Source organism: Novosphingobium soli (genome assembly GCF_042432915.1).
Taxonomy (GTDB): domain Bacteria; phylum Pseudomonadota; class Alphaproteobacteria; order Sphingomonadales; family Sphingomonadaceae; genus Novosphingobium; species Novosphingobium soli.
Genome location: NZ_JBHLWK010000027.1, coordinates 1 through 54573 on the forward strand (window position 1 = coordinate 1; position 54573 = coordinate 54573).

Genomic DNA, 54573 nt, shown 5'->3' on the forward strand with positions numbered 1-54573 from the left:
GGGTTCGCCACCCTTCGACAGGCTCAGGATGAGCGGGCGCGTCTCAGCGCCGGGCCACGCTCACCCCGCCGAACATCATCCCCTCGGCCGGCCCGGTGAGCACGTCCATCGGGAAGACCTTGGGCACCGCGCTGACCGCGTCGAGGCGCGCGAGCTGGTCGGGGTCGAGCGTCAGGTCCAGCGCGCCGAGGTTGTCGTCGAGCTGCGCCGGGGTGCGTACGCCGACCACGGGGGAGCAGGTCGCGGGATTGGCGAGCGTCCAGGCGAGGGCCACTTGCGCGGGAGTGCAGCCGATCTCGCCCGCGACGGCGACCACGACGTCGGCGATGTCGAGGTTGCGCGCGTTGAGCTTGCCGGTCACCGCGTTGATCGCCTTGCGCGAGCCGATGTCGTCCATGCTCCCGCCGTCCTTCGCGGCGTCGAGGTCGGCGCGGGTGTACTTGCCGGTGAGCAGGCCCTGGCCGAGCGGCGCCCAGGGGGACACGCCCATGCCCATCTCCAGCGCCATCGGGATCATCTCGCGCTCGACGGTGCGCTCGACCAGGCTGTACTGGATCTGCAGCGCGCAGAACTGCGTCCATCCGCGCAGCTCGGCGATCGCCTGCATGCGGCTGGCCTGCCACGCGGGCGTGTCGGAAAGGCCGATGTAGAGCACCTTGCCGGCGCGCACGAGGTCGTCGAAGGCGCGCAGGATCTCGTCGACCGGCGTGCGGAAATCCCACATGTGGAGGTAGAGCAGGTCGATGTAGTCGGTCTGCAGCCGCCGCAGCGAATCCTCCACCGAGCGGACCATGTTCTTGCGGTGGTTGCCCGCGGCGTTGGGATTGCCCGGCTCGGTCGTGAGCGAATACTTGGTGGAGATCACCAGCGGGTGGCGGCGCCCTCGGACCAGCCGCCCGAGCCATTCCTCCGACCTGCCCATCTGGCCGTAGAAGTCGGCGGTGTCGATGAAGTTGCCGCCGCGCTCGACGAAGCGGTCGACCATCGCGCGGGCCTCGTCCTCGGTGCTGCCCCAGCTGCCGGCGCCGACGCCGAAGGTCATCGTGCCCAGCGCCAGCGGCGAGACGCGCAGGCCCGAGCGGCCGAGCAGGCGGTAGTGATCGAGTTGCGTTGCCATTCCTTGTCCTCTCCCCGCGCCGTTCAGGCGCCATCCTCTTCCGGCTTGTGCCGCGCGAAGCCGCCGGTGGCCATGCGCGTGAACTGCTCTGCCACCGCGGTCAAATCGCCTGTCCCGCCGGTGAGTTCGCCCGCCCCGAAGTGCCGGTCGAGCGCGACCGCCATCTGCATCCCGAAGATCGCCAGCCCCACGAAGTCGAGCGCCAGCCCCTCGCGCGTCAGCCCCTTCAGGATCGCGCCGCGCGCGCGCAGCAGCGGGGCGATGTGCTCGCGGTAGAGCGCCCGGCCGAGGTCGGGGTCGCTGAACAGTGCGGCGGCGAGAAGCGGGAAGACGCGGTCCATGTCCTCCAGGTGCCGCTCGCTCGAGGCGCGGGCGAGCGCGGCCATCTCCTCGGGCCCGGCGGCGGTCTCGTAGACCTCCTTGCGTCCGTGCATGCCGCGCATCGCCGCGATCAGCGGCTGGATCACGGCTTCCTCGAACAGGGCCTCCTTGCTGGCGAAGTGCTCGAAGATGGTGGCCTGGTTCACCGCGGCCGCGCGGGCGATGTCGCGGGTGCGCGCGCCTTTCAGGTTGGCGTGCGCAAAGACGCCCTGCGCCGCCTCGATGATCTGCGCGCGCCGCTGCGCCGCGGGCATGTAGGTGCGCCGTCGCGCGGGCTTCTCGGCGGCTGACACGGCGATCTCGTCCTTCCCTGCTCTTGCCTGCCGATGGCTAGCAATTGACGCGGCGAGAAACAATCAACCATTTGGTTGCTTCGGCTTGACCCTGCGCGCATCGTCCGACTCGAGCCCCGCCAGAGGGCGCAGACCGGAGACGACGCCATGGCCACCACTGCCCCGCCGCGCGACACCGCCCTCGAACGGGAGGCGCAAGCCTGGATGGACGATCCCTACGGCCACTTCGGCCACCACAACACGCGCATCCATTCGCTGGAGCGCGCGCATGTGGAGGCGGTGCAGCTCGCCGCGATGAACCAGCGGCTGGAGGAGCGGCGGAGCCAGATCCAGGTCCTCGCCAAGCTGGCCGACGCGCAGGGGATCGACCGGCTCGACACTATCGACGCGATGGCGCCGCTGCTGATGCCGCACGACATCTACAAGTCCTATCCGGTCTCGCTGCTCGCCAAGGGGCGGTTCGGCCAGCTCAACACCTGGCTTTCGCGCCTGACGCGGCACGATCCCGGTAGCGTCGACGTGTCGGCCTGCGATTCGATCGATTCCTGGCTGGTCAAGCTGCGCGAGGAGACCCCGCTAGACGTCGCCACGTCCTCGGGCTCCACCGGCACCTGTTCGTTCTTCCCGAAGTCCAAGGCGGACTACGGGGTCTCGGTGATGGGGCTGCGGGTGCAGCTGGCGCAGGCCTTCGGTGCCGACCCGCGGCCGGGCGACATCGACGATGCGATCCATGCGGTGGTCCCACTCTACCGCGACGGGCATGCCTCCACCGGGGCCTTTCCCAAGTACATCCGCGAGGCCTTCTGCAAGGGCGACGACGCGAAGCTGCACACCGCCTTCGACTTCAAGATCAGCTCGGACCTGATGTGGCTCGCCGCCCGCCTGCGCGCCGCCGCCGCGCAGGGCGACGGCAGCCGCGTGGAGGCGCCGCCCGCGCTGCTCGCCCGGCGCGCGGAGTGGGAGACGTCGCAGGCCGAGGCGCCGGCGCGGCAGATGGCGTTCATCCAGCGCATGGTCACCCAGCTTGCCGGCGAGCGGGTCTTCGCGATGGGCACCTCGAACATGTTCTATGCCGTCGCGCAGAAGGGGCTGGAGCAGGGCATCCGCGCCAGCTTCGCGCCCGATTCGGTGTTGATGGGCGGGGGCGGCGCCAAGGGCGTGCCGCTGCCCGAGGACCTGGAAGAGGTCATCTGCGGCTTCTTCGGGTTCGAGCGCATGACCTCCGGCTACGGCATGACCGAGATGAACTCGTTCTCGATCCTGTGCGAGCACGACCGCTACCATGTCCTGCCCTGGGTGACGGTCTACCAGCTCGACCTCGACAGTGGCCGACCGCTCCCGCGGGCGGGCGTGCAGACCGGGCGTGCCGCCTTCTTCGACATGACGCAGGATTCGACCTGGGGCGGGCTCGTCACCGGCGATCTCGTCACGGTGGACTGGGACACGCCGTGCGGTTGCGGCCGCAGCTCGGTGGCGCTCGACAAGAAGATCGCCCGCGTCAGCGAGCTCCAGGGCGGGGACGACAAGATCTCCTGCGCCGCCACCCCGCAGGCCCAGGCCGAGGCCATCGATTTCCTGACTGGGCTGTAAGCCCGCGACGCGAACCGGAGACCCGCGATGACCATCACCAGACCCATCTCCTACGCCGTGCTGCGCGGCCAGGTTATCGAGAACGACCTCGTCGAATTCGGCGGCCGCGGCGGCGACATGGCGTTCCTCGCGCCCGACCCGCACCGGATCGCCGACCGTATCCCGCTGGCCTCGCCGCGGCTGATGGAGGACCTCTATACCCTCAGCTTCGAGGACATCCTCGACTACCTCGCCGAACTGGGCGGGCGGCTGGAGGTGGACCGGAACGACTACCTGCGCGAGGCGCGCGAGTACTCCTACGCCACCGCGCCCACCACGCGGCCGATCATGGACCACTTCTTCCACGACATGCCCTTCATGTTCGACAAGGAGCGCATCCGCGGCATGGTCGATTTCAACATCGGCGTGGACTACCTGGAGCGCTGGGTGGAGCAGGAGATCAACGGCTCGAAGGTGGGCATCCGGGCCTACGGCGCGCGCACCCTGCACATCGTCGCCGGCAACGGGCCGGTGCTGGGCGCGCTGACGGTGCTGCGCGGGGCGGTCACGCGCGGGGACACGATCGTCAAGGTGCCCTCGAACGACCCTTTCACCACCGGCGCCATCGCCCGCACCATGGTCGACATGGCGCCCGACCACCCGATCACCCGCCATCTCGCGGTGGCCTACTGGCGGGGCGGCGATGAGGCGCTGGAAAGCCGGCTCTACCAGCCGCACCACATCGAGAAGATCTGCGCCTGGGGCGGCTTCGCCTCGGTCAAGCACGTGACCAAGTACATCCAGCCGGGGATCGAGCTGATCAGCCTCGACCCGAAGCGCTCCGCCTCGATCATCGGCGCGGAGGCGCTGGAGAGCGAGGCCGCGATCACCGAGACCGCGCGCCGCCTCGCCTGCGACTTCGCGGTGGGCAACCAGACCGCCTGCGCCTCCGCCCGCATCGTCTACGTCATGTGCGGCACCGGGGACGAAGGCGTCGAAAAGCTCAAGGCGCTGGGCCGGGCCGCCTACGCCGCGATGTTCACCCTGCCCGAGGCGCTGACCACCAAGCCCAAGCGCTACGACGCCGACTTGCGCACCAGCGTCGACGCGCTGCGCTTCTCGGAGGACTTCTACACCGTCGTCGGCGGCGAGGAGGGCGAGGGCGCGGTCATCGTCAGCCACACCAGCGACCGCGTGGACTTCTGGGAGTACCTCGCCGACCGCACCGTCAACCTGATCCCGGTCGACACCCTCGACGAAGTGCTCGACGTGATCGACGCCTATACCCAGACGGTCGGGATCTGGCCCGAATCGCTGCGCGCGGTGGTGCGCCACAAGGGCGCGCTCCACGGCGGCCAGCGCTTCGTCCAGCTCGGCTACGTGTTCAACGGGCCAGGGCTGGTCGGCCCGCAGGACGGGATCGAGCCGATGCGCCGCATCGTCAAGTGGATCATCTCGGAAGAGCCAAGCGAAGGCCGGCCCGGCTTCTGGGAGGCCAACGAGGAGGAAATCCGCGTGGTGGCGTGAGGTGCGGTCTGCGATGGGCCCGGTCCCGCGCGGTCCGTCCGCTCGGGCGCCGGGCCTCGCCTCAGCGGAGGGTGCCGGCCGCCGTCTCCAGCCGCGTGGCCAGCGCCGCGTTGCCCTGCCCTTGGGCGACCGAACCCGCGGTGCGGCCCGATGCGTCACGGATCGCCGGGTCGGCACCCTTGTCCAGCAGCATCTCGACCTGGGCGCTGCGCCCGAACAGCGAGGCCATCATCAGCGCCGTCTGCCCCGCCTTGTTGCGGGCATCGACGTCGCACCGCTCCTGGAGCAGGCGCGCCGCGATCCGGTCGTCGCCCTTGAAGGCAACGCCCATCTGCGCCGTGTTGCCTTGCCCGAGGTCGGGCTTGCAGGGATCCGCGCCCGCGCGCAGCAGTGCTTCCACCGTTTCGGCCTGGCCGTTGTAGGCAGCAAGGATCAGCGGCGTGAAGCCCCGGGCCTCGTAGGCATTCACGTCGGCCCCGTTCGCCACCAGCAGCGCGATCAGGTCGGTCCGGCCCAGCTTCGCGGCCTCGAACAGCAGCTCCTGCCGCCGTTCGGGCGGCGGCAGGGTGGCATCTGCGTAGGGCGCTGGTGCCTCGGCGGCAGCCAGCGGCGCCGCCTGGGCGGCGGCCGGTGCCGCCGCTGCCAGAACCGTGCCGAGGAGCAGGGCCAGCATCACTGCCGGCCCGCGTAGCGCGCGTCCACCGCAGCCTGGTATTCGGACACCGCGCGGTTGACCTCGCTCATCGGCACGTCGACTGCCTTGGCGAGGCGGGTGCCGAGATCCTTGTCGGCCTGCGCGAAGTAGCTGACCATGATGACCCGGGTGCGCGCCGAAGTCACCACGCCCAGATCGCCTGCCAGATTGGCGACGAGGTCCGCCTTCTCCGCCGGCTTGAGCGAGCGGTAGAACTGCCCCGCCTGCTCGAACGGCTCGGCCTTCGAGATCGGCGCGGTCGCGACGATCGCGTCGATCTTGTAGGGTGCCGGCGCGAACGAGGGGTCCACCGTCTTGCCCTGCGTCACCGAGGGGAAGTAGTTCACGTCGACCTTGCCCGTCGCCATGTCGAGCTGGCCGTCCTGGTAGTTGTTCACCACCGCCACACGCGGCCGGTTCACCGGCAGGTCCATCACGTTGGCGCCCACCCGGTAGCGCTGCGTGTCCGAATAGGAGAACAGCCGCCCCTGGAGCATGCGGTCGGGCGAGGCCTCGATCCCGGGCACCAGGTTGGCGGGCGCGAAGGCCGACTGCTCGGTCCAGCGGAAGAAGTTCTCGGGCACTTCGTTCAGCGTCATCTCGCCGATCTTGCGGAACGGCGCGTCGAGCCACTCCTTGGTGTCGTCGAAGGGGTTGAAGGGCAGCTTCGCCAGCTCCTCCGCCGTCATCGTCTGCACCATCAGGTCCCATGTCGGGAAATCGCCCGCGGCGATCGCGCCGTAGAGGTCGTCGGTCAGGTAGCTGGCCGGCGCCTTGGCGGCAGCATCCCCCTTGAGGCTCCGGACGCCCTGCCGGCTGATCCAGCGGAACTTGGCGAACGTGACCTTGCCGTCCTTGTCGACCAGCTTGAAGGCATGCACGCCGTTGCCGTCCATCGTGCGGTAAGACGCGGGCGTGCCCAGGTTCGAATAGACGTGAACCAGCATATTGGTCGCCTCGGGGGTGCCCGAGAAGAACTCGAAGAAGCGGTTGGGATCCTGCTTGTTGGTCACCGGCGAGGGCTTGAGCGAGTGGATCATGTCGGGGAACTGGATCGCGTCGCGGATGAAGAAGATGGGCAGGTTGTTGCCCACCAGGTCCCAGTTGCCCTGGTCGGTGTAGAACTTCACCGCGAAGCCCCGCGGGTCGCGCGCGCCTTCGGGCGAGCCGGCCGGGTGGATCACGGTCGAGAAGCGGACGAACACCGGCGTTTCCTTGCCGGGCTGGAACAGCGAGGCGCGGGTGAGGTCGGACAGGTCCGCGGTTGCCCGGAAAATGCCGAGCGCGCCGGTGCCGCGGGCGTGGACCACACGCTCGGGCACGCGCTCGCGGTCGAACCGTGCCAGCTTCTCGATCAGGGTGGTGTCCTCGAGGAGGACGGGGCCGGTGTCTCCGGCCGTGAGCGAATTGCGATTGGATCCGATCGGGGCCCCATTGTCGCGCGTCATCTGCGGGGCGGTCGCGCTTTGCGCTCCGGCCTTGGCGTCGACGGTGCCTGCCACGCCGGCCTGCGCGGCCAGAGGCTTCGTGATCGCGAGGGGCGCGGTCACGGTGGTCATGCGGTCTTCGACCTGCGTCGCGGTCTGGCCGGTGGCGGTGGTCACGGGTACGATGGAAAGGGCGCTGGCAAGCACCACGATGTTGGAACGCTTCATGACGTTTCTCCTTCTGCGGTGTAGCTTGTGCCACCCCCGCCCAACGATCCAACAGCATTCGCCCATCACAGTAATCGCCGGAATCGTTCATCCTGGAGCAAGGTTTGCGACAGCGACGCAGCTCCCTGCCGCGCTCGCGTTGCCGGAGGGCAGCGCCATCTGCGCGCAGGACGGTTGCCAGGCCGGGCGCCTTGCGCGTAGCACCCGCCCATGATCGCCACCGTCGAACCCTTCCACGCCATCTCGATAGGCCGCCTGGCCTATGCGCTCGCCGAGCAGGGGCGCGACGTGATCCACATGGAGTACGGCCAGCCCTCGACCGGGGCGCCTGCAGCCGCGCTGGCCGCGGCGCATGCCGCGCTCGACAGCGATCCGGGCGGCTACTGGGAAAGCACCGGCCTCAAGGCGCGCATCGCCCGCCACTATGCCGAGGCCTACGGCGTGGACGTGGCGGAGGAGCAGGTGATCCTGACCTGCGGCGCCTCGCCGGCGTTCGTGCTGGCGCTGTCCTGCCTGTTCGCGCCGGGCGCGCGGGTCGCAGTGGCGCGGCCGGGCTACGTCGCCTACCGCAACACGCTCAAGGCGCTCTACCTGGAACCGATGGAGATGCCCTGCGGTGCCGCGGAGCGCTACCAGGTCACCGCCGCGGCGCTCGACGCACTCGATCCGCCGCCCCACGGGCTCATCCTCGCCAGTCCCGCCAACCCGACCGGCACCGTGATCGCGCCCGCCGAACTGGCCGCGATCGCCGCGGTCTGCGCGCGCAAGGGGATCGCGGTGATCTCGGACGAGATCTACCATGGCCTCACCTACGGGCCGGCGGCGCAGTCGATGCTGCAGCGCCTGCCCGGGGCGCTGGTGGTCAACAGCTTCTCCAAGTACTTCAGCATGGCGGGCTGGCGGCTCGGCTGGCTGGTGGTGCCGCCGGCGCTGGTCGAAGCGGCGCGGGCGCGGATGGGCAATCTCTTCCTCACCCCGCCGGTGCTGGCCCAGCACGCCGGCCTGGTCGCGTTCGACTGCCGCGACGAGCTGGAGGGCCACCTTGCCCACTACGCGCGCAACCGGGAGCTGCTGCTCGCCGCGCTGCCCCGGCTGGGGCTGCAGCGGATCGCGCCGCCCGACGGGGCCTTCTACATCTGGGCCGACATCGGCCACCTCACCAACGACAGCCTGGGCTTCTGCCGCCGGCTGCTGGAAGACACCGGCGTGGCCACCGCGCCGGGCGTGGATTTCGATCCGGTCGACGGGCATCGCTTCATCCGCCTTAGCTTCGCCGTCTCCACCCCCGAGATCGAGGATGCGATCGAGCGGCTGGTCCCCTGGTTCGCGGCGCGCCGGGAGGCCGTCGGCGCGGCTTGACACCTTTCCTGCAATGCGATCACCTGTGGATCACAACGCGGAAGGGGAGAGAGACATGGCGACATTCGTGCTGGTGCACGGCGGCGGCCACGGAGGCTGGTGCTACAAGCCGGTGGCGCAGCGGCTGCGCGCCATGGGCCACGAGGTGCATGCGCCCTCGCTGACCGGCCTTGCCGATCGCCGCCACCTGATGAGCGATGCGATCGACCTCGAGACGCACATCACCGACATCGCCGAACTGCTCGAGTTCGAGGACCTGACCGCGGTGATCCTGGTCGGCCACAGCTACGGGGGCATGGTCATCACCGGCGCCGCGGACCGCCGCCCCGCGCGCGTGGGGCACCGCGTCTATCTCGACGCCGCCTATCCGCGCGACGGGGAGTCGCTGTACGAGCATGCCTACGAGGCGATCCACGGCGCGCGGCAGGGGCTGCACGAGGCGGACGGGGTCGAGCTGGTGATGGCGCCCATGCCCGGGATGGCTGCGTTCTTCGGCGTGACCGATCCGCAGCTTGGCGCCTGGACCGACGCGCGGCTCACCGCCCAGCCCTGGGCCTGCTTCACCCAGAAGCTGGCCCTGACCAACGAGGCGGCGATGCGCGCCATTCCCGAGAGCCATCTCGTCTGCACCTCGACGCTGGCAGGGCGCGACCTGGCGCTGTTGCAGGCGCGCTCGCAAGGACGGGTGTGGGACGTCGATACCGGGCACGACCTGATGCTGACCGAACCCGACTGGGTGGCCGAACGGCTCGACGCCATCGCGCGGCTCTGACCGGGAGTGTCGGGGTTCCCACGCCGGCTGCAACGGTGCCCACCGTAATGCCGCCTATGGCAACTGGGACGGGGCGCTGTTGCGGTACGGGACCATGCCGCGGCACGGTGGGAACCACGGATTGCGCGTGAGCGTCCCGCGGCGCTGCTCCCGTCCCGCGCACGTCAGGTCACCAGCGCGGCTTCTATGGCAATGCGGATGGCGTCGGAAGTGTGAGTGGCGCCCAGCTTGCTGAGCATGTTGGCGCGGTGGATCTCCACCGTGCGCGGGCTGATCGAGAGCCGTTCGCCGATCAGGCGGTTGGACAGTCCGCTGGCGACCCCGCCGAGCACCTCGCGCTCGCGCCGCGTCAGGCGCTCCACCCGGGCGCGGGCCATCACTTCGCGCAGCTTGGCATTGCCCAGGCTTTCGGCGCGGGCCATCGCCTTGGCGAGGCTATCCGCGATCTCGGCGGGGGCGATCGGCCAGCCGATGTAGTCGATCGCACCGTCGAGGACGGCCTGGACGATGCGCTGCGGGTCCGGCTCCTCGCTGAAGGCGATGATGGGGAACCATTCCCCATGCCGGGCCATGCTTTCCACCAGTTCGGTGATCCGCCCCGCCTCGTCGTGGATGAGGACCACGCCGGAACGCGGCCAGGCGCCGGCCAGCTCGGAGATGGTCTCGAACGGTTCGACGTGGATGCCCCTGCCGGAGAGCGCGTGGCTGATCGCCGCCCGCCGGCGCATGTCGGTGTCGATGAGGATCAGGTTCGAGATGAGATCCACGGCAAGCTCCCACTGGATTTTGCCTAGGGAGATATCGCTTTGGTCCCGCCGCGCGCGGGAGACCTGCTCCGTTTCAGAGGTAATCGAGCGGCCTTGGCTAAAACTCCGGAGTTTCCCTGATCCACGCAATCGCCGAAACGGTTGCTTACGAGTCCGCAGCGCGATCAGGACGAGGCCGCTCTCACTCCGGGAACTCGGGGATGGTCAACGTATAGTCGCGCCGGGCGAACTTCCACGTGCCCTCCACCCGGACCAGGGCATCGTCGTAGCGACCGCACAGCTTGAAGACGGCACCTGCCTTGGTCTGGACCACCTCGCGCGCGAAGCTGCGGACGCGCGCGCTGTCATCCTCGACCTCGATGGAGCCGAGCTCGGACAGGAAGGCGACCGAGGCCCAGTCCTTCCACAATCCGTCCCATGTCGCGCCGAGCGCCTCATGGCCCGCGGCGTCGAACAAGTGGCTGGTCCAGCGGCCATCTTCGGCGAAGGTTGCCAGCCACAGCGCCTTGTCGCCCCGCCAGCTGGCGTCGGCGTAGGTGCCGTAAAGCTCGCGGATGGCAAGGCGATCCTCGACAGGCCCGGTGAATGGCATCTGCGCTCCTCCCGTTCGTGCAGGTGCGAAGGTGCTGCCGACGCCCGAGTGGTGCAAGCGAGAGCGGATCGCGGGAGTGATGGGATCGGCGCCGGATCGCCGCGAATGGCCGACACGGGCTCGACGACTGCCCGGTTGCGTTCCAGGAACGGTGCGATAGTCTGCTCTGGTGTGACGGTGAACGGCCGACGGCGTGATCCGCATGGAACAGGGACAGATCGGGGAGCACCATTCATATGAGACTCGGCCATATGAGATCCGGCACCTTGCGAGGCGCCGCCTTCCTCGCAGCAGCCTCTCTGGCGGGGCTTGCAACGGCCCCCGCTGCTTCGGCCCCCGCTGCTTCTGCCCCCACTGCTTCTGCCAACGCTGCCCCGGCCCGGATTCCCGTGGAGTACCACAGGCTTTCCAACGGGCTGAAGGTGGTGATCTCGCCGGACCACACCGTTCCTACCGCAACGATCGGGGTCTACTACGGCATCGGGTTCCGGATCGAGCCCAAGGACCGCACCGGCTTCGCCCACCTGTTCGAGCACATGATGTTCCAGGGATCGAAGAACCTCGGCAAGGCGGAGTTCATCGGGCTCGTCAATGCCAACGGCGGGCAGCTCAACGGGTCGACGCGGTTCGACTTCACCAACTACTACGAGGCCGTCCCCAGCAGCGCCACCGAGACGTTCCTGTGGGCGGAGGCGGACCGCATGCGCGGGCTGGACATCACGCAGGATAACCTCACCAACCAGCAGGGCGTGGTGAAGAACGAGGTCAAGGTCAACGTCCTCAACCAGCCCTATGGCGGCTTCCCGTGGCTCGACCTGCCCCAGCTCGCCAATACCAACTGGTACAACGCGCACAACTTCTACGGCGACCTCAAGGAGATCGACGCCGCGACGCTCCCGGAGGTGCAGCAGTTCTTCAAGGACTTCTACGCGCCCAACAACGCCGTGCTGGTGGTGGCGGGCGACGTCGAGCCGGCGCAGGTGATGGGCTGGGTGAACAGGTACTTCGGCACGATCCCGGCCTCCCCCGGCCTCAAGTTCCCCGACATCTCCGAGCCGCGCCAGACGCAGGAGAAGCGCTCCGCAAAGACCGACCCGCTCGCGCCGCAGCCCGCGCTCGCCTGGGCCTATCACGTCCCGCCCAAGAACACGCCCGAGTGGACGGCGATGCGGCTGATCGACCTGATGCTGATCCAGGGCGCGGACAGCCGCCTGGCGCGGGTGCTCGTCAACGAGAAGGGCTATACCGGCAACGTCGCGGGCGGCATCAACTGGCCGCTGGGCAGCGCCTACGACTACAATGGCCCGATGCTCTGGTCGGCATTCCTGATCCACGGGTCCGAGGTGACCGACGATGCCATCCTCGCGGACATCGATGGCGTGGTGAAGGACCTCCAGGACAATCTCGTCAGCCCCGACGAACTCGCGCGTGCCAAGATCAAGGCGCGTTCGGAACTCTACGATGCCGTCGGTGACGGGTACCGCTTCGGGCTCGTCAACCTGCTCGCCAGCTTCGCGCTGTTCGAGGACGACCCGGGGCGGATCAACAAGCTCGACGACGAGATCGCCAAGGTCACGCCGGAGCTGATCCGGAAGACCGCGCGCGAGTACCTGCGGCCCACCAACCGCACCGTCATCACTCTGAAGCCCGGCGCTGCCCCCGCAGCGGCCCCGGCGGCTCAGTAAGGGAGTGCTGCGATGACCCCGTTCCGGACCCTGGCCGTCTCCGCCGCTCCCCTCGCGCTCGCGGCCGCTGCCCTTGCCTTCGCCGGTGCCGCGATCCCCGCGCCGCTCCTCGCACGCGAAGCGCCGCCCGCCCCGGGCGCGCCGAAGCCGTTCACGCTGCCGCCGCTGACCGAGTTCACGCTGGCGAACGGCGTCAAGGTGACGATGGCGCAGCACGGCAACGTGCCCAAGGTCACCATCCTGGCGACGGTGCGCACCGGCAATATCGACGATGGCGAGAACGTGTGGCTGGCCGACCTGACCGGCGGCCTCATGCAGAAGGGCGCCGGCGGGCGCAATGCGTCCCAGCTGGCCGAGGCGGCTGCCGGGATGGGCGGCAGCCTCGCCCTTGCCACCGGCGTGGACGCGGTCACCGCGTCGATCGACGTGCTCAGCGAATCCGGGGTCGAGGCGGTGGGCCTCGTCGCCGACGTGCTCCAGCGCCCGGATCTCAAGCCGGAGGAACTGGAGAAGGTGCGCGCCGACATGCTGCGCAACCTGATGGTGGCCAAGTCTACCCCGGGCTCGATCGCCTCCGAGGCGTTCCTCGGGGCGCTTTACCCCGCCCATCCCTACGGGCGCGTTTTCCCCTCCGCCGAGCAGCTGTCCGGATATACGCTGGAGCAGGTGCGCGGCTTCCATAGCGCGAACTTCGGCGCTGCGCGCACCCGCATCTACGTGTTCGGCCGTTTCGAGCCGGTGGCGATGCGCGCGGCGGTGGAGAAGGCGTTCGGTGGCTGGAAGGCGGGTGCGGCACCCACGAGCCTGCCGGTGCCGCGGGACGCCGGGCCGAAAGTCATGCTGATCGATCGCCCGGGCGCGCCCCAGTCCACGGTGTGGATCGGCAAGCGCGTGTCCAAGTCGGGCTACGACCTGACCTTCCCAGCCGCGAGCACGCTGCTGGGCGGTTACTTCTCCTCGCGCATCACCCGCAACATCCGCGAGGACAAGGGCTACACCTACTCTCCCAGTGCGACGATCACGCGGCGGGTGCAGGTATCCGACTGGATCGAGGATGCGGACATCACCTCCGAGGCGACCGGCCCGGCCATTGCCGAGATCTTCAAGGAGATCCGGCGCATGCAGGATACCCTTCCGACCGATGCCGAGGTGAAGGGGATCAGGAACTACCTCAGTGGCACGTTCGCCCTGGGCCTGTCGACGCGCTACAGCCTCGCCGGGGCCCTCTCGAACCTCGACGTGCTCGGCCTGGGGGCCGAGTACCTCACCGGCTACGTCGGTCGGGCCAGCGCGCTCACCGCGACGGACTTCCAGGCCGCGGCGCGGCGCGAGTTGCCGGTCGACGGCATGAGCGTGGTGGTCGTCGGCCCGATGGAGACGGTTCGCCCGCAGCTCGGGGCCGTCCCGGAGATCGCGTCCAGGCTGCCGGCGCAGTAGGTGTCGGCGACCTAGCCGCCGGTGTCGACCTACTGCGCCGCCCGGTCGGCAAGCAGCGCGGGGGTCAGCACTTGCGGCAGTTGCTGCGCGGCGCCCTTGCGGTCGTACCACACGTAGAGCGGCACCCCGGCGGCGCCCTGCGCGGTCAGGTAGCGGGTGATCTCGGGATCGCGACGGGTCCAGTCGCCGCGCAGCACGACGACGCCGGCCTTCTCGAACGCCGCCTGGGTGTCGAGCCGCTCGATGGCGACTTCCTCGTTGACCTTGCAGGTGAGGCACCAGTCGGCGGTCATCCAGACGAAGACCGGCTTGCCGCTGCGCCGTGCGGCGGCGAGCGCCTGGGCCGAGAAGGGCCGCGCGTCGATGTAGGTGGCCTCGAAGCGGCGGGGCTCCTGCGGCTGGGGCATCGTCGCGATGCCCACCCCGAGGACGGCGAGGAGCGCCAAAGCCGGCACTAACGCGCGCTTGCCGCGGCGCTGTTCGCGTCCCAGCAGCGCCAGCAGCGCCAGCACCAGCGCGCCCAGGGCGAGCACGTAGGCGAGCGCGGGATAGCCGCCCAGCCGCCACACGAGCCACGCCAGCGCCGCTGCGGTCAGCGCCATCGGCACGGCCATGATCCGGCGGAACGTCGCCATCCAGCGCCCGGGACGGGGCAGCCTGGCGCGCAGGGCGGGGACGAAGGCGATCGCGAGGAAGGGCAGCGCGATCCCCAGCCCGAGCGCCGCGAACAGGCACAGCGCCGGCGCTACTGGCAGCAGCAGCGCGGCGCCCATCGCGCTCGCCATGAACGGGCCGGTGCAGGGCGTCGCCACGAAGGCGGCGAGGAGGCCGGTGGCGAAGGCGCCTTGCGGAGATCCGGCGGCGGCGAAGCCGGGGAGGGTGAATTCGAACAGGCCGAGGAGATTGGCGGTGATCGCGGCGGACAGCGCGAACAGCGCGACGACCACCGCCGGCTCCTGCAGCTGGAACGCCCAGCCGACCTGCTCCCCACCCGCGCGCAGCGTCAATAGCGCCGCACCAAGGCCCAGACAGCAGGCGATTACGCCCGCCGCATAGGACAGGCCCTCGATCCGGGCATGGGCCTCGCTCTCGCCGGCGCGGGCGAGGCTGAGCGCCTTGAGCGAGAGGATCGGGAACACGCAGGGCATCACGTTGAGCAGCAGACCGCCGGCCAGGGCGGCCAGAAGCAACCAGGGAAGGGGGGGAAGCGGGGGGAGGTCGGGGGGGACCGCCCCATCCATCGCGACCGGGACGCCGCCGCCGGGCACGGCACCGGGCCGGGCGGTCACCGCGATCCCGTCGCCGGCATCGTCGAGCCGCAGGACCGCGTCGATGCGCTCCGCCTCCCGTGTCGCGAAGCGGGCGCGGGGGATGGTGACGAGGAGCAGGTCTCCCTTGCGCGCGAAGCGCTGGGGCGCGGCATAGTCGACGAGCTTGTCCTGCGCGACGAACAGGTGCGGCGCATCCAGTGCCACGGAGGCGGGCAGGGGGATGGCGAGGCGCAGCGCCTTGCCGTCCAGCGCGAAGGCGGCATCGGCGTCGAGCGGGGCGGGCAGCGCCCGGGTCCAGGCGTCGAAGGCGGCGGTGGCCGAGCGATCCTGCGCGCCGCCCGCGACGATCTCGGTCGCCAGCTCGGCGCGCTCGGGCACGCAGATCTGCTCGGTGCAGGCGAGCCACTGCGCCTTGACCCGGACCGGCACGCGCGAGGCGCCGGCGGGCAGCGTGACCGGGACGAGCACCGCATAGGCGTGCTCGTAGACGTGGTTCATCAGCCCTTGCACCAGCAGCGTCGCCGGCACCGGGTAGCGCGGCGCGCCGGCCGCCACCCCGGCCGGAAGGTCCCAGTCGAGCTGCATGCCGAGCCCGGCGTCGCCGGGGTTGAGCCAGTAGCCGTGCCAGCCCGGCTCGGGAGTCATGCGGATGGCAAGCATCGCCTCGCGGCCGGACACGGGGCCGGCGACCAGCTCGGCGGCGATGTGGGGCGCCGCCGCGCGGGCGGGGGCGGCACCCGCAAGGAGCGCCCCCATCAGCACCGCGAGATGACACAGGGCCGTCACAAGGAGGCGATAGCGGCGGGTTTCCATGATGCTCCGTGGCGTTGGGCGGCCCTTGCGCTGGGTCGGCAATCCGGTCATGCGAGCATCTGCCCCCAACGCGCGGACATTTCAAGGAAGCTCCCCCTCGATGCGCCTCAGCCGAACCTGCACTCCGCTTTCCTCCCTCGCCCTCGCCGCCGCCCTCACCGCCGCCCTTTGCGCCGCGACGCCTGCCGTGGCGCAGCAGGCTGCCCCCGCTGCTCCGGCAGCTCCGGCTCCGGCTCCGGCTCCGCAGGCGCCGCCCCGGCTGATCGTGGCGATCTCGGTGGACCAGTTCTCGGCCGACCTGTTCCAGCAGTACCGCGAGCGTTATTCCAAGGGCCTGTCGCGGCTGCTGCAGGGGGCGGTGTTCCCCTCCGGCTTCCAGTCGCACGCGGCGACCGAGACCTGCCCCGGCCACTCCACGCTGCTGACCGGGGTGCATCCCAGCCGCACCGGCATTATCGCCAACAACTGGTTCGTCCCCGGCATCGCCCGCGCCGACAAGCAGGTCTACTGCTCCGAGGACGAGAGCAACCCGAAGAGCAATTCGGAGGACTCGGTCATCAGCCCGGCGCACCTCAAGGCGCCGACGCTGGGGGACCTGCTCAAGAAGAACAACCCGGCCAGCCTCAACGTCGCCGTCTCCGCCAAGGACCGCGCGGTCGTGATGATGAGCGGCCACACCGCCGATGCCGCCTACTGGATCAAGGGCAAGGGCTTCGTGACCTTCGAGGACCGCAAGCTCTCGCCCGCGGCGCTGGCCGAGAACGAGGCGCTGGCGAAGACGGTCGCGGCGGGTGCCGGCGACCTGCCGGTCCCGGGCTGGTGCGGCGCGGTGGACCGCCCGACCGACATGGGCGGCTTCACCATCGGCACCTACCGCTTCCCGCTGAAGGCCGGCGACATGAAGGGCTTTGCCAACAGCCCGCGCCTCGACCAGGCCACCACCGACATGGCGGTGCGCCTGCTGGACGAGATGCCGCTCGGCCAGGACGACGTGCCGGACGTGCTCTCGGTCAGCTACTCGGCGACCGACAAGGTCGGCCACGCCTACGGCACCGAAGGCGTGGAGATGTGCATCCAGATGAACGTGCTGGACCAGACCGTCGGCACCCTGCTCGACGCGCTTGATGCCCGCGGGCTGGACTACGTGGTCGTGCTCAGCGCCGACCACGGCGGCGCCGACGCCCCCGAGCGGATGAAGCTGCAGGGCGTGCCGGAGGCCAGCCGCCTCGATCCTGCGCTGACGGCGGAGGCGCTGTCGGCCTCCGTTGCGCAGGCGACCAGGATCACCGTCAAGGACGGCCCGCTGCTCTACGGCGCCGGCGGATCGGGCGACATCTGGCTCAACGCCGGGCTCACCCCGGCGCAGCGCAAGAAGGTCATCGCCGAACTGGTGGCCGAGCTGAAGGCCAACCCGCAGATCTCCGGCGTCTACACCGCCGACGAGCTGAAGACAGTCAAGGTGCCCAGCGGCCAGCCGCAGGACTGGACGGAGATCGAGCGCGTCGCCGCCTCGTTCGATCCGGAGCGCTCGGGCGAGGTGCTGATGATGACCCGGCGCGCGGTGGTGCCCGGCACCCGGCCGCAGCCCGGCTATACCGCCACGCACGGCAGTCCGTGGGACTACGATCGCCGCGTGCCGATGCTGTTCTGGCGCAAGGGCATGGTCCGCATGGAGCAGGCCCAGCCGGTCGAGACGGTCGACATCGCGCCCACCCTGGCCGGGCTCGTCGGGCTTTCCGAGCCGGCGGGGACCTGGGACGGCAGGTGTCTCGACATCTACGCCGGGGAGTCCGATAGCTGCTCGCGATGAGCGATTCGATCACGACTGCACACGCCGCGGCTGACCGCCGCGACCTGATCATCCTGGGCGGCGGCCTCGTCGGCATGACGCTGGCGCTCGCCGCTGCCCGGGCCGGGATCACCAGCCACGTCATCGACCGCGCCGATCCCGCCGACCTGGTGGCCGAAGGCGCGGACGGGCGGGCGTCTGCGATCTCGACCGCGAGCTGGAACCTGTTCACCAACGTGGGGCTCGCGGACCGACTGGAGGCGCTGGGCTGCCCGATCGATTCGATCGCGGTGACCGACGGCATGAAGCCGGGGCGCATCGACTTCACGCCCAAGCCCGAGGAAGGCTCGCTCGGCCGCATGTTCGCCAACCGCGACTTGCGCCTCGCCCTGTTCGACGCCGCGCGCGAGGAGCCCGCCATCGCCTGGCACGTGCGGACCGAGGCCTTGCGCAAGGACCGCGGCCTCCACGGCGTGGAGGTGGAGCTGTCCGACGGGCGCGTGGTCGCCGGCTCGCTGCTGGTCGCGGCCGAGGGACGCCAGTCGCCCACCCGCGACGAGGCCGGTTTCGCGCTGGCCAAGTGGGAATACCACCATCGCGCCTTCGTCACCGGCCTGTTCCACGAGAAGCCGCACGCCAACACCGCCTGGGAAATCTTCTATCCCGCAGGCCCGTTCGCGCTGCTGCCGCTGCTCGACGATGCGCAGGGGCGCCACCGCAGCGCGCTGGTGTGGACGGTGGCGGAGAAGGACGCCGCCGGCGTGGCGGCGATGCCCGACGCGATGTTCGTCCACGAAGTCGCCGCCCGGATGCACGGCGTGCTCGGTGCGATCTCGCTGGCGGCGCCGCGCATGAGCTATCCCTTGCGCTTCCACCACGCGGGCAAGGTCGTGGACCATCGCCTCGCGGTGATCGGCGATGCCGCCCACGGCATGCACCCGATCGCCGGGCAGGGCCTCAACCTGGGCCTGCGCGACGTCGGCGCCCTCGTGGAAGTGCTGGTCGAAGGCATGCGCCTGGGGCTGGAGCCGGGCGACGCGCAGATGCTCGCCCGCTACGAGAAGTGGCGCGGCCTCGACACCTTCATGGTCATGTCGGTGACCGACGGGCTGACCCGGCTGTTCGGCGTGCCGGGCCGCGCCGCCAGCGCGGCGCGGCGGCTCGGCATGGGGGCGGTGCAGCGCACGCCGATGCTCAAGCGGTTCTTCATGGACGAGGCCCGGGGCGTCTCGGGCAAGCTGCCGGAACTGCTCCAGGCCTGAGCCCCCGGCCGGGCGCGGTCGGCGGCCTGCTCCGCCCCCGCTTTGCTCGGCCCGTCTATTCCGTCACCGCCTCGGTCGGTTCTTCCTGCGGCGCGGTCGGGGCGAGGGGGCTCGCCTGCTCCACCGCCTGGCCGCTGGCGTCCTGCAGCTTGCTGGGTTCCAGCATCGCCGTGGTCTCCAGCAGGTCGAGCGCCTTCTGCGCCGCCTCGAAGCGGCGGGCATCGGCGATCCACACGTCCGCGGCATCGGCCCCGGGGAGGCGTTCGACCTCGCCGATGGCGGCGTCGATCCGCCGCGCGGTGAGCATCACGCGGGCGCGCTCGATGCGCGCGGCCGGGCTCGCCAGCGTGCCGGAATCGCGGCGCACGATGAAGAGCGAGCCGAACTCGTGGCGGACTCGGTCCCACAGGCTCTTGTCGGTGGCCGTGATCGTCAGCTCGGGCGAGAGCGCCTCCAGCCTTGCGCTCAGCCCGTCGATGGTGACCGGGTTGGCGGCGAAGGCGATGATCGTCTCCACCGCGCGCGGCTGGGCGTTCATGAAGCGCAGGCGGAGCTGGTCGGCGACGTAGCCCAGCGGCTCGCCCCGGTCGACCATGCGGCGCGCGGCGAAGGCGATCAGCAGGCCCTCGGCCCGTCCAGCGTTGCCGGCCGCCGCATGGGTCTGGAGATCCACGCGCGAGAGGCGGTCCTCCAGCATCGCCAGGCGGCCCTCCACGGTGGCGACCTGGGCCAGTTGCGCCGGGGCTCCGGCCGGCGCGGGCGGCACAACCGTCTGGACGGTGCGGGCTGCCGGGAGCTCCAGCATCGCGGGAAGGTAGCCGCGCGTCGCCAGCCAGGCGACCAGGCCGGCGCCGAGCACGAAGGCGACCAGCGCCACGAAGAGGGTCAGGCCCGCCGAGCGCCTGCGAGGGGCGACCGTTGTGACCGGCGCGGTGGTATCCTGCATCGGGGCCTTTTTCTGGCAGTTACTGTCCGGGAGCGGCTTCTTGGCACATCTCCACCGCCAAGGCCAGCAATGCGGCGTCGTGGGGAGCGGCGGCGCAGCGCAGGGCGGCCCAGCCGGTACCGGCGCGCGCGGCCACGCGAGGGCCGATCGCGGCGAGGGCAACCTGGCTGCGGTCGATTGCCGCCGCCTCGCAGACTTGCGCGAAGCGGGCCGCGGCCTCTCCCGAGTGGAGCAGCGCCAGCGCCGGGCCGGACAGCGCCGCGAGCAGCCCGGGCGACGGGGCGAGCGGCTCGCTGGCGTAGACCTCGCGCGTGGTGACCGAGACCCCTGGGGGCACGGTGAGGGCGACGCGCTCGCGCCCGGCGAGCCGGAGCAGGCGGCGATGGCGCGGCGCGAGCCCCTCGACCAGGGTCTGGAGCCCGCCCGCGCCGGCGGCCACGACCTCGAGCCCGGCGGCCCGCGCGGCGAGGGCGGTGGTCTCGCCCACGGCATAGGCGGGGAGCCCGCGATAGGCCGCCAGCGCCGCGCCGCCATGGCGCAGCGCGTTGGCGCTGCCCAGCAGCAGCGCATCGACGTCGCCGGGGGGCACCGGCTGCCAGGCAAGCGGGCGGACCGCGAAGAGCGGAAAGGCCTCGGCGCGCAGCCCCCGGGCCCGCGCGGCGGCGTGGGTGGCCGCGGCGCCGGGCTCCGGCCGCAGGACCAGGACCCGCAGCGGCACCCGGGCGGGTGCCTCGCTCACGCCTGCGCGGGACCGGCGAAGTGTACCGCGATGGCGGGCACGGCGCGCTCCAGCAGGTCGGCGGCGAGGCGCGCCGGTCCTTGGGCGTCGTCCGCTGCGAAGCGCGCCTCGCCGGTGACGTGCTCGGCGCCGTCGGGGCTGTAGAGCGCCGCGCGCATGACCAGCGCCGCGCCCTCGCTACGGGTCAGCACCGCTATGGGGCTGTGGCAATTGCCGCCGAGCCCCGCCAGCAGGGCCCGCTCGGCCAGGACCTGCGCGCGGCTCTCGGCGTGGTCGATGGCGGCCAGGAAGGCGCGGGTGCGCGCGTCGTCGGCGCGGCACTCGATCATGATCGCCGCCTGCGCCGGGGCGGGGAGCCAGTCCTCGGCCGCCAGCGGATGGCCGGTGCCGCTCTCGCCCAGGCGCTTGAGCCCGGCCGCGGCCAGGAAGGTCGCGTCCGCCTCGCCCGCCGCCAGCCGCGACAGGCGGGTGGCGACGTTGCCGCGGAAGGTCACCACCGTGCAGTCCGGCCGGGCGTGGAGCAGCTGCGCGGCGCGGCGCGGGGCGCTGGTGCCGACGACCGCGCCGGGGGGCAGCGCGGCGATGCTGGGCGCGCCGACCAGCACGTCGCGCACGTCCTCGCGCGGGAGGATCGCGCCGATAACGAAGGCCTCGGGCCGGATCGTCTCCACGTCCTTGGCGGAGTGGACCGCGAAGTCGATCTCGCCGGCGTCGAGCCAGGCGTCGAGCTCCTTGGTCCAGAGCGCCTTGCCCCCGATCTCGGCGAGAGCGCGGTCCTGGATGCGATCACCGCTGGCAGTGACGGGAACGATCTCTATATGCGCCGGATCAATTGCGTGCGCCGCGGCCAGCCGGTCCCGCGCCTCGTGGGCCTGGGCCATGGCGAGGGGCGACCGGCGGGTGCCGAGGCGGAAGCGCGCGTGTTGTTCATCGTTGGTCATCGGCGGCTTGTGCTACCCGTCAATGTCGTCCAGGGGAAGTGCGGCCAAAGACAATGAAAACCATGAGGACAGTTCTAGGCATCGAATCATCCTGCGACGAGACCGCCGCGGCGCTGGTGACGAGCGACCGGACGATCCTCGCTCAGCGCATCGCCTCGCAGGACGACGCGCACGGCCCCTACGGCGGCGTCGTGCCCGAGATCGCCGCCCGCGCCCATGCCGAGCGGCTCGCCCCGCTGATCGCGGCGACGCTGGCCGACGCCGGCATGACGCTGGACCAGGTCGATGCCATCGCCGCCACCGCCGGGCCGGGGCTGATCGGCGGGGTCATGGTCGGCCTCGTCACCGCCAAGGCGCTGGCCATGGCGAGCGACAAGCCGCTGATCGCGGTCAACCACCTGGAAGGCCACGCGCTCTCGCCCCGGCTGGCCGACGCCTCGCTCCAATACCCCTACCTGCTGCTGCTGGTCTCGGGCGGGCACTGCCAGATCCTGCTGGTGGAAGGCCTGGGCCGCTTCCGCCGGCTCGCCACCACCATCGACGATGCGCTGGGCGAAGCCTTCGACAAGTCTGCCAAGGTGCTCGGCCTGGGCTATCCCGGCGGTCCGGCGCTGGAGCGGCTGGCGCTGGAGGGCGATGCCCGCAAGGTCCCGCTGCCGCGCCCGCTCAAGGGCTCGGACGAGCCGCACTTCTCCTTCGCCGGGCTCAAGAGCGCGGTGCTGCGCGCCAAGCAGTCCGGGGACTACGCCGATGCCGACATCGCCGCCGCGTTCCAGCAGGCGGCGATCGACTGCCTGGTCGACCGCCTGCAGCGGGCGCTGGCGCTCGCCGGGCCGGTCGAGGCGCTGGTGGTCGCAGGCGGGGTCGCCGCCAACACCGCGATCCGCAGCGCGCTCGAAGCCCTGGCCGCGCGGCAGGGCCTGCCCTTCATCGCGCCGCCACTCGGACTGTGTACCGACAACGCGGCGATGATCGCCTGGGCCGGGCTGGAGCGGCTGGAGCGCGGGCAGTCGGATCCGCTCGATGTGGCGGCCCGGCCGCGCTGGCCGCTCGACCCGGCGGCCGAGGCGGTGCGCGGGGCGGGAGTGAAGGCATGAACGCGACGGTGGTGGGCGTGATCGGCGCCGGCGCCTGGGGCACCGCCCTGGCGCAGGCGCTGGCCGGGGACGACGGCGAGGTCCTGCTCTGGGCCCGCGAGCCGGCGCTGGTCGAGGAGATCAACCGCGACCGCCGCAACGGCCTCTACCTGCCCAGCGCCACGCTCGCGCCCGGCATCCGCGCGACCTCCGACCTGTCCGCCCTGGCGGCGCTGCCCGCGCTGCTGATGGTGGTGCCGGCGCAGTTCCTCGCCTCGGTCGTCGCCGCGCTGCCCGAGGGTGAGCGCGACCTGGTGCTGTGCTCCAAGGGCATCGAGGCGGGCACCGGCCGGCTGATGACCGATGTCGTGGCCGAGATCGCCCCCGCCGACCGCATCGCGGTGCTGTCCGGCCCGACCTTCGCGCACGAGGTCGCCGCCGGCCTGCCGACCGCGGTGACGCTGGCCTGCGGCGGCGGCGAAGCGCAGTGGGACCGCCTGGCGCCGGCCATCGCGCGCCCGACGCTGCGGCCCTACTACTCCGACGACCTGACCGGCGCCGAGATCGGCGGTGCGGTCAAGAACGTGCTGGCGATCGCCTGCGGCGTGGTCGAGGGGCTCAACCTCGGCCAGAACGCCCGCGCCGCGCTGATCGCGCGCGGCCATGCCGAGATGCTGCGCTTCGGGCTGGCGCGCGGCGCGCGGGCGGAGACGATCTCGGGCCTGTGCGGGCTGGGGGACCTGGTGCTGACCTGTTCCTCCACCTCCAGCCGCAACTTCTCCCTGGGCCTGGCGCTCGGCAAGGGACTGACCGCGGTGGAGGCGCTCTCGGGCAAGAACAGCGTGGCCGAAGGCGCCGCGACCGCGCCCGTGCTGGCCGAGCTGGCCCGGCGCGAGGGCGTGCAGATGCCGATCGTCGATGCCGTCTGCCGGCTGCTCGCGGGCGAGGCCCCGGCCGGGGTGGTCGTCGCCGACCTTCTGGCGCGGCCGTTGCGCGCCGAACAGGAGCACGCCGGTTGAGCGACGGTTCCGCGACTTCGGGAGCGATGAGCGCGCACGAGCGCGACGACATCGCCGCGCTGGCCAAGGGCGGCCGCACCAATCTCTTCGGGTTCTTCCTGAGGCTGGCGGCGCGCATCCCGTTCCTGTTCATCGCCGGGCGGTCCTCGGTCTACGGACCCGCGGCGCTCGGGCGCTTCGCCTCCGCGCTGGTGCTGATCGAGCTGACCTCGATGCTCTGCACCATGGGCGAGAAGCGCGGCCTGGCGCAGCGCCTGTCGGAGACCGAAGGGCAGGTTCATCCGGCCAACGTCATCGCCGACGGCACCATCCTGGCGGTGATCGCCAGCGTCTCCGCGGCGGTGTTCTTCTGGTTCGTTCCGGGGCTGCTGTTCCCGGGCGGCCACTACACCTGGATCGACCGGCTGATGGTGATCGCGCTGCCGCCGCTCACCATGACCGAGATCTGGCTGGCCGCGCTCGCCTATCGCCTGCGCGTCACCCCCACGGTGTGGTCGCGGGCCATCGTCGAGCCCTGGACGATCTCGATCATGGCCGCGGCGATGATCTGGCTGGCTCCCGAAAGCGGGCTGTCGATCGCCTACATCGCCTCGATCATGGCCGCGGCGCTGACCGCCTTCATCCCGTTCTTCCGCGAATACGGCGTGCCGCGCGGCTGGCGTCCGCGGCCCGGACCGATGCGCCGGCTGGCGCTGCGCTCGCTTCCCATCGCGCTGGCAGACGCGATCGAGTGGGGCACCCGCCGCGTCGACATCTTCCTGCTCGGCTTCCTCGCGCCCGCCTCGGCCGTGGGCGTCTACTACGCCGCGCAGCAGGTCGCCAGCCTGCCGCAGAAGCTCAAGACCAGCTTCGAGCCGGTGCTGGGCCCGGTCATCACCCGCAACCTCAAGGAGCGCGACTACGCCGCCATCGCCCGGCAGGTGTGCCAGGTCGGCTTCTGGATCACCGCGTCGCAGGCGGGCATCGCGCTGGCGCTCGGCATCCCGGGCAACGGGGTGATGGGGTTGGTCGGGCGCGAGTTCGTGGGCGGCACCGGGGCGCTCGCGTTCCTGCTCACGGCGGAGGTCGTGGCGGCCACCGCGGTCGTCAGCGAGGCGGCGCTGATCTACGTCGCGCGCGTGCGCAACCTGTGGGTTTCGCTGGCGACGATCGGCTTGCAGGCGCTGCTGACCCTGGGCGGCATCCTGATGATGCAGCGCCTGGGGTTCAACTCGCTGTTCCAGGCCGCCGCCGCCGCCGCCGCGCTCATGGTGGCGCTGGGGCTCGCCTCGGTCGTCAAGTCGCGCATGCTCTCGCGCATCCTGGGCGAGCCGATCAACAACTGGCGCTGGGCGCTCGTCTGGGCCGCGGCGCCGGCCGTTGCGATCGGCGTCCTGGCGGTGCGCTTCCTCCCTGAATGGGCGGCGCTGGCCTTCGGCATCCCGGCGATCCTGGGCGCCTACTTCCTCGTCATCTGGAAGCGGGCCTTCGGGCCCGAGGACCGGCGCCTGTTCCAGAAGACCAAGGCAGCCTGACGGCGCCGCTCCGAAAGGCAACAGGGCCGATCAAAGGCTTCAATCTCGCGCGTCCACACTCTAGGCTAGGTCCATGAATCCCCGCCGTGCATCGATCATCGCCGCCGGAGCCGCGCTGTGCCTCGTCCTGTCCTTCGCGGTGACGCGGACGCGGGGCGGCGTGTTCGTCGGCGAGCTCGAACGGCAGGCGAGCGCGGCGCGCGATGCCGCCGGCGGCAAGGGGGTGCGGATCACCTTCCACGACCGCTATGGCTGGATGACCCGCCATCCGGTGCTTTCGGGCGGCGCGCAGCTGGACACCGCGACCCGCACCCGGGTGGCCGCCGCCGTGGCCGCCGTGCCCGGCATCGCCGGTGTGAGCTGGGAGCGGGAGGAGGGCGATGGCCGCACGGCGACGATCCACTGCCAGGACGACGTCGAGCGCATCCTGGAGACCCGTACGATCCGCTTCGGAGAGGCCAGCACGCGCCTGGACCCGGCCAGCGAGCGGCTGCTCGACGAAGTGGCGCGGGCGCTTCGGCCCTGCGTCGGCAGTATCATCGCGGTGACCGGGCATACCGACGGCGGCGGCAACCCGCAGGTCAACGTCGCGCTCTCGCTGGCGCGGGCCGAGGCGGTCCGCTCGGCGCTGGTGGCGCGCGGCATCCCTGCGGACGGCTTGCGGGCGGCGGGCGTGGGCGCGCAGAAGCCGGTATCCGGGCTCGATCCGCTCGACCCTGCCAACCGTCGCATCGAATTCTCCGTGATCTCCTCCGCGCCCGTCAAGCCCACCCCCATCGACACGCCCGGGCCGGGGTGACCGCCGGGATGAGGGCCCCGGGCCGAGAGCGGGGGTCAAGACCAAGGAAAGGAAGCCAAGTTGCCGCTATGGCTGGAAATGGCCGTCTCGCTATTGCTGACCTACGGAGTGGGCTTCGCCATCGGCTGGCTGGCTTGGAATCGGAAAGGATGAATTTGCCGTGCTGGAAATGATTCAGGCGAACTGGCTCGTCTTCATCGTCGCGCTGCTCATCGGCATCGCGGTCGCCTACTGGGTCTTCGTGCAGGGCTCGCGCCCGGCGCGGCGCGACCGCCGGCCGGACGTGCTGGACGAGGGCGCCGCGCCCGCCCAGCGCAACCAGGCCCTGATCGACGCTCCGCCCGCGGCGCAGTTCGAGGCGCCGGTGCACATGGACCCGCCGGCGATGGCCGGCACGATGGCGGGCATCGGCGAAGTGATCGCCGTCGCCACCCACGACGACGCGGCGCAGGAGCGGGCCGCGGAGCCGCCGCAGACGATCGCCGCCGAGCCCGATCCGAGCCCCGCCGCACCCGCACCCGCACCCGCGCCCGCACCCGTCCCGGTCGAGGGCGAAGCGGACGACCTGCGCCGGATCAAGGGGCTCGGCCCCAAGATGCTGGCGACGCTCCACGCGCTGGGTGTCACCCGCTATGCGCAGATCGCGGCGTGGACCGACGCCGATCTCGACGTGCTGGACAGCAAGCTCGGCGCCTTCGCCGGCCGCCCGCGGCGGGACAACTGGGTCGAGCAGGCGCGCCTGCTGGAGAGCGGCGACACCGGCGCCTACGAGGCGCGCTTCGGCAAGCTCTAGCGGGAGGCAGGCTCTAGAGGGCGGCAGGCTCTAGAGGGCGGCAGGCTCTAGCGGGCGGCCATCTCGATCACGCCGCGCGCGATCGAGACCAGTTCGGCCTCGCGGTTCACGCCCGCCTTCTGGAACACGGTGCGCAGCTGGCTGGCGACCGTCTGCGCGCTGACGCCCCGCATCCGCGCGATCTCCTGGCGCGAATGCCCCTGGGCGAGCAGCGCCACGATCTCGCCTTCGGCGCGCGTCAGCTCCAGCGCCGCGCTGATCCGCGGTCCCTGGTCCCCGGCCGTGCCGAGCGGCGCCTTCAGCGTGACGATGGCGCTGGGGGCGAAGCCGAAGTTCCATTCATGCCGGGGCAGCGCGCAGATCTCCAGCAGCAAGGGTCCTTGCGGTGATTGCAGCCACAGCTCGGTCGGCATCGCGCGCCGGCTGGCGAGCGCGAGGCCGACCGCCACCTGCAGCCGGCGGTCGAGGTCCGGGCGGGTCGCGTGCAGCATGCCGCGGCGTACCTGCAGCGTCTCCGGCGCCAGCAGGCCTTCCGCGGCCGGGGTGACGGAGCGGACCCGCCCGGTGCCGTCCAGCAGCACCGCCGCGGTGCGCAGCGAATCGAGCGAGCCGAGCAGCAGCTCGGTCCCCTTGTGCTCGATCGCCCTCTGCGTCCGGATCGCCGCCAGGACCTGCGGCGCGACGCGGCCGAAGGTGGCGCGCTGGGCCTCGGTGGTGCGGCCGTCGCTGGCGGAATGGAGGGCGGCGAGCCCGAAGAACGCGCGCGGCTCGTCGGCGAGCGCGGTCTGCACCCCGTGCTGGGCATCCCAGCGGCGCACGTGCTCCATGTAGGCTTCGTTCGGGCCGGCGCTGCAGATGGCGTCGTAGTGCTGCTCCCAGGCGAGCTCGAACGGCCCCCGGGCGGCGGCGACGCGGTAGTTCACGTCGGGGCGGTGGCCGCCGATCTCCAGGAAGTCTTCGACGTACCCTTCATCGACGTCGGTGACCCAGTTGAACAGCGTGTGCCCCTCGCCCAGGGCGATGAGCTGCGCCCTGGACGAGCCCGTGGCGGAGGCGAGCGCCTTCAGCGCCACGTCCCAGCCCCCCTGTTCGAAGGGCGCGCGCGCGAACAGCGCCCCCAGTTCCTCGTCCCGCATGGCCTTGCCCCCCGACTCAGACCGTTCGGGGGCAATGTGAACTGCGCCTCAGCTCTGCGCAAGCCAAGGAAATGAGGCCGCTTTGTGCGGCCGATACCACGATCGGGGTATGCGCCGCGCGCCATCCGGGCGCATGAGCGGGGTGCGACCCGAAGGACGGCTCAGCCGACCTTTCGACCTTGCCCGGGGGCCTTTCGAAGGCACCCGGGCATCTTTCGCCGGCGGACCGGGCGCTACTTGCCGAACTTCCTTTGCGTCTTGCCGTAGCGCATCTTGCGCGTGCCCGGCTTGCCCTCGTTCGAGCGGCCGACGCGGGGCGCCTTGTGCTCGGCTTCGGGGAGGCCCAGCTCGCTCTGCTCCAGCCGCCGGATCTCGTCGCGCAGGCGCCCGGCCTCCTCGAACTCGAGGTCCGCGGCGGCGGCGCGCATGCGCTTCTCGAGATCCTCGATGTAGGCGCGGAGGTTGTGGCCCACGAGGTTGTTGACGCCGTCGTCCTCGAGGTCGATCACCACGCCGTCGCGGCTAGCGGTGTCGGCGACGATGTCGGCGATGCGGCGCTTGATGGTCTGCGGCGTGATCCCGTGCTCGGCGTTGTATTCCTCCTGCTTGGCGCGGCGGCGGTCGGTTTCGGCGATCGCCCGCTCCATCGAGCCGGTCATCCGGTCGGCATAGAGGATCACCCGCCCGTCGACGTTGCGCGCGGCGCGCCCGATGGTCTGGATCAGCGAGGTCTCGCTGCGCAGGAAGCCCTCCTTGTCGGCATCGAGGATGCAGACCAGCCCGCATTCGGGGATGTCGAGGCCCTCGCGCAGCAGGTTGATGCCCACCAGCACGTCGTAGACGCCCAGGCGCAAGTCGCGGATCAGCTCGATGCGCTCCAGTGTCTCGACGTCGGAGTGCATGTAGCGCACGCGCACGCCCGCCTCGTGCATGAACTCGGTCAGGTCCTCGGCCATCCGCTTGGTGAGCGTGGTGACGAGGGTGCGGTAGCCCCTGGCGGCCGTCTCCTTGCACTCGACGATGCAGTCCTGCACCTGGTCCTCGACGGGGCGGATGGTGACCGGCGGGTCGATCAGGCCGGTGGGACGGATGACCTGCTCGGCGAAGACGCCGCCGGTCTGCTCCATCTCCCAGTTGCCGGGCGTCGCCGAGACGGCGAAGGTCTGCGGGCGCATCGCGTCCCACTCGTTGAAGCGCAGCGGGCGGTTGTCGATGCAGCTCGGCAGGCGGAAGCCGTATTCGGCCAGCGTGATCTTGCGGCGGTGGTCTCCGCGCGCCATCGCGCCGATCTGCGGCACGGTCTGGTGGCTTTCGTCGACGAACAGCAGGGCATTGTCCGGCAGGTACTCGAACAAGGTCGGCGGCGGCTCGCCCGGAAGGCGGCCGGTGAGGAAGCGGCTGTAGTTCTCGATGCCGTTGCACGACCCGGTGGCGGCGATCATCTCGAGGTCGAAGTTGGTGCGCTGCTCCAGCCGCTGCGCTTCCAGCAGGCGGCCTTCCGCCTCCAGCTCCTTCAGCCGCTCGGTCAGCTCGAAGCGGATCGCCTCGCTCGCCTGGCGCATGGTCGGGCCCGGCGTGACGTAGTGCGAGTTGGCGTAGACGCGGATCCTCGAGAGGGTGGAGCCCTTCTTGCCGGTCAGCGGATCGAACTCGGAAATCTCCTCGATCTCGTCGCCGAAGAAGCTGATGCGCCAGGCGACGTCTTCGAGGTGGCTGGGGAACAGCTCCAAGCTGTCGCCACGCACGCGAAAGTTGCCGCGCGCGAAGGCGACGTCGTTGCGCTTGTACTGCAGGGCCACCAGCTTGCGGATGATCTCGGTCTGGTCCTGCGCCTTGCCGACTTCGAGGTCGAAGATCATCGCCGAATAGGTCTCGACCGAGCCGATGCCGTAGAGGCACGAGACCGAGGCGACGATGATGACGTCGTCGCGCTCCAGCAGCGCGCGGGTGGCCGAGTGGCGCATCCGGTCGATCGCCTCGTTCACCGAGCTTTCCTTCTCGATGTAGGTGTCCGACCGGGGTACGTAGGCCTCGGGCTGGTAATAGTCGTAGTAGGAGACGAAGTACTCGACCGCGTTGTCCGGGAAGAAGTCCCGGAACTCGGCATAGAGCTGCGCGGCCAGGATCTTGTTGGGCGCCAGGATCAGCGCCGGGCGCTGCAGCTCCTCGATCACCTTGGCCATCGTGAAGGTCTTGCCCGAGCCGGTGACGCCGAGCAGCACCTGCGTCTTCTCCCCGTCCCGCGCCGAGGCGACGAGGTCGGCGATGGCGGTGGGCTGGTCGCCGGCCGGCGCGTAGTCGGACACGATCTTGAAGGGCCGCCCGGGCATCGACTTGTCGGGGCGCTGCGGCTTGTGCGGGACGAAGCTGCCCGAGGTGTCGGGTTCCTCGAGGCCGCGGCGGATGATGAGCTCTGCCATGCGGGAACATATGGGGTATATGCCCCGATCCGGCAACCGCGCGGGAAACGGGGGAGCGCATTGCGCGTTGGCACTCGCGTCGGGCAGTGTTAGCCCGTCCCCAGAGCATGGGCATGATCCAGCAGGAACCGACAGGTCCGGTGAACGAGAGTGAGCAACGCATCGCAGGATCGCTGCGCGAGGCGATCGCCCGCCGCGCGGCCTTCGCGCGCGAGCAGCATCCCGAAGGGGTCCGCAAGCCGCCGCTTGAGCTGATGTGGGCGGAACTGCGCTCGCTCTATCGCGGCGGGCACAAGGGACAGGCGGTGCCCGCGGCGGCGCGGCCGATGCCGGTCATGCTGCTGCCGGGCTTCGGATCGCACCCGCGCCGGATGAAGCCGATGGCCGATGGCCTGGCAGCCGCCGGACACCGCGTTCACGAATGGGGCCTGGGCTTCAACTTCGGGCCCAGCCAGCGCAACTTCTCGTTCCTGATGCGCCGCGTCGCCGTCATCGCGCGGGAGAACTGGGCTCCCGTCGCGCTGGTCGGGTGGAGCCTGGGCGGTCTCTTCGCCCGCGAGATCGCGCGGCGCGAGCCCCACCTGGTGGCGAAGGTCATCACCATGGGCACGCCTTTCTCGGGCGATCCGCGCGCGAACAATGCCTGGAAGGCCTACCAGGTGGTGACCGGCCATTCGGTGGACAGCCCGCCGATCGAATGCGACTTTTCGGTCAAGCCGCCGGTGCCGACCGTCGCCTTGTGGAGCCCGCGCGACGGCATCGTGCAGCCCCGCGCCGCCTGTGGCTGGCCGGAAGAGCGGGACCGCGCGGTGTCGATCCGCTGCAGCCATCTCGACTTCTCGAGCGCGCCGGAGGTCGTCGCCGAAGTGCTGCGCCAGCTCGACATCCGCGAATAGCGCCGGCTTAGCGTCGGGTTAGCGCCCGCTTAGGAGCCGCGTAGCGCCGGACCAGCGGCGTTACCCCTGCGCCGGCAGCGTGGCGAAAGCGGCCTGGAAGCTGTCCGAGGCGCCTGCAGGCTGCTGCGGCGCATCGGTGCCGGGGGCGTAGATGAAGCCGAAGGCAGGGCTGGAGCGCAGGCCCATCGACCGGGTCGGCGCATACCACACGCGCACGCTGCTCCAGTCCCCCTGGGCGGAGACGTCCTCGGCCATGGCCGACGTCTCGATCATGCCGGGGCGCGACCAGTTGGCGTGGTTGAGCACGACGTGGCGCTCGTCGACGATGGACTTCACCACCGCGACGTGGCCGACCGGAATCGCGCCGCTCGCCTTGAACACCAGCACCGACCCTTCGCGCGGAACATTCCCGCGGGCGTAGGCGCCTTCGGCCTGCGACCACCAGGTCGCGGCATTGCCGTGCAGGTTGATGGCCGAATGGTCCCGCGCATAGGGCGCGCACTGGAGCGGCCGAGCCATGGCAGGCGTCGCCACCGAGACTGCAAAGGACATAACCAAGGCTGCGACCGCGGGAACGAATTTCATGGTCAGGAGTTATAACCGCCAATCCTTGCTGCGATAGCGAAGGGACCGGGCGGTCACCGCCCGCGCCGCACGGTTCGTCGCTCCGGCCACCGAACTCCGCCAACCAGCGTGATCGCTCACGGCACGCTGCGACCGGAGGGCACTCGCGATGGCGGTCTCCCGCGGCCTCGTCGATTCGCACCAAATACCAGCAGCTTAGCGCGTGAGCCCCGCAGCGCGCCGCCGGCCGTCCGCCGCATTCGGCCCCGCACCCTTGCGTCGTCGTGACGGACGACGGCGCTCGCGCGCCTTGTGCAACGCAGTGCGAGGGGCGGTCCAGCTGTCCGCCGTCGCGCAGCAGCGAAGCCGCCGCGATGCCGGGATTCGCGTCAGACCGCCAAGGCCGCCCTGGCCGCATCTTCGCGCACGACACGGGGCTGGTCCGGCCAGATCCCGCGCGTGTCGTAGACCAGCTTGTCGGCGCGCTCGGCCAGCGGGACGACGCGGAACACGTCGTGGTCGACCAGCACGACGAGGATGTCGCACTCCTCGAGCGCTTCGTCGATGTCGATCTGGGTCACGCCGGTGTCGGTGAACTCGATCGGCAGCTGCGCGGCGTAAGGCTCAACGATGCGGATGCGCGCGCCGAACTTGCGGGCGAGCCGGCTGGCGACGAAGCGCGCCGGGCTTTCGCGGAAATCGTCGATGTTGGCCTTGAAGGCCAGCCCGAGGCAGGCGACGCGCGCCTCGGGGTGCGCCTCCAGCAAGGCTTCCGCCTTGGCGACGACGTGGTGCATCTTGCGGTCGTTGACACCCCGCGCGGTGCGGATCAGCGGGGTTTCCTCGGGCGCGCCGTGGACGATGAACCAGGGGTCCACCGCGATGCAGTGGCCGCCCACGCCCGGCCCGGGCGAGAGGATGTTGACGCGCGGGTGCCGGTTGGCGAGGCGGATCACCTCCCACACGTCCAGCCCCATGCGGTCGGAGACGATCGACAGCTCGTTGGCGAAGGCGATGTTGACGTCGCGATAGGCGTTCTCGACCAGCTTGGTCATCTCGGCCGAGCGCGCGTCGGTGGTGACGCATTCGCCGCGCACGAAGCGCTTGTAGAAGGCCAGCGCCTTGCGCGCGCAGCGCGGCGTCACGCCGCCGATGGAGCGGTCGTTGTTGGTCAGTTCCTCGAGGATGCGGCCGGGAAGCACGCGCTCAGGGCAGTAGGCGATCGCGATGTCCGGCGTCTCGCGGGCCAGGCCGCCCGGATCCGACTGGGGGATCTTCAGGTCGGGCCGTATAGCGGCGATCAGGTCCCGAAGCTGCTCGGTGGTGCCGACCGGGGAGGTCGATTCGAGGATCACCACGTCGCCCGACTTGAGCACCGGCGCGATGGTGCGCCCGGCCGCGAGGACGTAGGAGATGTCGGGTGCGTGGTCGCCCGATCCGTCCTTCTCGAAAGGCGTGGGCACGGCGATGACGAAGACGTCGGCCGGCGCCACCTCGGTGGAGGCGGAGAGCAGCCCGCGCGCGACGACGCCCTGCACGAGGCCGTCGAGATCGACCTCCTCGATGTGGATCTCGCCCCGGTTGATCGTGTCGACGACCTCCTGCGAGACGTCGAGGCCGAGGACCTTGCAGCCCGAGCGCGCGATCACGGCCGCGGTCGGCAGGCCGATGTAACCGAGGCCGACGACGCAGACGGCGGGCTTAGTGTCCGATTTCATTGGCAAGCAGCTCCACGATACGGCGCGCGCTGTGCCCGTCCCCGAAAGGATTGTGGGCGCGGGCCATGGTCTCGTAGGCGTTTCTATCGTCCAGCAGGGTTGATAATTCGGTAACGATACGCCGAGCGTCGGTGCCGACCAGCCGGGCGGTCCCCGCCTCCACGCCCTCGGGCCGCTCGGTGGTCTCGCGCATCACCAGCACCGGCTTGCCGAGTGCGGGCGCTTCCTCCTGCACGCCGCCGGAATCGGTGAGCATGATGTCCGCGATCGCCAGCAGCCGGGCGAAGTGGGGGTAGTCCAGCGGCTCGACCAGCGCGACGTTGTCGAGGCCGGAGAGCGCGGCGTTCATCACCTTGCGCACGTTGGGGTTGAGGTGGACCGGGAAGATGACCGCCACGTCCGGCCGCGCGGCCACCTCGCGGATGGCACGGGCGATCTGCTCCATTCCCTCGCCGAAGTTCTCCCGCCGGTGGCTGGTGACGCCGATGATCCGCCTGCCGGCGAAGCGCGCTTCCAGGTCGGCCAGCCCGGAGGCGAGCGCGGGCCGGCGCGCGATGGCGGCGGTGACCCAGTGCAGCGCGTCGATGACGGTGTTGCCGGTGACGTGGACGCGGGCGGGGTCCACGTTCTCGCGCAGCAGCGCCGCCTGGCTGGTGGTCGTCGGCGCGAAGTGCAGGCTGGCCATGGCGCCGATGATCTTGCGGTTCACCTCCTCGGGCCAGGGATGGTGGATGTTGCCCGAGCGCAGGCCCGCCTCGACGTGGTCGATCGGGATCTTGCGGTAATAGGCCGCGAGCGCGCCCGCCATGGCGGTGGCGGTGTCGCCCTGCACGATCACCCGGTCGGGCTTCACTTCGTCCATCACCCGGCCCAGCCCGGTCAGCAGGTTCGCCGTCAGCGCGTCCAGCGTCTGGTCGGGTTGCATCACGTCGAGGTCGTGATCGGGCACGATCCCGGCGATCGCCAGCACCTGGTCCAGCATCTGGCGGTGCTGCGCCGAGACGCAGACGACGCATGCGAACCGCGGGTCGGCCTTGAGCGCATGGACCACGGGGAACAGCTTGATCGCCTCGGGCCGGGTGCCGAAGACGAGCAGGACGCGAAGCGGTGCGGGGCTGGTCATGCCGCGGGCCTAGCCGGCAAACATTAAGCGACGAATAAGCCGTCAGTGCTGGCGCTGCTCGGCGATGAACTGGAGCTCGTTCCTGGCGATCTCGCTTTCGGGATCGTCCTTCAGCGACTCCCGATAGGCTTTCTCCGCCCCCTCGAGATCGCGGGCCTCGATCAGCATATAGCCGATGCCCCGATTGGCGGCGGCGCGCATGCGCTTCTTGGCGGCCTCGTCCTCCGCCAGCTCGGCATGGCCCAGCGCCGCACGATAGGCTTCCATCGCCTTGTCGTCCTGGCCGTTGATCCGGTAGGTGAAGCCGAGCTCGACGAAGTAGTGCGCGTGCATGGGCGCCAGCGCGGTCAGCTTCTGCAGCGCGGCCAGTGCCTCCGGCTTGCGGCCGAGTTCCACCAGCGCATAGGACTGGACGAAATAGGCGTCGCATACCTCGGGGCCAAGCACGACGCCGTCCTTCTTTTGGGTGCCGGGCATGGCCGCGTAGAGGACCGCCTCCATCATCGTGGGTCCGCAGAACACCATCCCGCGAGCCTTGGCCTCCGCCACCTGCGCGTCGAAGCGGGCGAGGACCGGCGCCAGCGCCTCCAGTCCCTGCGCCGGCTGCTTGCGCGCGATCAGCTCGGAGGCCGTGGCGATCGCGGCCTTGTCGCTCGCGGAGCCGCTGCCGGCGTGGATCTCGGCCGCGGTCTTGGCCCAGGACGGCGCGGCGATCAGGCCCAGCCCGACAGCGATGGTGGCGAATGCGGCTTTGAACATGGCGAAAGCTCCCCCTTTGGCTCCACCTGCTGGAGTATCCCGTTCACCGGGCCAGGGGAATGGCCTGCGCGCGCCGCACCCCTCGCTCGAGAAAATTTCCCCGCCCCCTTGCCCCTCCCCGCGAGTTCCGCAATCACCCCGGGATGTCTATCCTCAGCGACAAGTGGATCCGTACCCAGGCCCTCGAGCACGGCATGATCGAGCCCTTCGTGGAGGCGCAGCGGCGGGACGGGTGCATCTCCTACGGGCTGTCGTCCTACGGCTACGATGCCCGCGTCGCGCCCGAGTTCAAGATCTTCACCAACGTCGATTCGGCGGTGGTGGACCCCAAGGACTTCGCCGCGAACTCCTTCGTGGACCGCACCACCGACGTCTGCGTGATCCCGCCCAACTCCTTCGCGCTGGCCCGCACCGTGGAATACTTCCGCGTCCCGCGCGACGTCCTGGTGATCTGCCTGGGCAAGAGCACGTATGCGCGCTGCGGCATCATCGTCAACGTCACCCCGCTGGAGCCGGGCTGGGAAGGGCACGTCACGCTGGAGTTCTCGAACACCACGCCGCTGCCCGCCAAGATCTACGCCAACGAGGGCGCCTGCCAGTTCCTGTTCCTCCAGGGCAACGAGCCGTGCGAGGTCAGCTATGCCGATCGCGCCGGCAAGTACATGGGGCAGAAGGGCGTGACCTTGCCGCGCCTCTAGGGCGTTCGCAGCCGCTCTCCCGCCGGCGCGGGAACAAACCCGCCGCACGCCCGCTTCTCCCGGCGTGACAACCAGGCCGGGAGACGTGCCGTGTCGAAGATCGCCGCCATCATCGGGCGCATCCTGATCGCCCTCATCTTCATCTTCTCCGGTGCGGGCAAGCTCGCGGACATCGGGGCCACCGAGACCTACATGGTGGCGCACGGGATGCCCTCCGGGTTCGCCATCCCCGCCGGGCTGTTCGAACTGCTGGCGGGTCTCTGCCTCGCCGCCGGCTTCATGGTGCGGCTCGTCGCGGCGCTGCTCGCGGCCTTCGTGGCGCTGACCATCCTGTTCTTCCACGGCCAGATCGGCGATCCGATGCAGCGGATCGAGGCGCTCAAGAACCTCGCGATCATCGGCGGCCTCGCGCTCGCCTTCGCGCATAGCCACATGTGGAGCCACTACTACGCGATCCGCAGCGAGCGCCGCGGCGAACTTGCCGCCCGCACCGCGGAGGAGCGGGTCCACGACGCCGAGCTGCGCGCCGCCAAGGCGGAGGCGCGCGCCGATGCCCTGGCGCACAGCGGCGCCACCACCGCCACCGCCTACGAGCCGCGCACCGTCGTCACCGACGTGAACCACGACGGCGTGCCGGAGGTGCGCCGCCGCCGGCGCTGGTTCGACTGGTGAGCGGCGCTTCCCAGACGGGAACTTGAACTCGCTCTCCCGCACGCTGAGCATGGACGCCAGACGATGCGGGAGAGCTCATGTCCGATACTGCCCTGGAGGCGCGGGTGGCCGCGCTGGAGACGCGGCTTCGCGCGGCCGAGGATCAGCTCGCGATCCAGAACCTGCTGATGACCTACGGCCCGCTGGTCGACAGCGCCACGGCCGGGCCGGCGGCAGCCCTGTGGGTCGAGGGCGGCGGCTATGGCTTCACCCTGCCCGACGGTGGGACCAAGCGGCTGGAGGCGCCTGACGAGATCGCGGGCATGTATGGCTGGCCCGGGCACCTGGAGCTGGTGAACACCGGCTGCGCGCACCTGACCGCAACGCCGCGCATCGCGGTGCGCGGCGACGAGGCGGAGGCGGTGGGCTATTCCGTCGTCATCCTGCGCGAGGACGAGCGCTGGTTCCTCTGGCGGGCGGCGGTGAACCACTGGACGCTGGCGCGCACGGCCGACGGCTGGCGCGTGGTCGAGCGGGTCAACCGCGCGCTCGACGGGAGCGCGGCGAGCCACGAGATCATGCGCAAGGTGCAGGCGCTGTGAGCCGGCGCTTCGAAGGGCGCGTGGCCATCATCACCGGGGCCTCGACCGGGCTGGGGCCGGTCATGGCCGCAATGCTGGCGGCCGAGGGCGCGCGGCTGGTGCTGGCGGCGCGGCGGCGCGAACTGGTCGAAGCCGTGGCCCAGGCGATCGGCGGCGACGCGATCGCGGTGCGCGCCGACGTCACCGACGAGGGCGACGTCGCGGCGATGGTCGGGGCCGCGATGGACCGCTGGGGCCAGGTCGACGTGATGATGAACAACGCCGCGGTGCCCGGCGTCGACAAGTTCATCTGGGAGCAGACGGTCGACAACTTCCTCGACACCTACAAGGTCGACTGCATGGCCGCGATGCTCTGCACGCGCGAGGTGCTCAACCGCTCGATGCTGGCGCGCCGCACGGGAGCGATCGTCAACTTCTCGTCGAGCGCCGGGTGGGACGGGATGGTGCGCAAGAGCCACTATTCCGCCGCCAAGGGGGCGCTGCGCATCCTCACCAAGACCGTCGCGCGCGAAGTGGGGGAATACGGCATCCGCTGCAATTGCGTGGTGCCGGGCGCCATCGCCACCGACCTGATGGTCAACTACATGAAGCGCGTCGCGGGAGAGCAGGGCCGTTCCGTGGAGGAGGTGGAGGCCGCCATCGTCGCGCCGCTGCCGCTCAAGACCTTCTCGAGCCCCGAGGACGTCGCGCGCCTGGCGCTGTTCCTCGCCTCCGACGAGGCGCGGACGATCACCGGGCAGTCGATCAACGTCGACGCCGGGCTGGTGATGGCGTGAGGAGGGCGGCGTGACTCTCGACGAACTGCTCGCCCGCGAGGCGATCCGCGACCTCATGGCGCGCTACACGACCGCCGGCGACCGGCTGCGCGTGGACGACTTCGTCGCCTGCTTCACGCAGGATGCCGTGATCGAAAGCGAGCGCGTGCCGCCCGATCGCCTGTTCCGCTACGAGGGCCGGCCGGCGATCCGCGCCTGGCAGGAACGATGGCGGCGCGGGGAGGGGGGCACGCATGGCGCCACCTTCGTGCGCCACCACCTTTCCACCTCGCGCATCGAGCTGGAGGGCGCGGACGGCGCGCGGGCGTGGACCTACTGGGTCGCCTGGACCGACATCGGGCCCGACCACGCCGGCACCTACCTCGACACGCTCCGCCGGGCAGAAGGCACCTGGCTGATCGCGCACCGCCGCGTGCGGCTGGACTGGGAAGCGCCGAACAGCCTGTTCCGCTCCGCGGTCGCCAACTCGGGGAGGGGCGCCGAGCCCGGGCATTGACGCCGGCCCCAAAAGCCAGCAATAGCCCGCCTTGCGCAAGCGGGCGGTTAGCTCAGTTGGTAGAGCATCTCGTTTACACGGCCACTGTGTAAGTGCCGCCGCGCCGCAGAAATCCTAGGCTTTCTTCTTCGCTGGCTCCGCATGGTCGGGACTATGTCGGGACTCGCTTGCTTCCAGGGCGTTGCGGACGTCGTCGTCGAGGACGTGGGCGTAGCGCAGGGTGGTTTCGATGCGCTTGTGCTTCAGGGCTTCCTTGGCGGCCGCCAGCGAGCCGGTGGCGCGCACAATGCGGGTGCCGCGGGTGTGGCGCAGATCGTGGATCCGGAAGTTCTCGATCTTCGCGGCCTTCCGGGCCTTGTGGAAGGGGTTGCGCAGGGCCGTTGGCGTAAGCGGGTAGCGCTTGCCCTTGCGGCGCGGTCCGCGGCTCTTCTGACAGACATAGGTGAAGACGAAGGGGATCAGTTCCCCGTCTTCATCCGTGCATTGAGGTTGCCGCGCGATGATCTCGACCAGGGCGGTCGTGAGTGGACGCGTGACGACGTCGCCGCCCTTGATGCGGGTGGTTGCGACCTTGCGCGGGATGCTGACGTCGCTCCAGCGCAGGCCGAGCACTTCGCCGCGGCGCCATCCCGACTTCAGCAGGAAATCCACGGCGTCCGCGACATCGTTGCGCATGGCGAGGAGCAGCTTGTCCTCCTCGAGGAGCTCCAACTCGCGCGGGGGCTGGGCCGGCACCTTCAGTCGAAGTTGCTTCCAATCGGGCATTTCGCCGATGTCGTACTTCGTGCCCTGCGCGCGGCGCCACACCGATCGGGCGTTCTCGATCTCACGATTGACGGAGGCGCTGGACCGGTAGGTTGGCGCGAAAGGCGTCCCTCGGGAATCACGCGCGGGAACGCGGTTCTTATCCCACACCACCCACATGTAGTCGATCTTGCCGTGATCGTAGGCGTCATCGCCCAGCTGCTCGATCATGTCGCCTGGCGGCATCGACGGCCGCTCGCACAAGATCCAGACGCCGATCGGCGTCTCATCGGTGAACAGGCGATAGCGGCCCTCGCTTGCGAGCCACTTGAGCGGCAGGAGGGCGCAAACCTTGTGCGTGGCGATGGCCAGGGCCTGCCGGATGCATTTTTCCGCCAAGCCGCGCACGAGCCTGCCATTCTGAAAGGAGAATGGCGGGTTCATGATGATCGACAGGCTGCCTGATGCTTCCAGCAGATGGCGCTGATCACCGAAGAAGTCGTGCTGCCCCAAGAACAGGCGGTGGCCAGGATCCCGAGCGAACAGGTCGGTCCCGTAGGCGTGCTTGATGCCCCGCTCCGAAAGGGCCTGCGGAATGTGCAGCTGCCCGCAGAACGGATCGAGGTAGGTCACGTCAGGTTCGAGATCCGCGACATCGACAAGGCGGTGCGTGACCCACTTTTCCTCCACGTACCAATCCCAGGGATGGCGCTTGCTGCCCTTCGGGCGCGAGGTGAGTTCGCCGCTCATGCAGTGCGCACCACGCCGGATCGCTCGCAGGCGATTAGGACGCGGCCCATCATACGAGGACCTCATGCGGCCAGTGCCAGAAGCCCTGAGAGCCTGAAACGCGCACCGGCAGCGGCCAGCGAATGGGATTGAGCATCGGCCACGCCCATAGATCCTGCTCATCGTCGGCGAGCGGGTGGCCGGGGTCGTGGGCGATGTCGGCCGCGCGGCAGGGTTCACCGATGATCACGGTGCCGAGACCGGCCGAAAGCGGCAGGGGCTCGCCGCTGGGTTCCCATGCGCGGGCGAGGATGGGCAAAGCCATGTCCGGGAGTAGCGTGGCGGTGACGATCGAAGACAGCACCTGATCGCGCACGGCGACGAACAGACGGGACGCGACCGGCTTGCGGATTACCTGCGCGCTGGCGTGGATGACGATGCGCTGGCCGATCAGTGCCGCCGGCGGGCGGAGATACCGGAATTCGTATGGCTTCGCCCCTGCCATGACGAGCGAGGCGAAAGGCTGGTGTATGGTGAGCGCCTTCATGCCGCACCGCCTTCGCGCACGGCGGCGCAGATGCGGTTGCGGCTGCGCAAGGCGCGCTGGCGATCGGCGCGGCGGCCAATGCCGGTGATCGCCTGGTTGAAGTGGCGGGGCTTCATCAGCTGATGGGCGTGGAGCGTTTCGGCGCACAGGCGAAGGCGCTCTTCCACCGTCTGGTCGGTCCAGTCGGTGGCGGGTTCGAGGTAGAGGAACCTCATCGATTGTCTCCTTTCGCGCTGGCGAGCGCGTGGGCGATGATGAAGGGGATCGCGATCAGGGCCGCGATCAGGAACAAGGCGCGGGTAGCCCCCCTGATGGCGAGTTCGAGGCGACGACCGCGGCACGGCCGGGGCGCGCAAGAGCGGCAGGCGCAGCCGATCGGGTGGACCTTCCCGGTGTTGCGACGGTCCACGATCAGTCCAGCCCCAGCGCGTTCTTGTAGGTGTCGACGATCATGTCCATTTCGCGGCGATCTTCGGGCTGCATGCGGCGCAGCTTCACGATGACCTTCATGACCTTCACGTCGTAGCCAACGGCCTTGGCTTCGGCGTAGACATCGCTGATATCCTGGCTGATGCCCCTCTTCTCCTCTTCCAGGCGCTCGATGCGCTCGATCAGGAGGCGCAGGCGGTCTTCGGTGGTGTTGCTTTCGGACATGGGCTTTCCTTGCGTCAGGCGGCGCGCTGGGCGGCGCCGCCGGTGTGATGGTGGGGCTGGGTGTTGGCCGGGCGCGGCCGAAACTTCGGGCGCCGGGCCTGTTCGCACAGGGTGCAAATCTCGGGATCGGCGGCGGACCACGTGCAGTCGAAGCCCTCGACATCGAGTTGGCTGGACCATTCGTCCCACCCGCAGGCGCGGCACAGGCGCGGGTGCTGCTCGGGCGGGGAGTCACACAGCTGTCGATAGACGGTGAGGTTGAGGCGGAAGGACCGCGACATGTCCCACAGGCGCTTCACCCGGAAGCCGACCGCCTCGATCGCGCGCATGTTACGCTCGACGTCCGCCTGGTGCTCGGGCCGGTGCCAGAACGGGCGGGCCGCCTGCTCGATCGAGAGGCCGGCGGCGAGGCGGCGCATCCGGATATAGTCCCAGGGCATCACCGGAGCAGGCAGCGGCGCCGGCGGCGGGGCAGCGGGATGGTCCAGCATCGACAGGAGGGAGGGAACGCTACGCATGCTCGTCCTTTCGCTTTCAGGAGGCGCGGGCGAGCGCGCGCGAGGGATCGTGGAAGATCCAGCACCGGACGCCGCCGACGTTGTCGTTTCGGGAATTGACCATGGCCTGCTCGATGAACCGGCGGGCCTTGGAGGTTTTCAGCGCACGGATCAGTTCCGCGTGGCTGGGCAGTTCCAGGCGCTTGTCGGCGCACCGGCTTTCCATCTCGTTCAAGCGGATGGCGATCATGCCTTCCTGGTACTTGCGATGGTGGTTGATGTGGCCGGAGAGCGCGGCAGGATCCTCGTTCTCCTCGAGGTAATCGAACCGCTCCCAGAACAGGCTTACGACAGGATCCTCGCTGTTGACGGCAAGCTGGCGATCGGTGGCCATCTGCACGATGAAGCGGGCGGTTTCGGCCTGCTGCTGGTCATTGAGCGGGACGATGGTGCGGATGGCGTCGAGGAAGGCGAGCAGCTGGCCATGGGTCTTGGCCAGGCGGTTGGTGCGGATCGCCGGCATGGCCAGCAGTTCGGCTTCGTACTGCGCGAAAGCCTGCCGGAAGCGGGCCATGACATCGCCTTCGCGCCGTGCGGCATGGACGATGAAGCCGGAGATCTTTTCGATCGGCCACTGTTCGAGCCGCTCGGCCGCGGCCTTCGTGGCCGGTGACCAGCCCGACATGTCGAAGCCGAGCGACATGATGCGTTCCAGCACCGCGCGCGAGGCGTTGACGGGCTCGTTCTGCTCGATGACGATGGCGCCGCGGAACGGGGGCTCGAACGTTTCCATCCCGCCGTTCTTGACGCCGCGGGAGCGGACGGACCGGCCGTTGTAGGCGGTTTTCAGTTCCTCCCACTCGAACCGCTTGGAGTGCGACGCTTCCTCGCGCCGGTCACCCTCGATCAGGACGACGGGGAGGTTGCCCACCTTGCCGAGGTTGCGAGCCATGGCGGCGGGGGTGGCCTTGGCAGGGTCGAAGCCCTCGTAGTTCTCGCGGCCGGTCAGCTTCCACAGGAACTCGACCAGCGTGGTCTTACCGGTGCCGGGCAGGCCGTGCATTTCGAGGAAGGGGAAGCTCTTCATCTCGGCGCGCACCTGTTCGGCGAACAGCGAGGCGAAGAAGAAGGTCAGGCAGACGATGCCCTTGGCGCCGTAGGCGGTCCAGAGATCCGGGAGCCAGCTGACGTCCAGCTGATCCGCGTCATAGTCGATATCGAGCAGCTTTTCCGACGTGCCCAGCTTGAGCGCCAGCTTGCCGATCTGGAAAAACTCGTTCTCGTTGGGCTTGTAGACCCGGCCGCCGGCAACGGCATATTGACCGAAGACGTAGGCCTGCGCATCGCGGCAGTAGCCGGTGAAGCCGAGCGGGCGCACGTCCGGCAGATCAGGCGTCTGCTGCTGCAGAATGCGGGTCAGCTGGTGGGCGTTGCCGGTCCACACGCCGCCGAAGGCGAACAGGCGATCTTCGAAGTTCGCGGCCTTGCGCAGCTGCGCCGCGGTGAAATCGCCCTTGACCGCCGGCCGCTTGCCGCTGGGGTAGGTGATGTTGAGGAAGAACTTGGTTTCGTCGGTCGCGTCCTCCCGCTGGCGGTAGAGGACGCGGAACGCGCAGTTGGCGATCTCCTCGACCGTCAGCGCCTCGCGCGAGGCATCCTGGCGGATGCGCGCCTCTTCCTCCTGGTCGATCTCCTTCAGTTCGCGGGTGCGGCCCTTGCGGTACTCGTCGATCTTCTCCTGGACGATCGAGATATCGATCGAGCACCAGTAGGTGCGGTGGCCGAACACGAAGTGGAAGCTGTTCCAACGGTGCTTTTCCCACAGCAGGTAGGCCTTATCCTGCGCGCTGTCCGCGAGGAGCACCTTGCCGTGCCACAGGTATTCGGCCCGGTCCGCCTGTCCCAGGCGGTCGAAGCCCAGCAGGTCGTTCCAGTCGAGTTCCTTGCCGTTCTCGTCCTCGCCCATGGGCTGGGCGGCGGCGGCGTCCCATCCTTCCTTGCGGGCCTTGGCGACGAACTCGCGGCTCGCCTTGGTGCCGGCGGCGCCGACGTCGAAGGCGAACACGATCTGCGGACGGCGCAGCGGCGCATCGGAAGCGGCGATGTGCGCGCGCAGCTGGCGCAGGAACTCGGCCGGGTAGTTGTTGCTCGACATCGTCGAGGCGGCGCGCTGGCCTGCCTGTTCCAGCGCCCAGGCATTGAAGATGCCTTCGGCCATCCAGATGCTGTCGGCGTTCGCCATGTCCTCGATCGACACGTCGGGGCGCTGCCAGGCCTGCCCCTTGTAGGACTTGCCCGGGGCGAAGCGGGCCTTGCGATCGAAGCGGCCGGGCTGGTCGATCAGGCGTTCCCACCAGCTGCCGCCGGGCAGGGGAAAGCGCACCGTGGCAGAGCCGATCTTGCGCGCCTCGTCGCGGTAGTATTCCTGCGAGTAGGCATCGCGCATGCCGCGCAGATCGAGCCGGCGAGCATCCGTCAGGTAGGCATCGGCCGCCGCGGTGGGGTTCTCCGGCGTCGTCTTGTAGCGGTTCGACCAGGTGTCGAAGATCTCCGGATAGAGATCGCGGGCCGAGCCGATCCACCCGCACTTGTTGGTGCGCCCGCACTTGAGCACCCAGGGGTTCTTGCCGTGGGCGAATACCGAATGGTCGCTGCATTCCGGGCACTTGCCCCCCTGCAGGTATTCCCCGCCGGTGCGCTTCCATTTGAAGTCGTCCTTCAGGCGGGGCAGCAGGGCGGCGCGGATATCGTCGCGCATGTCCATCCGTCAGGCTCCGATCTGCAGGACGGCGTCGGCCCGGCGGCGCGCCTCGTCGGCGCCGCGCTGCCAGAACAGGTGGCGCTTCGTGGTTCGGCCGTAAGGGTTGGCGGCCGGGTGGCCGTCGCCGAACACCTCGGCGATGACGGCATCACGCCCTTCGCGCAGGAGTTGCCCGATCTGGATCACGGCAGCAGCCCCCAGGCCACCGCAAAGCCGATGACCAAGGTGGGCACCAGCAGGAGGCCGGCCATCGTATCGCGGCGGACGGTCGCCGGGGTGCAGCGCCACAGATCGCGCCAGGCGCCGAACGGTGAGGATGTTGAGACCGGCCGCCGGCGGGGCTGCTGGAGCGCCGCGGCGAACTGGCTATGGTGGGGAAGATGCATGGAGAAGGCTCCGGTGAGTAGGCAAGGCTGGGGCGTTCCCGGAAGCGAGCCGGGTTCGAAGGCATCAGGATCAGAAGGTCAGGTCGGCGTGACCGTCAGGTTCAGGTGACGGTCACGCTCGATTCCGGTTCGTCCGGAGGACCATCATCGTTGGCCGCGCGATCGTTCGCGGCTTCGCGCCACGTCGTCATCGGCAGCTTGTGCAGCGGCGTTGGAAAGCGGCTTGGCTTCGTGCTGCGCGTGGCCGTCATCTCGACGACGAACACGTGGCCGCACGCATCCGGGTTGCGGCATGCATAGTAGAGTTCGCGGAACAGCAGGCTCTTCTTGCCTACCGTCTGCGCGAATGCTCGGCCCCCGCAGGCCGGGCAGTTGACGTGTGGGAGTTGGACCCTTCGCCCCGACATCAGTTCGATTCCCCATTGGCTTCTCGACCGACCCCATTGCCGGGTAGAAGGGCTTTCAGATGGCCGAGGAGGCGCGGGACGATCGCGTCAGCTTCTTCGGTCTCAAGGATGGCGGCCTGGATCAGCGCCGGCGAGGCGCCGGGGGTGAGGGCCTGGATGATGCGGCCGACAGCGTCGCCGGCTTCCCGGGAGAACAGCGCCGCGTCTTGCGCCAGCTCGGCGCGGGATCCGATCGCATCGACCATCGCCACGTCCAGCTGCAGGCCGTAGCAGGCAAGGATCGGGCCGTGGTCGCCGCCGGCCTCGACGAAGGCGCGGTCGAGCGCGATCGCCTGGTCCAGCGTCGGCGTGCCGTGCCGGTCGCTCTCGCTCCAATGGCGCACGGTGCGGATGGACCGGCCGGTTACCCCGGCCGCGGCCTGCCACCCGATGCGGCCGCAGACGGTCGTGATCGCGAGCGAGAACGAAAGGGGCGCGCGCGGCTTTGTCATTTCCCCGCTCCCGCGCGTTGCGCTTCGTCTTGCGGAGCGCAAGCGACGGGGGCGGGGTTGGCCGTTATGGTGTTTGCGACATCCGAAGGGCGGCCAAGGGGAAAGACGACATGATCGGCGGTGAGGGCGATGCCGGCGGCGATGCCCTTCTCCAGAACTTCAGCCTGCTTTTGCGCCGGAATATGCTTGGCGCGCTTCCAGGCCATGACCTTGCTGGGGCTTTCGCCGAGGGTGCGCGCCATCGGGCGAATGCCACCGAACAGGTCGAAGATTGAGGTGAGCCGTTCCATAGGACGGAAATGTGTAAAATATTGGTACGATTGTCAACAGGGATTTAGAGCATCATCCGTGCGAAGATTTTGTACGAGTGGAAAATGCCGTCTGCAGCCACTCGTCTCAAGGAACTCCGCCAATCGGCGCGCCCGAAGCTGTCCATTCGGCGGGCCGCAGATGTTCTTGAAATGGGGCATTCCAGCTACGCCTTCTACGAGAATGCTAATCTCTTCAAAAAGCCGCACCTGCCACTAGACCTCACCCGCCGCATTGCCGTGGCGTTCGCCGATTTCGGCGTTGATCCTGCTGAGGTGATGAAGCTCGCCGGCCTGAAAGAGGCGGAAGCCGAGCCTGAAGTCCGCGCTGCTGAAGCCGCGCGGCCGCCAGTGCAATACGTCCAGCTACAGGTGGCGCTACCTAGTGAAGCCGCGCTGCGCGAGATGTTCGCGAAGCTGCTGGTCCTGGTGCCCGAAGATGCGTCCAGGGACGAGACCGCCGAAATTCTCGCTCGATGGCTTCCATCTGGCTTTGCAGGGATCGGACCCTACCTGCCCGATCCGGGTGCGGCCGCGTCGCCATCAATCGACGCTCCTCCTCGATCTGCCGCCACAGACGATCGCGAATCGCCACGACCGTAGCGCAGCCAACGCTGCACTCCGGGCACGCAAACTCGCAGCCCGGCGTCAGTCGCAATACGTCCCCACTCACTCTAACGCGCCCCGCAATGTTCCTACTTCGTTCTACATTGGCTGAACTGTCGGATGTAGGAAAGGGCGCTCTACCCATAACCTGTACGCGCACCAGCACTTGCGCAACGCGCGAGCGTGCGGAATATCTGAACGCTCAATATCGGGGGCAGGCGCGCAGGGCGCCAAGACGAGAGTGGTGGGCAAGTGATTTATCAGCAGGGGAATGTTTCGGTCGATAGCAATTTCGCCCGGTTCGGATCAAAGAGCTACGCGATCGACAAGATCAACTCCGTGGATGTGCGGGTTGAGACAAAACAGGGATGCCTTTGGGGCGCTCTTGCCGTCATCTCGGTGTTCTGTTTCTTCGGCGCAATTGGCGCAGGTACAATCGGCGCATGGGTGGCGTTCCTGTTTTTCGCTGGGCTCACCGTCCTCGCATACATGAAGCGTCCCAAGCCGGTGTATCACCTGATGCTCGCGACATCGTCGGGTGAGGTTCAGGCCACAAACGCAGGTGATCGTGAGGCGATCGGGGAGCTTCGTGCGGCGATCGAAACTGCAATGACGCAGCGCGGTTGATGCAGCCGGAGACGGCAGCTTATCAGCGTTCGAGCGGGAACCTCTACGATTCAATTCGAATGAATACCGCTCCAAAAGGCCTACTTGCTGCCGCAACGGGATTTGCGTTGGACAAGAGGGTTAGCTACTACTCCCTAAGTATCCGCGGGAGGGGAACGGGCGATGGCAGTCAAAGGGGTGGCGCATCGGTTCGGCGGCGTATGGACAGAAATCAAGCTGCGGGCGCTGAGCGACTATCTTGGCTTCTATCAAAACGCGCTAAAAAATCAGGGCTTTGAGACTTGGTACATCGACGCTTTTGCAGGTACCGGAGATCGGCACGCGGAACTCAAGCAGGGCGGCATTTTCGAGAATAGTCCGATAGAACACGTTGAGCGCATACTCGATGGCAGTGCGAGGAAGGCATTGAAGATCGCCCCTCCTTTCGCCCATTACTGGTTCGCCGAGCAGCACCGGGGTCGAGCACGTCAACTAGAGAACCTGAAGTCAGAATGGCCATACGATATTCAAATCAGGTCCGGCGAAGCTAACATCGAACTTCGCAATTTGTTCGCCTCGCGACCTTGGGCGGGAGGCAACTCCGCGGGGCGGCAGCGAGGTGTCGTCTTTCTGGACCCCTACGGGATGAGCGTCGACTGGGAGACATTGGAGGTTTTAGCCGCGACGCAGAAGGTGGACGTGTGGTACCTGTTTCCTCGTGCCGCCGTTATCCATCAACTGGCAAATGATATTGGCGGGATCGACGATGGCAAACGTCGCGCATTAGCCAGGATTTTTGGAGGTGATGACTGGGAAGACGAGTTCTACCGACCAACGCCCGCGCAGCGCTCACTCTTTGATCCCGCGCCGGTAGAACGGAAGGGCAGGCATGCGACTCCCGAACAGATTGCAGCCTTCGCTAGGAAGCGTTTAGGTAAACTGTTCTGCTATGTGTCCGATCCACTTCCCTTGATCGTGAACGGTCACGACTACTTTGAGCTTTATTGCCTCTCAAACAACCGAAATGCGATCTCGCTTATTCGAAAGGGAGTGGAGCACGTCATCCAGAAATATATGCCGGCATCTCGTCGTAAGTCCGCCCACCTAGGAGGCGGCCAGTAGCCTTCTTGTTTTTCCCGCCCCACTGCTTGAAGAAAAACGCGGTGTCGTATCGTCGGCAAAGCCGCTCAATCGCCCAGACCCACTGCTCATTCATCTGCCTTGCTGCCGGTCCGGACTCGCCGCCCACAATTGCCCAAGCAATCCCGTCGAGGTTAGCATCGTCGATTTGCCCGATCAGAGGTTCGAACGAGATGAACCTTATAGCCGCGGGGGTTTCTCGAAGATGTACTATTCGATCAACAACTTTGGGGCCTTCGACGCTGGTACCGATCCACACGTTAGGAAGCACCTTGAACTCGTCGCGTGATAGAACCTCACGCATGCGGTCTGGTCGCTTTGTCAAAAGTTGGTAGTCATGCCTTGGCGTTGCCGCCATCACGCTCCAGACTTTTCTAATGAACTCGATCGGCACCTCGGCATGGAATAGGTCCGACATGGAGTTCACAAAAACTTTTCGCGGTTTACGCCACCGATAAGGCATCGCGAGAGCAGTTTCGTCGCATCGAACCTCTCCCGTCCATTTCGCCCGGCCGCCAGACTTACGAGTCAGGCCATGGTATTTCGGAACCCCCATTACCTCTAACCGCGCGGCCATCCGCATTGCATAACAGTTAGTGCAGCCGGATGATGCTACGCTGCAGCCGGCGACGGGGTTCCATGTTGCATCGGTCCATTCAATTGGTGAGTTTTCGGCCATATCAATCCCCGCGAGGGGCCCGCACATCCCCCTCCTTCCTTGAATCATAGCGGGGAGTGGGGGGCAACGATTATGTCCGGTTTTTAGGAACAATATGCCGCGCGAAATGCACCGGACGGCTAGCCAGCGGCCTCCATCCGAAGATCGGTTCTGAGCCCACCGCCTTTATCGAGGCGGTGGGTCACCTCGGAAACGAGCCACGTTGTGCCGTCGATCCCCGCCTTGAAGCCCTTCACCTCCACCCGCGCTTCCGGGTAGGCGTCAGGGCGGCCGAGCGCCAGCGCCATGTCGAACGTGGCCGGCGCGCGCCTCAAGCGCGACGCTTCGGCCGCCGCCGCTCGCTTAGCGGACGCTTCATCCGGGTAGACCTTGCGCAGCTTTTTCGCGCCGCCCGCCCTGCCAACGGTAACGGATTGCCGCTTGGCCGCTTTGCGATCGTGCCAAGTGGCTGTCACGCCTTCCTGCCCGTCGCGCTTCTGACGCTGCCAGGTGTGCCGATCGCCATCGCGCCGCCGGATGGTGAGGCTGGGCAGCGCCTGGCCGGTGCTGGTCTGACCAGCCCCCTTGGGTGAGAAGATCAGGTGCTTGTCCTTGATCGTGGCGACGGCATCGTTCTCCCGCCCCAGGCGGCGCAGGAAGGCCACATCGCTTTCGCGGCTCTGCGTGGCGGCGGGGAGGGCTATGGATGCTAGGGCGGGTGCGATCCGGGGCGTGAGGCCATTGCGCGCGGCAACCTCGCTGAGAACCGCTCCCAGCGTCGTATTCTTCCAGCTGTGCGAACGTCGATTGCGGATATCGCTGGTGAAGTCCGCGGCCCGGGCCCTGATCGTGATCTGATCGGGCGGGCCGCTGTGGCTGACGTCGTCGACCTTGAAGCTGCCCTTGTCGATCAGACCCGGCGTCACGTCGCGGCCCTGTTTCCAGCCCAGATGGACGCGCAGCACGGCGCCCTCTGGCGGGATGGCCAGCATGCCGTCGTGATCGCTCAGGACGATGTTCAACTGGTCGGCCTCGTCCCCGCGCTTTTCGGAGAGCGTCAGCGAGACGAAACGCGGGCGGATGCGGTCGGACAGGTCGACGCCATCGAGCGTGATGCGCCAGTCGGCGATGTTGTTGACGGCGCCGATCATGCCGTGGTTGCCGTGCTGGTGATGGCGGCCGGATCGTCGACGCCGAGCAGATCGATGCCGAAGTCGATCCGGCGGGGCGTGCCGTCCGCCATGAGGTAGACCTGGCGTTCCTCGATCGCCGTGATGACGAAGTTGCCATAGACCCGGCCGCTGCCGGCGACGAGCGGCCACGCTTCGCCCGCGTTCGCCATGGTGCGCAAATCCTCCAGCGAGACGACGCCATCGGAAAGCTCGGTATAGACGGCGCCGGACAGGGTCACGGTCTCGTCACCGGGGCCGACAAACTGCGTGGCGTCGCGCGCGCCGATGCGCGGGGCGCGGGCATGGCGCCAGTCCATCTTGTGCTGCAGTTCCTCGAACGGGAGGGTGCCGAGTTCGAACAGGAACATGCCGAGAGCCATCAGGTGCATGGGCGGGTCCTCAGTTGCCGTCGTCGCCGAAGCCGCGGCCGCGGCGTTCGCGCTCGATGGCCTCGATGGCGCGGCGCACTTCCTCGGCGATGTCCCTGGGATCGCCGCTGATGCCGTGGAAATGGAGGTTGTACGTGCCAGGCGGCATAGCGGTCTTGGTCGCGGGCGATCCGCTAGGCGCCGCCACGGCGGCCGGAGCCGCGACCGCCACGGCGGCGGTGCCGGCGCCTACCGCGAGGGCGCGCGCCATCTGCGCGGACAGATCCGTGATACGCGCAATCGGCGCCGGCGCGTTCGTGGCAAGGCCCTGATCGAGGCCGCCGATGACGTGTCCGCCGATTTCCGCGAAGACGCGCGAGGGCGAGTGGATGCCCAGCAGCTTGCGGATTTTTTCCGGGATCATGTTGCCCACCATCGATAGCACCGCGCCAAGCCCTGGTATCATGGCCTTGATGCCGGCGATCAGGCCTTGGATCATCCAGCGGCCGATGTCGGCAAGGCTGATCGAGCGCAGGTAGGCGAGAGCGGGCGCGAACGCCTGGAAGAGGAGCGCAAAGGGGTTGAAGTTCATGAACACGGCGCGCACCGCCGCGAAGATGCCTTCCATGATCTTGGGCCAGTTTCCCCAGTTCTCGTATAGCCAGTAGGACACGGCGGCGAGCGCGACGACGCCGGCGATGACTGCGGCAGCGATGCCGATCAAGGGTAGCAGGCCGATACCGAGCGCGGTGGCAGCGGCCGAGAGCACCGCAATCGGCGCGACCAGGCCGGCGAGCACTATGGCGCCGGCGCCCAAGACAACGAACAGCGCGGCGAAGATGGCGGCGCCAAAGGCAATCGCGCGGGTAAGCTGCGGATGCCGATTGGCGATTCCGGCGATCTTGCTGCCCCAGGCGGACAGCCGCTCGGAGGCGGAACCGATCATCGGCAGCAGCTGGTTGCCCACTGTGATCGACAGATCCTTGGCCTGGATACGCAGGCGCTTCACCTTCTCGGCGCTGTCGATCATGCGTTCGGCGAAATCGGTGCTGACGGTGCCGTCGGCCGCCATCGCATCGGCGCGGATCGATTGGTATTCCGCGAAAGCCGACATCAGCGGGCGCAAGGCCTGCTGCACCTGCATGTCGCCGAACAGCTGCGACAGCTTGTTCTGGTCGCCTCCGGTTGCCTGCTGGGTCAGGCGCACGATCTCTTCGATCGGACTCCGGCTTTCGGCGGCGGCCTTCTTCATCGCAGCGGGCAGATCGATGCCGAATTGCTTGAAGTTCTTGGCCGTGTCCTCCGCGCTGATCTTCGACAGCAGGTTCTGCAGGTTGTTGGCCGCAGAGGACGCATCGCCGGCACCCTTGCGCGTGATCTGGAGCGCGGCGGCAAGGTCCGCCACGGCGGGCACGCCCGTGCCGCCTAGGCTCTGCATGCTAGCGGTCAGTGCAGGGAAGTACTGCGCCATGTCCTTGACTTCGAAGGCGCCGCGTTTGCCGGCCTGCGCCATGACGTCGAGGGCCTTGCTGGTCTGGTCGATGGAGACCTTGAGGTTGTCGTGCGCGGCGAAGGTGGCTTTGCTTAAATCGTCGATCTCGGCCTTGTAGGCGGTGGCGGCCTTGCCGATGGGCGTCATCATATCGACCGCTTGGCGACCGGCCAGACCGAAGCCGGTGAGCGTGTCCACGCCCTTCTGCAGATCGGCAGGCATCTGATTTACCGCGAGCGCGGTCCTGCGGATGTCGAGTCCCATCAGCTGGCCCGCGCCCCGCGCCTGATCGATCTTCTGGTTGATGTCCGTCATCACCGATTCGAACTGCATGGCGTCTTCGGCCGCGCCTTCAAGGGGGCGGGCGATGACCATGCCGGTGCCAACTGATGCCGCGCCGCCGGCGGCGAGGCCGGTGGCGGTTCCTTGCATGCTGGAGAAGCGGCTCCGCGCATCGGCGAGGCGGCGGGTGCGTTCCGTCACCTCCTGAAGCCGGCGTTCCTGTTCGCGCAGGGTATCGGATGTCTGGCGCATTTCGCTGCGCAGGCGCCTTTCGCCCGAGACCAGATCGCGGGTGGAGACGCCGGCTGCGGTCAGGCGGCTGCGCAGATCCTGTAGGCGGGTGGACTGCTGGCGATGTTCGTTGGTCAGCCGCTCCGATTCGCGGCGCGCCTGCTCGAATTCGCGGCGCATCGCCTTGGTGGGGTTGGCTGCTTGCGCGATGGTACGGCCCAGCTGGGCGGTGCGGGCCTGCGCCTCCTGCATACGGCGTTCAAGATCGCGCGTTCCCCCGCGCAGCTGCCGGAATTCAGCGATGTCACCCTGGGCGCGTTCAAGGGCCTTCAACTGATCGCGCGTCGCGCGCAGGGTTTGCGCCAGCCGGGTGGAACCTGCGGCCGCGTCTCGCATCGGGCGGGTAAGGCGGTCCGCGCCTTCCATGAGCACGCGAATCCGCAGGTTCCTGTCTGCCACTATCGTTTCCCGTTCTTGGTGTCAGGGCTTTGCGAGCGCTTGGCGGCGCGCTCCCGCCAGTTCATCAGATCGGCGAGCGGCATCGGCTCCATGGCCTCGGGCGGCCAGTGGAAGACGACGGCGATATCCGCCATTGCGTCTTCTACTCGGAGGGGGAGAGCGCCGCCTTCGCGCCCTTCGGCAGCAAAAAATCCATGATCTCGCTGCCCAGCTGGGTCAGGTCTGACGGGTCGAGTGCGGCCACGTCCTGTTTCGACAGTGTCGGGATGGTGATGCGCGGCAGGAGCGTTTCGAGCGCGGTGTAGTCGAGGTTGAGCAACGCGGACAGTGACAGGCCGCGCAGTTCGCCGGCCTTGGGCTTGCGCACCTGGACAGTGGCGACGGCGGTGTCGCCGCGCGGCAGCGGGCTATCGAGGGTGACGAGGGCGAGCGCGGCGGCGCTGGTGACGGCAGGTGCGATGGAATTGGTCATGGTAAGCTCCGGGGGTCAGGCAGGACGGGTGGGCGACCCGGCGCGCAGCCGGGCCGGCCGGATCAGAAGATGCCGAGGAGGGCGCGGCGTTCGGCGAGGCGATCGATGCCGTCGACCATCTCGATCATGTTGAGCGGATCGATCTCGAGCTCGGTGCGGCCGTTCCAGACGAGCTTGTAGTAGGCGACCGCCATGGTGGTGGTGAACTCGCTCGGCTCCCCCACCTCCTGATCGCCCATCTCGATCTCCGAGAAGCGACCACGCATAATGACTTCGATGTGGTCGACATCGGCGGTGTCGTCCGCCTGGTAGTTGCCGGCGAAGCGGATGTAGACGCCGTCCAGGGTGGGCGTGCCCCACTGGCGCAGCACCTGCCGCATGGGGCCGCCGCACACGAAGGATGCCTCCATCGCCTCCATGCCCATGTCCATCTGCACTTCGCCGCTCATGCCGGCGCCGCGGTGCCCCTCCATCTTGCGAGTGAGGGTGGGCAGGGTCACGGTCTTGGCATCGCCCTGGTAGGCGAGGCCTTCGTTGAACATCATCATGTCCTTGAGGGTGCGGGGCATTCCCATGGCGGGCTCCTATGATCGGATGGGGGGAAGGGCGGGGCTGGCCGCCCGGTCAGGCGTCTTGCGACAGCTGGGCCGAGAAGTCCGCGAAGTAGCTGTCGGTGATGCGCTGGTTGAAGCCGAGATCCTCCAGCGGCGGCGGCACGGTGTAGTCGTACTTGATGCGCAGCTTGCCGGCCCTCAGGCTGGAGACGTCGTTGTTCGCCTCGTCGTACTCGGCCTTGGCACCCAGGATCACGCCGCCGGCCTTCAGCTGGCGGAAGAGGCCGTTGATGGTCTCGATGATGTCCTTGGCAAGGCCGGGCGTCAGCGGCTTATCGATCGCCCAGAGCATGCCGTTCA

The 54573-nt window shown here is 69.0% G+C and carries 57 protein-coding genes (1 of these 57 only partly in view); 22 read left to right on the plus strand and 35 right to left on the minus strand.

Annotated elements, in window-relative coordinates:
• Positions 1-43: 43 nt before the first annotated feature.
• Both ACFFJC_RS19110 and ACFFJC_RS19115 read right to left on the minus strand, forming a co-directional pair.
• On the minus strand, positions 44-1117 hold the full coding sequence (locus tag ACFFJC_RS19110; protein ID WP_379488990.1) for an aldo/keto reductase: 1074 nt from the start codon (positions 1115-1117) through the stop codon (positions 44-46).
• A 23-nt stretch (positions 1118-1140) separates the two neighbouring features.
• Positions 1141-1791 carry a TetR/AcrR family transcriptional regulator gene (locus tag ACFFJC_RS19115; RefSeq protein WP_379488991.1) on the minus strand — a complete coding sequence of 217 codons (651 nt, stop codon included), beginning with the start codon at positions 1789-1791 and terminating at the stop codon, positions 1141-1143.
• Between the two features lie 147 nt (positions 1792-1938).
• On the opposite strand from ACFFJC_RS19115, the gene ACFFJC_RS19120 reads away from it, so the two are divergent.
• Positions 1939-3381, plus strand: a complete 1443-nt coding sequence (locus ACFFJC_RS19120; RefSeq protein WP_379488992.1) for a class I adenylate-forming enzyme family protein — start codon at positions 1939-1941, stop codon at positions 3379-3381.
• Between the two features lie 27 nt (positions 3382-3408).
• Positions 3409-4887: an acyl-CoA reductase gene (locus ACFFJC_RS19125; RefSeq protein ID WP_379488993.1), complete on the plus strand. Its 1479-nt coding sequence runs from the start codon at positions 3409-3411 to the stop codon at positions 4885-4887.
• Between the two features lie 61 nt (positions 4888-4948).
• On the opposite strand, the gene ACFFJC_RS19130 is transcribed toward ACFFJC_RS19125, so the two are convergent.
• Together ACFFJC_RS19130 and ACFFJC_RS19135 are read right to left on the minus strand one after the other, a co-directional pair.
• The gene (locus ACFFJC_RS19130; protein WP_379488994.1) at positions 4949-5560 is read right to left on the minus strand and encodes an ankyrin repeat domain-containing protein; all 612 of its coding nucleotides are present in this window, start codon (positions 5558-5560) and stop codon (positions 4949-4951) included.
• Positions 5560-7236 (minus strand): catalase, encoded by a 1677-nt coding sequence (locus tag ACFFJC_RS19135; protein ID WP_379488995.1) that lies wholly within the window; start codon positions 7234-7236, stop codon positions 5560-5562. The genes ACFFJC_RS19130 and ACFFJC_RS19135 overlap by 1 nt, the downstream gene beginning before the upstream one ends.
• Before the next feature lie 210 nt (positions 7237-7446).
• On the opposite strand from ACFFJC_RS19135, the gene ACFFJC_RS19140 reads away from it, so the two are divergent.
• On the plus strand, positions 7447-8595 hold the full coding sequence (locus ACFFJC_RS19140) for a pyridoxal phosphate-dependent aminotransferase (protein WP_379488996.1): 1149 nt from the start codon (positions 7447-7449) through the stop codon (positions 8593-8595).
• 55 nt (positions 8596-8650) lie between these two features.
• The gene (locus ACFFJC_RS19145; RefSeq protein ID WP_379488997.1) at positions 8651-9367 is read left to right on the plus strand and encodes an alpha/beta fold hydrolase; all 717 of its coding nucleotides are present in this window, start codon (positions 8651-8653) and stop codon (positions 9365-9367) included.
• A 164-nt stretch (positions 9368-9531) separates the two neighbouring features.
• Here ACFFJC_RS19145 and ACFFJC_RS19150 read toward each other — a convergent pair whose 3' ends face one another.
• Complete coding sequence (locus ACFFJC_RS19150) at positions 9532-10134, minus strand: response regulator transcription factor (protein WP_379488998.1); 603 nt, start codon at positions 10132-10134, stop codon at positions 9532-9534.
• A 181-nt stretch (positions 10135-10315) separates the two neighbouring features.
• Positions 10316-10726, minus strand: coding sequence for a nuclear transport factor 2 family protein (locus ACFFJC_RS19155; RefSeq protein ID WP_379488999.1), 411 nt, complete (start codon positions 10724-10726; stop codon positions 10316-10318).
• A gap of 389 nt (positions 10727-11115) precedes the next feature.
• Here ACFFJC_RS19155 and ACFFJC_RS19160 point away from each other — a divergent pair, with 389 nt between their 5' ends.
• On the plus strand, positions 11116-12411 hold the full coding sequence (locus ACFFJC_RS19160) for a M16 family metallopeptidase (RefSeq protein WP_379489000.1): 1296 nt from the start codon (positions 11116-11118) through the stop codon (positions 12409-12411).
• A 12-nt stretch (positions 12412-12423) separates the two neighbouring features.
• Positions 12424-13848: a M16 family metallopeptidase gene (locus ACFFJC_RS19165; protein WP_379489001.1), complete on the plus strand. Its 1425-nt coding sequence runs from the start codon at positions 12424-12426 to the stop codon at positions 13846-13848.
• 29 nt (positions 13849-13877) lie between these two features.
• On the opposite strand, the gene ACFFJC_RS19170 is transcribed toward ACFFJC_RS19165, so the two are convergent.
• Positions 13878-15932, minus strand: a complete 2055-nt coding sequence (locus tag ACFFJC_RS19170) for a protein-disulfide reductase DsbD family protein (protein WP_379489073.1) — start codon at positions 15930-15932, stop codon at positions 13878-13880.
• A 100-nt stretch (positions 15933-16032) separates the two neighbouring features.
• On the opposite strand from ACFFJC_RS19170, the gene ACFFJC_RS19175 reads away from it, so the two are divergent.
• Positions 16033-17742: an alkaline phosphatase family protein gene (locus ACFFJC_RS19175; protein ID WP_379489002.1), complete on the plus strand. Its 1710-nt coding sequence runs from the start codon at positions 16033-16035 to the stop codon at positions 17740-17742.
• Positions 17739-18983, plus strand: a complete 1245-nt coding sequence (locus tag ACFFJC_RS19180) for an FAD-dependent monooxygenase (RefSeq protein ID WP_379489003.1) — start codon at positions 17739-17741, stop codon at positions 18981-18983. The genes ACFFJC_RS19175 and ACFFJC_RS19180 overlap by 4 nt, the downstream gene beginning before the upstream one ends.
• A 55-nt stretch (positions 18984-19038) precedes the next feature.
• On the opposite strand, the gene ACFFJC_RS19185 is transcribed toward ACFFJC_RS19180, so the two are convergent.
• The 3 genes from ACFFJC_RS19185 to hemC are packed head-to-tail and all read right to left on the minus strand — an operon-like array spanning position 19039 to position 21609.
• The gene (locus tag ACFFJC_RS19185) at positions 19039-19929 is read right to left on the minus strand and encodes a hypothetical protein (protein WP_379489004.1); all 891 of its coding nucleotides are present in this window, start codon (positions 19927-19929) and stop codon (positions 19039-19041) included.
• Between the two features lie 19 nt (positions 19930-19948).
• Positions 19949-20668, minus strand: coding sequence for a uroporphyrinogen-III synthase (locus tag ACFFJC_RS19190; protein ID WP_379489005.1), 720 nt, complete (start codon positions 20666-20668; stop codon positions 19949-19951).
• Positions 20665-21609 (minus strand): hydroxymethylbilane synthase, encoded by a 945-nt coding sequence (gene hemC / locus ACFFJC_RS19195; RefSeq protein ID WP_379489006.1) that lies wholly within the window; start codon positions 21607-21609, stop codon positions 20665-20667. Before hemC ends, ACFFJC_RS19190 begins: the two co-directional genes overlap by 4 nt.
• Before the next feature lie 62 nt (positions 21610-21671).
• Here hemC and tsaD point away from each other — a divergent pair, with 62 nt between their 5' ends.
• The 5 genes from tsaD to ACFFJC_RS19220 all read left to right on the plus strand — a co-directional run bounded on the left by tsaD (position 21672) and on the right by ACFFJC_RS19220 (position 26810).
• Positions 21672-22706 (plus strand): tRNA (adenosine(37)-N6)-threonylcarbamoyltransferase complex transferase subunit TsaD, encoded by a 1035-nt coding sequence (tsaD, locus tag ACFFJC_RS19200; RefSeq protein WP_379489007.1) that lies wholly within the window; start codon positions 21672-21674, stop codon positions 22704-22706.
• A complete protein-coding gene (locus ACFFJC_RS19205; protein WP_379489008.1) occupies positions 22703-23704 on the plus strand; it encodes an NAD(P)H-dependent glycerol-3-phosphate dehydrogenase in 1002 nt (333 codons plus the stop codon). Before tsaD ends, ACFFJC_RS19205 begins: the two co-directional genes overlap by 4 nt.
• 26 nt (positions 23705-23730) lie before the next feature.
• Positions 23731-25218, plus strand: coding sequence for a lipopolysaccharide biosynthesis protein (locus tag ACFFJC_RS19210; protein WP_379489074.1), 1488 nt, complete (start codon positions 23731-23733; stop codon positions 25216-25218).
• Between the two features lie 73 nt (positions 25219-25291).
• Positions 25292-26017 (plus strand): OmpA family protein, encoded by a 726-nt coding sequence (locus tag ACFFJC_RS19215; protein ID WP_379489009.1) that lies wholly within the window; start codon positions 25292-25294, stop codon positions 26015-26017.
• 169 nt (positions 26018-26186) lie between these two features.
• Positions 26187-26810, plus strand: a complete 624-nt coding sequence (locus ACFFJC_RS19220) for a helix-hairpin-helix domain-containing protein (RefSeq protein ID WP_379489075.1) — start codon at positions 26187-26189, stop codon at positions 26808-26810.
• 47 nt (positions 26811-26857) lie between these two features.
• On the opposite strand, the gene ACFFJC_RS19225 is transcribed toward ACFFJC_RS19220, so the two are convergent.
• Positions 26858-27946, minus strand: a complete 1089-nt coding sequence (locus ACFFJC_RS19225; protein ID WP_379489010.1) for a helix-turn-helix transcriptional regulator — start codon at positions 27944-27946, stop codon at positions 26858-26860.
• Positions 27947-28179: 233 nt separating this feature from the next.
• Positions 28180-30366, minus strand: coding sequence for an excinuclease ABC subunit UvrB (gene uvrB, locus ACFFJC_RS19230; protein WP_379489011.1), 2187 nt, complete (start codon positions 30364-30366; stop codon positions 28180-28182).
• 113 nt (positions 30367-30479) lie between these two features.
• On the opposite strand from uvrB, the gene ACFFJC_RS19235 reads away from it, so the two are divergent.
• A complete protein-coding gene (locus ACFFJC_RS19235; protein ID WP_379489012.1) occupies positions 30480-31262 on the plus strand; it encodes an esterase/lipase family protein in 783 nt (260 codons plus the stop codon).
• A gap of 60 nt (positions 31263-31322) precedes the next feature.
• On the opposite strand, the gene ACFFJC_RS19240 is transcribed toward ACFFJC_RS19235, so the two are convergent.
• The 4 genes from ACFFJC_RS19240 to ACFFJC_RS19255 form a co-directional block, all read right to left on the minus strand.
• Entirely contained in the window at positions 31323-31781 is a 459-nt protein-coding gene (locus tag ACFFJC_RS19240) for a CHAP domain-containing protein (protein WP_379489013.1), read from the minus strand.
• Positions 31782-32215: 434 nt separating this feature from the next.
• Complete coding sequence (wecC, locus tag ACFFJC_RS19245) at positions 32216-33544, minus strand: UDP-N-acetyl-D-mannosamine dehydrogenase (protein WP_379489014.1); 1329 nt, start codon at positions 33542-33544, stop codon at positions 32216-32218.
• Complete coding sequence (wecB, locus tag ACFFJC_RS19250; RefSeq protein ID WP_379489015.1) at positions 33528-34667, minus strand: non-hydrolyzing UDP-N-acetylglucosamine 2-epimerase; 1140 nt, start codon at positions 34665-34667, stop codon at positions 33528-33530. Before wecB ends, wecC begins: the two co-directional genes overlap by 17 nt.
• Positions 34668-34709: 42 nt before the next feature.
• The gene (locus tag ACFFJC_RS19255) at positions 34710-35426 is read right to left on the minus strand and encodes a tetratricopeptide repeat protein (RefSeq protein ID WP_379489016.1); all 717 of its coding nucleotides are present in this window, start codon (positions 35424-35426) and stop codon (positions 34710-34712) included.
• A 143-nt stretch (positions 35427-35569) separates the two neighbouring features.
• Here ACFFJC_RS19255 and dcd point away from each other — a divergent pair, with 143 nt between their 5' ends.
• The 5 genes from dcd to ACFFJC_RS19280 all read left to right on the plus strand — a co-directional run bounded on the left by dcd (position 35570) and on the right by ACFFJC_RS19280 (position 38649).
• Positions 35570-36124 (plus strand): dCTP deaminase, encoded by a 555-nt coding sequence (gene dcd, locus ACFFJC_RS19260; RefSeq protein WP_379489017.1) that lies wholly within the window; start codon positions 35570-35572, stop codon positions 36122-36124.
• Between the two features lie 90 nt (positions 36125-36214).
• A complete protein-coding gene (locus ACFFJC_RS19265; protein ID WP_379489018.1) occupies positions 36215-36796 on the plus strand; it encodes a DoxX family protein in 582 nt (193 codons plus the stop codon).
• Between the two features lie 77 nt (positions 36797-36873).
• Positions 36874-37377, plus strand: coding sequence for a nuclear transport factor 2 family protein (locus tag ACFFJC_RS19270; RefSeq protein WP_379489019.1), 504 nt, complete (start codon positions 36874-36876; stop codon positions 37375-37377).
• Positions 37374-38153: an SDR family NAD(P)-dependent oxidoreductase gene (locus ACFFJC_RS19275; protein ID WP_379489020.1), complete on the plus strand. Its 780-nt coding sequence runs from the start codon at positions 37374-37376 to the stop codon at positions 38151-38153. The genes ACFFJC_RS19270 and ACFFJC_RS19275 overlap by 4 nt, the downstream gene beginning before the upstream one ends.
• A gap of 10 nt (positions 38154-38163) precedes the next feature.
• Positions 38164-38649, plus strand: a complete 486-nt coding sequence (locus ACFFJC_RS19280) for a nuclear transport factor 2 family protein (protein WP_379489021.1) — start codon at positions 38164-38166, stop codon at positions 38647-38649.
• 114 nt (positions 38650-38763) lie between these two features.
• Here ACFFJC_RS19280 and ACFFJC_RS19285 read toward each other — a convergent pair whose 3' ends face one another.
• The 11 genes from ACFFJC_RS19285 to ACFFJC_RS19335 form a co-directional block, all read right to left on the minus strand.
• Positions 38764-40143: a site-specific integrase gene (locus tag ACFFJC_RS19285; RefSeq protein ID WP_379489022.1), complete on the minus strand. Its 1380-nt coding sequence runs from the start codon at positions 40141-40143 to the stop codon at positions 38764-38766.
• A 49-nt stretch (positions 40144-40192) separates the two neighbouring features.
• On the minus strand, positions 40193-40669 hold the full coding sequence (locus tag ACFFJC_RS19290; protein ID WP_379489023.1) for an ASCH domain-containing protein: 477 nt from the start codon (positions 40667-40669) through the stop codon (positions 40193-40195).
• Positions 40666-40884 (minus strand): hypothetical protein, encoded by a 219-nt coding sequence (locus ACFFJC_RS19295; RefSeq protein ID WP_379489024.1) that lies wholly within the window; start codon positions 40882-40884, stop codon positions 40666-40668. The genes ACFFJC_RS19290 and ACFFJC_RS19295 overlap by 4 nt, the downstream gene beginning before the upstream one ends.
• A gap of 196 nt (positions 40885-41080) precedes the next feature.
• The gene (locus ACFFJC_RS19300) at positions 41081-41323 is read right to left on the minus strand and encodes a DUF2312 domain-containing protein (RefSeq protein WP_379489025.1); all 243 of its coding nucleotides are present in this window, start codon (positions 41321-41323) and stop codon (positions 41081-41083) included.
• A 14-nt stretch (positions 41324-41337) separates the two neighbouring features.
• Positions 41338-41841, minus strand: a complete 504-nt coding sequence (locus ACFFJC_RS19305) for a hypothetical protein (protein ID WP_379489026.1) — start codon at positions 41839-41841, stop codon at positions 41338-41340.
• Positions 41842-41857: 16 nt separating this feature from the next.
• A complete protein-coding gene (locus ACFFJC_RS19310; protein WP_379489027.1) occupies positions 41858-44578 on the minus strand; it encodes a toprim domain-containing protein in 2721 nt (906 codons plus the stop codon).
• A gap of 9 nt (positions 44579-44587) precedes the next feature.
• Positions 44588-44767: a hypothetical protein gene (locus ACFFJC_RS19315; RefSeq protein ID WP_379489028.1), complete on the minus strand. Its 180-nt coding sequence runs from the start codon at positions 44765-44767 to the stop codon at positions 44588-44590.
• A complete protein-coding gene (locus ACFFJC_RS19320; RefSeq protein WP_379489029.1) occupies positions 44764-44967 on the minus strand; it encodes a hypothetical protein in 204 nt (67 codons plus the stop codon). The genes ACFFJC_RS19315 and ACFFJC_RS19320 overlap by 4 nt, the downstream gene beginning before the upstream one ends.
• A 101-nt stretch (positions 44968-45068) precedes the next feature.
• On the minus strand, positions 45069-45374 hold the full coding sequence (locus ACFFJC_RS19325) for an ogr/Delta-like zinc finger family protein (RefSeq protein ID WP_379489030.1): 306 nt from the start codon (positions 45372-45374) through the stop codon (positions 45069-45071).
• A complete protein-coding gene (locus ACFFJC_RS19330; protein ID WP_379489031.1) occupies positions 45374-45865 on the minus strand; it encodes a hypothetical protein in 492 nt (163 codons plus the stop codon). The genes ACFFJC_RS19325 and ACFFJC_RS19330 overlap by 1 nt, the downstream gene beginning before the upstream one ends.
• Entirely contained in the window at positions 45862-46155 is a 294-nt protein-coding gene (locus tag ACFFJC_RS19335) for a carph-isopro domain-containing protein (protein ID WP_379489032.1), read from the minus strand. Before ACFFJC_RS19335 ends, ACFFJC_RS19330 begins: the two co-directional genes overlap by 4 nt.
• 84 nt (positions 46156-46239) lie before the next feature.
• Here ACFFJC_RS19335 and ACFFJC_RS19340 point away from each other — a divergent pair, with 84 nt between their 5' ends.
• The 3 genes from ACFFJC_RS19340 (at position 46240) to tcmP (ending at position 48507) form a co-directional block, all read left to right on the plus strand.
• On the plus strand, positions 46240-46776 hold the full coding sequence (locus ACFFJC_RS19340; protein WP_379489033.1) for an XRE family transcriptional regulator: 537 nt from the start codon (positions 46240-46242) through the stop codon (positions 46774-46776).
• Between the two features lie 255 nt (positions 46777-47031).
• The gene (locus ACFFJC_RS19345) at positions 47032-47406 is read left to right on the plus strand and encodes a DUF6232 family protein (RefSeq protein WP_379489034.1); all 375 of its coding nucleotides are present in this window, start codon (positions 47032-47034) and stop codon (positions 47404-47406) included.
• Between the two features lie 162 nt (positions 47407-47568).
• Positions 47569-48507: a three-Cys-motif partner protein TcmP gene (gene tcmP / locus ACFFJC_RS19350; RefSeq protein WP_379489035.1), complete on the plus strand. Its 939-nt coding sequence runs from the start codon at positions 47569-47571 to the stop codon at positions 48505-48507.
• On the opposite strand, the gene ACFFJC_RS19355 is transcribed toward tcmP, so the two are convergent.
• From ACFFJC_RS19355 to ACFFJC_RS19390, 8 genes are all read right to left on the minus strand, one after another.
• Positions 48446-49204: a DUF5131 family protein gene (locus tag ACFFJC_RS19355; protein WP_379489036.1), complete on the minus strand. Its 759-nt coding sequence runs from the start codon at positions 49202-49204 to the stop codon at positions 48446-48448. The two genes, tcmP and ACFFJC_RS19355, sit on opposite strands and share 62 nt — an antisense overlap.
• 119 nt (positions 49205-49323) lie before the next feature.
• Positions 49324-50334, minus strand: coding sequence for a contractile injection system protein, VgrG/Pvc8 family (locus ACFFJC_RS19360; RefSeq protein ID WP_379489037.1), 1011 nt, complete (start codon positions 50332-50334; stop codon positions 49324-49326).
• Positions 50331-50744 (minus strand): phage tail protein, encoded by a 414-nt coding sequence (locus tag ACFFJC_RS19365; RefSeq protein WP_379489038.1) that lies wholly within the window; start codon positions 50742-50744, stop codon positions 50331-50333. The genes ACFFJC_RS19360 and ACFFJC_RS19365 overlap by 4 nt, the downstream gene beginning before the upstream one ends.
• A 10-nt stretch (positions 50745-50754) precedes the next feature.
• Complete coding sequence (locus tag ACFFJC_RS19370) at positions 50755-53187, minus strand: phage tail tape measure protein (RefSeq protein WP_379489039.1); 2433 nt, start codon at positions 53185-53187, stop codon at positions 50755-50757.
• Positions 53187-53321 (minus strand): GpE family phage tail protein, encoded by a 135-nt coding sequence (locus tag ACFFJC_RS19375; RefSeq protein WP_379489040.1) that lies wholly within the window; start codon positions 53319-53321, stop codon positions 53187-53189. Before ACFFJC_RS19375 ends, ACFFJC_RS19370 begins: the two co-directional genes overlap by 1 nt.
• Positions 53322-53329: 8 nt before the next feature.
• Complete coding sequence (locus ACFFJC_RS19380) at positions 53330-53659, minus strand: phage tail assembly protein (protein ID WP_379489041.1); 330 nt, start codon at positions 53657-53659, stop codon at positions 53330-53332.
• A 62-nt stretch (positions 53660-53721) separates the two neighbouring features.
• Entirely contained in the window at positions 53722-54234 is a 513-nt protein-coding gene (locus tag ACFFJC_RS19385; RefSeq protein WP_379489042.1) for a phage major tail tube protein, read from the minus strand.
• Positions 54235-54283: 49 nt separating this feature from the next.
• Positions 54284-54573, minus strand: the 3' portion of a protein-coding gene (locus ACFFJC_RS19390; RefSeq protein WP_379489043.1) for a phage tail sheath subtilisin-like domain-containing protein. It continues 886 nt past the right edge of the window; the window shows 290 of its 1176 coding nt (coding positions 887-1176); its start codon lies off the right edge, out of view — the gene reads right to left on this strand; it ends in the stop codon at positions 54284-54286.

Bases quoted from the DNA above. Each gene is read 5' to 3' on its own strand.
- ACFFJC_RS19340 (WP_379489033.1), top strand. From the start codon at position 46,240: ATGCCGTCTGCAGCCACTCGTCTCAAGGAACTCCGCCAATCGGCGCGC.
- wecC (WP_379489014.1), bottom strand. From the start codon at position 33,544: ATGAAATCGGACACTAAGCCCGCCGTCTGCGTCGTCGGCCTCGGTTAC.
- dcd (WP_379489017.1), top strand. From the start codon at position 35,570: ATGTCTATCCTCAGCGACAAGTGGATCCGTACCCAGGCCCTCGAGCAC.
- ACFFJC_RS19290 (WP_379489023.1), bottom strand. From the start codon at position 40,669: ATGAAGGCGCTCACCATACACCAGCCTTTCGCCTCGCTCGTCATGGCA.
- tcmP (WP_379489035.1), top strand. From the start codon at position 47,569: ATGGCAGTCAAAGGGGTGGCGCATCGGTTCGGCGGCGTATGGACAGAA.
- ACFFJC_RS19300 (WP_379489025.1), bottom strand. From the start codon at position 41,323: ATGTCCGAAAGCAACACCACCGAAGACCGCCTGCGCCTCCTGATCGAG.
- ACFFJC_RS19335 (WP_379489032.1), bottom strand. From the start codon at position 46,155: ATGGAACGGCTCACCTCAATCTTCGACCTGTTCGGTGGCATTCGCCCG.
- ACFFJC_RS19310 (WP_379489027.1), bottom strand. From the start codon at position 44,578: ATGCGCGACGATATCCGCGCCGCCCTGCTGCCCCGCCTGAAGGACGAC.
- ACFFJC_RS19360 (WP_379489037.1), bottom strand. From the start codon at position 50,334: ATGATCGGCGCCGTCAACAACATCGCCGACTGGCGCATCACGCTCGAT.
- ACFFJC_RS19130 (WP_379488994.1), bottom strand. From the start codon at position 5,560: ATGCTGGCCCTGCTCCTCGGCACGGTTCTGGCAGCGGCGGCACCGGCC.
- ACFFJC_RS19305 (WP_379489026.1), bottom strand. From the start codon at position 41,841: ATGCGTAGCGTTCCCTCCCTCCTGTCGATGCTGGACCATCCCGCTGCC.
- tsaD (WP_379489007.1), top strand. From the start codon at position 21,672: ATGAGGACAGTTCTAGGCATCGAATCATCCTGCGACGAGACCGCCGCG.
- wecB (WP_379489015.1), bottom strand. From the start codon at position 34,667: ATGACCAGCCCCGCACCGCTTCGCGTCCTGCTCGTCTTCGGCACCCGG.
- ACFFJC_RS19185 (WP_379489004.1), bottom strand. From the start codon at position 19,929: ATGCAGGATACCACCGCGCCGGTCACAACGGTCGCCCCTCGCAGGCGC.
- ACFFJC_RS19225 (WP_379489010.1), bottom strand. From the start codon at position 27,946: ATGCGGGACGAGGAACTGGGGGCGCTGTTCGCGCGCGCGCCCTTCGAA.
- ACFFJC_RS19155 (WP_379488999.1), bottom strand. From the start codon at position 10,726: ATGCCATTCACCGGGCCTGTCGAGGATCGCCTTGCCATCCGCGAGCTT.
- ACFFJC_RS19120 (WP_379488992.1), top strand. From the start codon at position 1,939: ATGGCCACCACTGCCCCGCCGCGCGACACCGCCCTCGAACGGGAGGCG.
- ACFFJC_RS19320 (WP_379489029.1), bottom strand. From the start codon at position 44,967: ATGCATCTTCCCCACCATAGCCAGTTCGCCGCGGCGCTCCAGCAGCCC.
- ACFFJC_RS19165 (WP_379489001.1), top strand. From the start codon at position 12,424: ATGACCCCGTTCCGGACCCTGGCCGTCTCCGCCGCTCCCCTCGCGCTC.
- ACFFJC_RS19110 (WP_379488990.1), bottom strand. From the start codon at position 1,117: ATGGCAACGCAACTCGATCACTACCGCCTGCTCGGCCGCTCGGGCCTG.
- hemC (WP_379489006.1), bottom strand. From the start codon at position 21,609: ATGACCAACGATGAACAACACGCGCGCTTCCGCCTCGGCACCCGCCGG.
- ACFFJC_RS19380 (WP_379489041.1), bottom strand. From the start codon at position 53,659: ATGACCAATTCCATCGCACCTGCCGTCACCAGCGCCGCCGCGCTCGCC.
- ACFFJC_RS19255 (WP_379489016.1), bottom strand. From the start codon at position 35,426: ATGTTCAAAGCCGCATTCGCCACCATCGCTGTCGGGCTGGGCCTGATC.
- ACFFJC_RS19365 (WP_379489038.1), bottom strand. From the start codon at position 50,744: ATGCACCTGATGGCTCTCGGCATGTTCCTGTTCGAACTCGGCACCCTC.
- ACFFJC_RS19375 (WP_379489040.1), bottom strand. From the start codon at position 53,321: ATGGCGGATATCGCCGTCGTCTTCCACTGGCCGCCCGAGGCCATGGAG.
- ACFFJC_RS19145 (WP_379488997.1), top strand. From the start codon at position 8,651: ATGGCGACATTCGTGCTGGTGCACGGCGGCGGCCACGGAGGCTGGTGC.
- ACFFJC_RS19325 (WP_379489030.1), bottom strand. From the start codon at position 45,374: ATGTCGGGGCGAAGGGTCCAACTCCCACACGTCAACTGCCCGGCCTGC.
- ACFFJC_RS19295 (WP_379489024.1), bottom strand. From the start codon at position 40,884: ATGAGGTTCCTCTACCTCGAACCCGCCACCGACTGGACCGACCAGACG.
- ACFFJC_RS19355 (WP_379489036.1), bottom strand. From the start codon at position 49,204: ATGGCCGAAAACTCACCAATTGAATGGACCGATGCAACATGGAACCCC.
- ACFFJC_RS19125 (WP_379488993.1), top strand. From the start codon at position 3,409: ATGACCATCACCAGACCCATCTCCTACGCCGTGCTGCGCGGCCAGGTT.
- ACFFJC_RS19220 (WP_379489075.1), top strand. From the start codon at position 26,187: ATGATTCAGGCGAACTGGCTCGTCTTCATCGTCGCGCTGCTCATCGGC.
- ACFFJC_RS19330 (WP_379489031.1), bottom strand. From the start codon at position 45,865: ATGACAAAGCCGCGCGCGCCCCTTTCGTTCTCGCTCGCGATCACGACC.
- ACFFJC_RS19170 (WP_379489073.1), bottom strand. From the start codon at position 15,932: ATGGAAACCCGCCGCTATCGCCTCCTTGTGACGGCCCTGTGTCATCTC.
- ACFFJC_RS19175 (WP_379489002.1), top strand. From the start codon at position 16,033: ATGCGCCTCAGCCGAACCTGCACTCCGCTTTCCTCCCTCGCCCTCGCC.
- ACFFJC_RS19135 (WP_379488995.1), bottom strand. From the start codon at position 7,236: ATGAAGCGTTCCAACATCGTGGTGCTTGCCAGCGCCCTTTCCATCGTA.
- ACFFJC_RS19285 (WP_379489022.1), bottom strand. From the start codon at position 40,143: ATGAGCGGCGAACTCACCTCGCGCCCGAAGGGCAGCAAGCGCCATCCC.
- ACFFJC_RS19235 (WP_379489012.1), top strand. From the start codon at position 30,480: ATGATCCAGCAGGAACCGACAGGTCCGGTGAACGAGAGTGAGCAACGC.
- uvrB (WP_379489011.1), bottom strand. From the start codon at position 30,366: ATGGCAGAGCTCATCATCCGCCGCGGCCTCGAGGAACCCGACACCTCG.
- ACFFJC_RS19215 (WP_379489009.1), top strand. From the start codon at position 25,292: ATGAATCCCCGCCGTGCATCGATCATCGCCGCCGGAGCCGCGCTGTGC.
- ACFFJC_RS19180 (WP_379489003.1), top strand. From the start codon at position 17,739: ATGAGCGATTCGATCACGACTGCACACGCCGCGGCTGACCGCCGCGAC.
- ACFFJC_RS19385 (WP_379489042.1), bottom strand. From the start codon at position 54,234: ATGGGAATGCCCCGCACCCTCAAGGACATGATGATGTTCAACGAAGGC.
- ACFFJC_RS19210 (WP_379489074.1), top strand. From the start codon at position 23,731: ATGAGCGCGCACGAGCGCGACGACATCGCCGCGCTGGCCAAGGGCGGC.
- ACFFJC_RS19240 (WP_379489013.1), bottom strand. From the start codon at position 31,781: ATGGCTCGGCCGCTCCAGTGCGCGCCCTATGCGCGGGACCATTCGGCC.
- ACFFJC_RS19205 (WP_379489008.1), top strand. From the start codon at position 22,703: ATGAACGCGACGGTGGTGGGCGTGATCGGCGCCGGCGCCTGGGGCACC.
- ACFFJC_RS19270 (WP_379489019.1), top strand. From the start codon at position 36,874: ATGTCCGATACTGCCCTGGAGGCGCGGGTGGCCGCGCTGGAGACGCGG.
- ACFFJC_RS19140 (WP_379488996.1), top strand. From the start codon at position 7,447: ATGATCGCCACCGTCGAACCCTTCCACGCCATCTCGATAGGCCGCCTG.